This is a genomic window from Loktanella sp. F6476L (assembly GCF_023015725.1).
GTDB lineage: Bacteria > Pseudomonadota > Alphaproteobacteria > Rhodobacterales > Rhodobacteraceae > Yoonia.
In genome coordinates this window covers 339,230-394,024 of record NZ_JALKAR010000001.1, presented here as the reverse complement: position 1 = coordinate 394,024, position 54,795 = coordinate 339,230, and the positions used below count along the sequence as shown (strand labels likewise).

The following is a 54,795-nucleotide window of genomic DNA, read 5'->3' as shown; positions in this document are numbered from 1 at the left end:
GCTGATGCAGCGCTCTGAGGGCGGCATGGGGAGCATGGGCGGCGGTGGCGGCGGCGGCGGTTCTGCCGGTAGCCGTGCCCCTGCCACAGTGATGGGTAAATTCACGTGGATCATCGCGGGCGCTTTCATCGCCACATCCATCGCGCTGACAATCGTGGCTGCACAGCAATCCGCTGGTGCATCTGTTGTTGACCGTTTGGGCGATGTTCCAGTGGCTGAAGATGGTGTTGCGACGCCTGATCTGGGCGAAAGCCTGCTGCCACCATCATCTGATGATGCGCCTCTGGTTCCGTCAGGAAACTAACCACTTGGTATCCTTATAGTAACGCACTGACCCAAGCACATTCTTGGGTCAGCTGTCGTTCTACGGGTTGCGGGCGCGGGCCGAATCCGAGTATTCTTAAATCCCGTGATGATGCGATTTTTGATGATCGTGATTCCAAGAAAAATACTCACGGGGGACAGCCGGGCATGGCGCGTTATATCTTTATTACTGGTGGTGTTGTTTCGTCGTTGGGCAAGGGCCTTGCGTCTGCCGCACTTGGTGCGTTGCTACAGGCACGGGGCTTTTCGGTCCGCCTGCGCAAGCTTGATCCATACCTGAACGTTGATCCGGGCACGATGTCCCCGTTCGAGCACGGCGAAGTGTTCGTGACGGACGACGGTGCTGAAACCGACCTCGATCTGGGCCACTACGAACGTTTCACTGGCGTTCATGCACGCAACACTGATTCTGTTTCCTCTGGCCGGATTTATTCGACCGTGTTGGAAAAAGAACGCCGCGGCGATTACCTTGGCAAGACTATTCAGGTTGTTCCCCACGTCACAAACGAGATTAAAGATTTCATCAACATCGGCGATGACGAAGTTGATTTCATGCTTTGCGAAATCGGCGGTACCGTAGGCGATATCGAAGGGCTGCCATTCTTCGAAGCAATCCGCCAATTCGCCCACGACAAACCACGCGGTCAGTGCATCTTTATGCACCTGACGTTGCTGCCCTACCTGGCTGCGTCCGGTGAGCTGAAAACGAAACCGACGCAACACTCTGTCAAGGAACTGCAGTCCATCGGCCTGTCCCCTGACGTGTTGGTTTGCCGCTCTGAGCATCCGATCCCAGATCGCGAACTCGAAAAGATCGCCCTGTTCTGTAACGTGCGCAAGAACTGCGTTGTGCCTGCTTACGATCTGAATTCCATTTACGAAGCGCCATTGGCCTACCACAAGCAAGGTCTCGATCAGGCCGTCTTGGATGCCTTTGATATCTCTCCTGCACCGATGCCGAAACTGGATGTGTGGCACGACGTTTACGACCGTATCCACAATCCTGAAGGCCGCGTGAAAATCGCCATCGTTGGCAAATACACCCAACTTGAAGACGCTTACAAATCAATCGCAGAGGCGCTGACACATGGCGGCATGGCCAACCGTGTGAAGGTCAAAATCGAATGGGTCGATGCAGAGGTCTTTGATAAGGGCGACGCCGCCCCGTATCTGGAAGGCTACCATGCGATCCTTGTCCCGGGTGGATTTGGCGAACGCGGCACCGAAGGCAAAATCAAAGCGGCGCAATACGCCCGCGAAAACAACGTGCCTTACCTTGGCATCTGTCTGGGCATGCAAATGGCTGTGGTCGAGGCCGCACGCAACGTAGCCGGCATGAAAGATGCGGGGTCCGAAGAATTTGACCACGAGGCTGGTAAGAAACGCTTTGAGCCTGTCGTTTACCACCTCAAGGAATGGATTCAGGGCAACCACGCTGTGACCCGCAAAGCCGACGACGACAAAGGCGGCACCATGCGTTTGGGCGCTTACGACGCGACGCTGGTTGAAGGATCGAAAGTCGCCGAAGTCTACGGCACCACAGCGATCGAAGAACGCCACCGTCACCGTTATGAGGTGGACACAAAGTACCGTGAGAAACTGGAAGCCGTCGGTTTGACGTTCTCGGGCATGTCCCCTGATGGGAAATTGCCGGAAATCGTCGAATGGAAGGACCACCCGTGGTTCATCGGCGTCCAGTTCCATCCGGAACTGAAGTCGAAACCCTTCGCACCGCACCCATTGTTCGAAGGCTTCGTAAAGGCCGCAGTCGAAAATTCGCGGCTGGTTTAGAGACTATGATCAGGGGGCTGCGGCCCCCTTTTCTACATGTGTTGAAAATGGTGGACCCAGCACGTCACGACGAACTTTTCCATCCCGTCCGGAATATGCACCTTTGACCAATCCGAGCCTATGAAATCAGTCAAGCTTTGTGCGTCAGACCAATGTGAGATCATCGCATATTCGTCCGGTGTGTCCGCCGTTGGACCACCTACGATGACGCCGGTACAGCCTGCCACATCCGCGACTGAACCACGGGCCACGGTCTGGAACAGTGGTTCAAATGCGTCGCGCAAATCTGGTTTGATCTGGACCCGATAAATCCGTGTGATCATCTCACAATCCCCTCCATTCGAATTGTCCTTGGCGTCACGTGCCCAGTCCCATAGGACAGGCCCAACCCAAGGAGACGCCGATGCTGTCCTATCAACACGCCTATCACGCAGGTAACATGGCCGATGTCCACAAACACGCGATCCTCGCGTGGATACTGGAATACATGACCCGCAAGGACAAGCCGCTGACCTACATGGAAACCCATGCGGGACGCGGCCTGTACGACGTGACGGATGAAATGGCCGCGAAGACTGGCGAGGCCGCCCAAGGAATTGCGATTGCCCGCAAATGGTTCGCTGCAAATCACCCTTATGCCGTGGCACTGGACAAAGTTCACGCAGATCACGGCCCGAACGCCTACCCCGGATCACCAATGGTGGCGGCCCATGTGTTGCGCCCGTCAGACCCGTTGTTCCTGACCGAACTGCACCCGCAGGAATTTGGTCATCTACGCGAGAATATGAAACCGCATGCCGCGATCTGCCAGCAACGCGACGGTTGGGAAATGGCGTTGTCGCAGTGCCCGCCTGATCCACGGCGGGGGATGTTGCTGATTGATCCGTCGTTCGAGGTCAAAACCGACTACGAAACGATCCCTGACACGATCCGCAAGATCAATCGCAAATGGTCGGTCGGGGTTATCGCGCTTTGGTACCCGATCCTGACAGACGCGCCGCATCTTCCGATGACGCGTGCGCTCAAACGCAACCATCCAGATGCGTTGTGTCACGAAGTCCATTTCCCGCCTGCACGCGCGGGTCACCGGATGGTCGGTTCGGGCATGTTCGTGATCAATCCGTCTTACGGATTGGAGGAAGAAGGAAAGTGGCTTTCAAACCAATTCCGAAAGCTCTTGTGACGTAAAAAGGGTGGATTGCTGATGCAACCCACCCTTTTCTTTAGCGCTATTCGGTCGGTTATTCGTCAGCGGTCAACATGCCCGACTTAAACAAAACCCCAGCCAAGGTTGCACCGATGATAGGTGCGACGATGAACAACCAAACCTGACCGATTGCAGTAGCACCCGCAAACAATGCAGGCCCGATTGACCGTGCTGGGTTAACTGAAACGCCAGTTACATTGATGCCGACAAGGTGGATCACGACCAACGCAATACCAATTGCCAGACCTGCCATATTCGCAGTTGGGCCAAAGCCTGTGGCGCCAAGGATCACGACCATAAACAGGAACGTCGCCACGACTTCGAACACGAATGCCGATACCATCGAATATTCGCCCAAGTATCCAGCGCCCCAACCGTTCTGCCCTAAACCATTCTCGGCCACGCTATAGTCTGCTTTGCCTGACGCGATCAAAAGCAGGATCAACGCGGCGACGACAGCACCGGCCACCTGTGCGATGATGTACTTAATTGCTTCCGGCATTGTCATGCGCCCTGCGGCGACCATCCCAAGCGATACTGCGGGGTTGATGTGGCAACCGGACACGGACCCGATCCCGTAGGCCATACCGATCAGGGCAAAGCCAAACGCGAAACTAATGCCTGTGAATCCAATTTCTGATCCTGCGATAACGGCAGAGCCGCACCCCAGAAGCACGAGTGTAAATGTGCCGATAAATTCGGCGATTTGCTTATTCATTGTCGTCCCCTTCCATTAAGGTAGGGGCACGCTAACGGGCAAAAACACCCATATTTAGGGGAAAAAAGCCCGATAATTGTCTAAACCTCCGATTAGGCCCAGTTGCGGACTGCGATCCGTCCCTTTCATTCGGCACAGGTGCGCCCTATATCATTTGGCATGTTTGCAGATTTCCTCAAAGGCCTGTTGGCCCCCGACCCCGCCCCGCTTCCTGACACGGATGCCCGCCTTGCGCTTGGCGCGTTGCTTGTCCGGCTGGCCCGTGCGGATGGCGACTACCAAGACGTAGAAGTCGCACGTATCGATCGCGTCTTGTCGAAACGTTACAATCTGTCGGACGCTGACACGACAACGTTGCGGCGTGATTGCGAAACACTGGAATCCGAAGCCCCGGATACCGTCCGTTTTACCCGCGCGATCAAGGATTCAGTGGCCTACGAAGATCGCCGCGCCGTGATTTCTGCGATGTGGGAAATTGTGTTGGCTGATGGGGAACGCGACGACGAGGAAAACAGTCTGATGCGGATGGTTGCCCCAATGCTTGGCGTGACGGACCAAGACAGCAACGCTGCACGGCTTGCTGTCGAAGCCAATTCCTAAATCGCATCGCGCATCGTAAAGTCACGCATTGCCGAATCCTTAAAAATGCGGCCTAGTAACCTGCAAAGCAACGAAAGCGCGCGACCTGTGACATCCGAAAACGTTATTGAAATCCGTGATCTGCACAAATCCTATGGCAATCTCGATGTCATCAAGGGTGTCAGCATCGCAGCCCCTGCGGGTCATGTGGTGTCACTGATCGGGTCGTCCGGATCAGGCAAATCCACATTGTTGCGTTGCGCAAACCTGCTTGAGGACAGCCAATCAGGCGACGTTCTGTTTTGCGACGAACCTGTCACGTGGAAAGGTACCGGTCACAACCGCCGCCCATCTGATCAAAAGCAGATCATCCGTATTCGCACCAACCTGTCGATGGTGTTTCAGCAGTTCAATCTGTGGGCCCATATGACGATCCTGCAAAACGTGATGGAAGCACCTGTGACGGTCCTAGGTCGCGATAAGGCCGAAGTCGAAGCCAAAGCCCGCGAATACCTTGCCAAGGTTGGGATCGGCGACAAATGCGATGTGTATCCCGCGCAATTGTCTGGTGGCCAGCAGCAACGTGCCGCGATTGCGCGTGCCTTGTGTATGGAACCAAAGGCCTTGTTGTTCGATGAACCAACATCGGCGCTTGATCCTGAACTTGAACAAGAAGTTGTCAAAGTGATCAAAGACTTGGCAGCGGAAGGTCGGACCATGCTGATCGTGACCCACGACATGCGCATGGCCGCTGACGTCAGTGACCACGTCGTATTTTTGCATCAAGGTCTGATCGAAGAGCAAGGACCGCCCGAGACACTTTTCAAGAATCCGCAAACGGACCGGTTGCGGGGATTTCTATCCGCGACCCAACACTAACTACTCATCAACTTTGGGAGATTTCTGATGAAAAACCTGATCCTGACGACTGCAATTGCGTCGCTCGTATCAACAATGGCGATGGCAGATGGCCACGCTGTGACACGTCTTGGCACCGAAGGCGCCTACCCTCCATGGAACTTCATCAATGACGCCGGCGAAGTAGACGGTTTCGAGCGTGAAGTGGGCGACGAGCTGTGCGCGCGTGCTGAACTGACATGCGAATGGGTCACAAACGAGTGGGACAGCATCATCCCGAACCTCGTGTCCGGCAACTACGACGTGATCATCGCGGGCATGTCCATCACGGACGAGCGCGACGAAGTTATCGACTTCTCTGAAAACTATTCTCAGCCTGATCCGTCTTCATTCGTTGCAGCATCTGCTGACATCGACCTGAACTCTGCTGTGATTGCAGCGCAGACAGGCACGATCCAAGCGGCACACATTGCTGAAATGGGCGCGACCCTGCTGGAATTCGCGACACCTGACGAAACTGTTGCTGCTGTGAAAAACGGCGAAGCGGACGCCGTTCTGGCCGACGCATCGTTCCTCGCACCAGTGGCCGAAGCCGAAGCAGACCTGTCTGTTGTTGGTGAAGTCCTGTTGGGCGGTGGTGTTGCTGCAGGTGTGCGCGAAAGCGACACAGAATTGCGCGACAAGCTGACAGCAGCGATCCAGTCCATGAAAGCGGACGGGTCATTGAACGCGCTGATCGAAAAGTGGGAAATCGGCGTTACTTTCGAGTAAGCCTTTCCAGCGCGCTCCAGCTTCATCGTTGGGGCGCGCTTTCCATTTTATCTACCCAAACAATTCAATTCCCCGCTGTCGACTAGGCTGAACCCATCTTTACGTATTGTGCTGATCCCGCCTCGCTCGAGGGGCTGACATGGTTGTCTTGCTACCTGACCACGGGCAAGCACATGAATATGTATTGGGCATTCGGCACAGTCCTGCTGTTGCTGGCCATCACGGCCCCTATTTCGCTCGCCTTCGGATTTGGCGGTGCGTCCGCTGCCCGCAGCCAGATCGCGCCACTGCGCTGGATCGGCAAAGGCTACATGTCCGTTGTGCGTGGCATCCCCGACATCGTCTTCTTCCTGTTCTTTGTAATCGCGCTTGATCAGGGGCTGGAATACCTGCGCCACAAGATCAAATGCCCCGATTGGGATGAACCGATCCGCCAAGGCAGCGACTTTATCGTTTGTCAGGCCGCGAAACTGCCGCTTGGAAATGCCCCACAATGGGTCCACGAAACCTACGGTTTTGCCCTTGCCGTTTTGACCTTTGCCATTGTTTTTGGCGCTTTCGCTGCGAACGTCCTGTTTGGCGCGATGCGCGCTGTCCCGCGTGGTCAGATTGAAACCGCAGAGGCCTACGGCATGACCAACCGTCAGTCATTCTGGCGTATTATCGTCCCACAAATGTGGGTCTACGCCCTGCCCGGCCTGTCGAACCTGTGGATGGTCCTAATCAAGGCGACGCCATTGCTGTTCCTGTTAGGCGTTGAAGACATCGTTTACTGGGCCCGCGAATTGGGCGGTTCCAAAACGCCGAACTTCACCGACTACCCGCACCCCGATTGGCGCATGTGGTATTTCGGTGCGCTGCTCGTGTTTTACCTGTGCTTCACCAAAGTATCCGAAGTCGTGCTGGACCGTATTATGGCCCGTCTGACCCGTGGCCAAGCCACAGCGGCAGGTGAAGCCCAACGGAAGGCCGCCGCATGAGTTGTTTTGAAACCATCGCAGCCTACGCTTTCCGGTCTATCGGGTATGGCGAACGTCTGTTGCCGCGCACCGATTTTACGCTGTGCCAGCAATTTACACTGATCGGTTCAGGCATGATCTGGAACATCTATTTCGGATTATTGGCACTGCTCGTGGGGTTTTGCATTGCGACACTTGTGGCGATGGGCAAAGCAAGTCCACGCGCCATGCTGCGTAAACCAGCCGAATGGTTCATCTTCGTGTTTCGCGGATCGCCGCTGTTTATCCAGTTTTTCTTTGCATATTTCTTGTTCCTGTCGCTAAAGGGCGTCTATCCGATTTTTAGCCCGCTGACGTCTGCGACCTTCGGCGCGTTGGTCGTGCTGATCTTGAACACCGCAGCCTACACCGGCGAGATTTTCTACGGTGCGCTGCAATCCATTCCCAAAGGCGACACAGAAGCTGCCGATGCTTACGGCATGACAGGCTGGCCGCGCTTCAAACGGATCATCTGGCCGACGATGCTGCGACTGGCTTGGCCGGCCTACACGAACGAAGCGATCTTCCTGTTTCACGCAACGACCCTTGTGTTCTTCGCAGGTTTTCCAGCATTCCAACAACGCGGCGACGCGCTGTATTACGCGAACTACTTTGCCGACAAGACGTTTAACCCGTTCATCCCATACCCAATTCTTGCGGGCTATTTCATCTTGGTAACGCTCTGCGTGATCGGCCTATTCGGATTGATCAATGCGCGTCTGAACAGGCATCTTCCGTCCGAACGCCGGACCAAACTGAAGATAAAACCGCAGATCATTCGATAGTGCCGCAATCCGGCCATAGATGCGTCACGTTAATGCTCTGTTAACCCGGCAAATCACGCGCATGTTGAGACTGTTTCGCTTTCTTCGCGGCATCAATATTTTGTGCGCTCTATGCGTCGTTGTGGCTCTGGCCCCAGCGTCCAGTCGTGCTGCAACCTTTACTGGCGAATTCTTCAAGCTGGATTCGCCATCGAACAACATCACCCAAGCTATAAACGCGATCGCCTCAGCCAGCCCGACGGCTACGTTTCAAACAAGCGCCATCGACTTTCCAAATGGCAACACAAACACCAATAGCAGCAACACAACGCTCGCGACATTCCTTGGTGCGGATGCCGCATCCATTGTTGGCAACGGTTTGGCCACGATCCAAACGTCCGTGTTTCGCTTTACAGGTTTCCTTGACCTGCTTCCAGGCAATCAGTCCTTTGCGGTCGGGTCTGATGACGGGTTCCGCCTGACCATTGACGACACGCAGGTAACTCAGCGCGCGCGGGCGCGCAGCTTCGCGACAACCTCCCGAAACCGGAACCCCGCAGAAGGGCGCGTGGCGTTTGAGCTGATCTATTTCGAGAATTACGGCAATGCAGGCGTTGAATTCTTCATTGATGGCGCACTCGCGAACCCCGCCCCGATCCCTGTTCCAGCAGGATTGCCATTGATCGTGACTGCGATGGCTGGGCTTGGTTTGTTGAAATGGCGGAGACGGCGCAGTTTCCCACTAGCTCAATCCCCTGACGTCCAGTAAAACAAAGGTCGGAATGCCCCTTTTGGGCTAAGGACCTAACTCCATGTCATGGCTACACGATCACCCCGAAGTCCGTAACGTCCGCTGCGGCGCAGCCGACCTGAACGGTCAAGCTAGGGGCAAACGCGTCCCCCGCCGCTTTGCTGAAAAGCTGGAAACCGAAGGCACACGTTTCCCGTTGTCCGTCCTGAACCTCGATATTTGGGGCGAAGACATCGACGATAGTCCAATGGTCTTTGAAACGGGTGACCCCGACGGACTGCTGCTGCCGACGGAACGCGGCTATGTGCCAATGCCGTGGCTGTCTGCCCCGTCGGCATTGATCCCTGTTTGGATGCACGCCGAAGACGGGACACCTTACGCAGGTGATCCACGTCATGCGCTGGCGCGGGTGGTTGATCGGTACAAGGCGCTTGGCCTGACCCCCGTTGCCGCGACCGAGATGGAATTTTATCTTGTCGACGACAGTGGCCGCGAAATCAGACAACCCATGTCTCCACGATCAGGCAAACGCCGACCTGGTGCCGAAATTCTCAGCCTGCGTGCACTTGATGCCTTCGATGACTTCTTCAACGATCTCTATGATGCCTGTGAAGCAATGGATATTCCGGCAGAGGCCGCAATTTCGGAAGCAGGCACTGGTCAGTTCGAAGTGAACCTTGAACATGTGCCTGACGCCCTAAAGGCTGCGGACGATGCTTGGCTGTTCAAAATGCTGGTGCGCGGTCTCGCGCGCAATCACGGGATGGCGGCCAGTTTTATGGCAAAGCCATACGACGATTACGCAGGCAATGGACTGCATACGCATTTCTCGGTCATTGACGCTGACGGCAACAACCTGATGGCCAATGATACATTCGAAGGCACTGACATGCTGCACAACGCGATTGCGGGTTGCCTGAAAGGTATCCCTGACCTCGCACTTATCTTTGCACCACACGGCAATTCCTATGAACGCTTGGTGCCGAACAGCCATGCCCCGACAGGTATCTGTTGGGCTTACGACAACCGCACCGCGTCTATCCGTGTGCCCGGCGGCAGCTATAAAGCGCGGCGTGTCGAGCACCGTGTCGCCGGTGGTGACGTGAACCCCTATCTGTTCCTCGCTGCCGTCCTCGGTTCTGCTCTGATCGGGATCGAAGATAACCTGAAACCCGGTACGCCCATCACGGGGAACGCCTATGACCAAGACCTGCCTCAAGTGCCCAGCACTTGGGCCGACGCAATCGAGGCCTTTGATAAAAGCCCGATCGCGCGACGCATTTTCGACCCGCTTCTTGTCGACAACTTTGTGCTGACCAAGCGGCAGGAAATGATGAACTTTGACCAGCTCACACCCGAAGAACAACTGGACCTGTATCTCGACACGGTCTGACCCTTCTTTTGGTTACAAATATCCTGCGGGGGTCTGGGGGTGCAAAACCCCCATGCTTGGCGCGCCAAGCACATCGCCACACTTGCCCCAAGACCCCACGCTGGCTAGGGTTTGCATAAGTATCCATAACAGGCACAGCATGAAAATCGGCATTCTTCAAACCGGACATTCCCCAAAGGAACTTTTGGGGGAAACGGGCAATTACGCGGACCTTTTTGTCAATCTTCTGGCGGGGCAAGACTTCGAATTCGCGACTTATAGCGTCGTTGATATGGAGTTCCCCGCAAACGCCGATGTCGCTGATGGGTGGCTGATCACCGGATCAAAACATGGCGCATATGGAGATCATCCGTTCATCGCCCCTCTCGAAACCCTGATCCGCGATATCTACGCTGCCGACCTGCCGCTTGTTGGCATTTGCTTTGGCCATCAAATCATTGCGCAGGCGCTCGGTGGGAAAGTCGAGAAATTCAAGGATGGCTGGGCCGTTGGTCGTCAGACTTACGACTGGCAAGGCGAAGAAATCCATCTGAACGCATGGCATCAAGACCAGGTGGTCGCCCTGCCCGACGATGCAACCGTTTGTGCGCGTAACGACTTTTGCGAAAACGCGGCGCTGATCTACGGAAAGAAAGCGTTCACCGTTCAGGCCCATCCCGAATTTGACGGCAACTTCATCGATGGTCTCGCGACCCACCGCGGCCCCGGCGTCGTACCTGACGCGCAGCTTGATGCCGCCCGCGCGACAATTGACGCCCCGGTCCACAACGCCCGCTTGGCCCGCCAGATCGGGTCGTTCTTCAAAGAAAGGTCCATCGCATGAGCTGGATTGACGCGCTACCGAACGCTGCCAAGGCTTATCTCGAAGCAAACCGCTTGGATGAAGTCGAATGTGTCATCGGCGATCTGCCTGGCATTGCGCGTGGTAAGGCCGTGCCTGCTGCAAAGTGGGAAAAACAACAGTTCTTCCACCTGCCGGAATCGATCTTTTTCCAGACTATCACGGGCGATTGGGGCGAAGCCGCTGGACCTGCCGGTTTCACGGAACCGGACATGATCCTGCGCCCAGATATGTCGACCGCAACCGCAGCCCCATGGACCGAAGACGGGACGCTGCAGGTTATTCACGACGCATACCGCACGAATGGCGATCCCATCGGGTTTTCTCCGCGCAATGTTTTGAAACACGTCGTCGCGAAATATGCTGAACAAGGCTGGACCCCCGTCGTAGCGCCTGAAATGGAATTCTTTCTGGTTGCCCGCAACACTGATCCCGCCAAGAAGATTGAACCGATGGTTGGGCGTACCGGTCGCCCTGTCGCGGGACGGCAGGCCTATTCGATGTCCGCTGTCGACGATTTTGGTCCTGTCATTGACGACATTTACGAATTCGCCGAAATTCAAGGGTTCGAAATTGATGGCATTACTCAGGAAGGTGGCGCAGGCCAGCTCGAAATTAACTTGCTGCACGGCGATCCCGTTAAACTGGCCGATGAGGTGTTCTATTTCAAACGCCTGATCAAGGAAGCCGCCCTGAAACACGATTGTTTTGCGACCTTCATGGCCAAACCGATCGAGGGCGAACCGGGCAGTGCGATGCACATTCACCATTCGGTTCTTGATAGCCAAGGGCGCAATATCTTTACCGGTGCCGACGATTCCGAAACACCTGCGTTTATGAATTTCATCGGTGGTCTGCAGAAAAACCTGCCCAATGTAGTCGCGATCATGGCCCCCTATGTGAACAGCTATCGGCGCTATGTCCGTGATCACGCCGCCCCGATTAACCTTGAATGGGGCCGCGACAATCGCACCACGGGGATTCGTGTGCCGCTGTCTAACCCAGCGGCGCGACGGGTCGAAAACAGGCTCGCCGGAATGGATTGCAACCCTTATCTGTGCATCGCGGCGTCATTGGCTTGCGGGTATCTGGGTATGATGAACGGGACAAAGCCGGACGAAATTTACCGCGGCGATGCTTACGACGGTGAAGACGATATTCCGCAGGGCCTATACGCAGCGCTTGATCTGTTCGACGACGCGACAGACATCCACGACATCATGGGACCCGATTTTGCGCGGGTTTACTCCATCGTCAAACGGGCCGAATACAATGAATTTCTTCAGGTGATCAGCCCGTGGGAACGCGAACATTTGCTATTGAACGTGTAAAATGAGCGTCCTGTACCGCAATGACACCCAGGGGCAATTCCCGAACTCGTGGTACGCGGCCACGGTTGATGCGCCCCCTATGCGGCCAGACCTACGCGGCGCAAACACGGCGGACGTTTGCATCATTGGCGCGGGATACACAGGATTATCGGCGGCAAAGCTACTTGCCGAAAAAGGTTTATCTGTTGTCGTCTTGGAAGCCCATCGCGCGGGCTTTGGCGCGTCGGGCCGCAACGGCGGCCAGGTCGCGTCAGGCTACAATGCACCGCAACGCTTACTGGCGAAAAAGCTAGGGGCAGATACCGCGCGCGACCTATGGGCTTTGACCCAAGAAGCGAAAGCAGACGTCGCGACGAACTGCGAAACCATCGCACCCGATGCGCAATGGAAGCCGGGCGTCGCCCATGGATGTTATTCTGCCAAAGAACGCGACGGCCATCATGCTGACGCGGCCTATTTGCAAGTCAACTATGACTACGACCAGATCAAGACGTGCACGCAATCGGAGTTTGCCGACGTTGTCGGTTCCCCTTTGTACCAAGGCGGCACGATTGATTGGGGTGCCGCCCATATTCATCCCTTGCGCTATGCACTGGCGCTTGCCAAAGCTGCCGAAGATGCGGGAGCGGTGATCTTTGAAAACAGTGCCGTGCACCACATTGCCAAAGGTCCCAAAGTCACGTTGCGCACTGGCAAAGGCCATGTCACCGCCGACCACCTGATTATCGCAACCAACGGTTATATCAGCGGTCTTGAACGCAAAGTCGCGGCCACGATTATGCCCGTGAACAGCTTTATTTGTGCGACCGTACCATTGTCCGACACACAAGCGACTATTCTGAAGCAGGATATCGCCGTTGAGGACAGCAAGAATGATGTGAACTACTACCGTCTGTCTGATGACAAACGCTTGCTTTTTGGTGGGCGTGCGGCAGCAAAAACCACATTCCCGCAAGACATTGGCGCAATGCTGCGCCCACGTTTTACCGCGTTGTTCCCTACCTTGGACCGGATCGGCATTGATTATGCTTGGGGCGGGACATTGGGCGTCACGATTTCGGGGCTGCCCGCAATCCAACGGATCGATAGCAACATCGTCTCTGCGGGCGGGTATACGGGCCACGGGGTCGCGCTGTCTGGCCTTTGCGGCAAGATCTTAGGCGAAGCCGTCGCAGGCCACGCATCACGTTTCGATACGCTCGCGACGTTGCCGACGCCCGCCTTCCCTGGCGGGACTGCACTGGGGCGTCCATTGTTGCAAATGGCGCTCGCATGGAACGGATTGCGGGAAAAACTAGGGCTTTGAGCGCGGTCATAGAATTGTCATAAGTTTCATGTTAGCTTTTTCCGAAAGAGCATTTCGGAAAAGGTGAAACATGTCACAATTGCCCAACCTGACACAAGCTGAACCAATCCCCGCGGCCGCCAAGGCAGAAGTCACGCGTATCTTGGAAACCGGCGACCTGTTTCGCTACACCAACGATCAATCGCCGGTCGCACTGTTGGAAGCCGAATTTGCCGCGAAGCTTGGCAGTACCTATGCATTGGCCGTGTCGTCATGCTCTGCTGCGCTGTTCCTGTCGCTCAAGGCGCTGGGGCTGCCCCGCGACGCCCGCGTTCTGATCCCGGCGTTTACCTTTGCGGCAGTACCGTCATCCGTGGTGCATGCCGATTGCGTGCCCGTGCTGTGCGAATGTGGCGACAATTACCGCATCGATCTGGATGATTTCGCGGCAAAGCTGCCATCGGTCGAGGCCGTCATCATCAGCCACATGCGCGGGCATACGTCGGACATGGATGCGATCATGACGCTGTGCGACGCGGCAGGTATTCCAGTCATTGAAGATGCCGCGCATAGCCTTGGCACGACGTGGGGCGACCGGAATATCGGGACCATCGGTAAAATCGGCTGCTTCAGTTTCCAGTCCTATAAAATGCTGAACGCAGGCGAAGGTGGGATCATGATCACCGATGACGCCGAACTTGTCGCCAAAGCGATTATCATGTCCGGCGCCTATGAACATAACTGGCGGAAACATCCGGTCCTGCATGCGCCGTTCGCGACATGGCAGAACAAACTGCCGCTTTATAACTTACGCCTGAACACGCTGTCTGCGGCTTTGATCCGGCCACAGCTGGACGCATTGGACCAGCGCGTCACAGATGGGCGGCGCAATCATGATCATGTGGCGAACCAATTGGATGCACATCCCAACCTTAGTGTCCCTGCAGAGCTTTCCCCTGAAAACCGCGCACCGGATTCGATCCAGTTCAATCTTGTCGATTTGACAGATGCGCAAATCGCGGATTTCCAGAGCGCTACCCTACAAGCCGGCCTGAACGTCCAAATCTTTGGGCGTTCCACGGATAACGCGCGTGCGTTTTGGAACTGGCATTTTCTTGGGGATACACCTGAACTGCCAAAAACCCGTGCCATGCTGACGAATGCATGCGACGTACGGCTGCCTGCACGACTGACGCTGGCGGAATGTGATGCAGTGGCGCAGGTGCTGCTATCAGCAGCGACCCAAGCCACACAGCAAAAGGCTGCGTAGCACGACGCAGTCTAGCAAAAATCGAGACTGGACGCGCGGTTATGCGCGTCCGTAAGCCTCGGCAATGGCGATCTGAACCGCATCTTTTGGACTACGGTCGGCCCATGTCACCAGTTGGATGGCAGGATAATAGCGTTCGCAACTCGCGACAGCGGCCCCGATCATTGTATCGATCTGTTCCGCTGATGGTGCCTGATCGCCCGCGAGCACAAGACCGTAGCGATAGACCATCATCTGTTCATCACCCCACCACGAAAACGATCCCGCCCAGCACATGTCGTTGATCGTGTTCAGCGCTTCGTAAAGCGCTGGAATACGGTTCGCTGGCGGTTCCATTTCGTACGTGCAGATCAGCCGCAGCGTTTCATCCGCCGCACACCAAGCCACAGTAATCGCATATGTCCGCCACTGCGCTTCAACCGCCATTGCGATCTGGTCGTCGTGGATGCGGTCAAATTGCCAGTCGTGGTGTTCGGCGACATATTCAACCAAATCAATCGGATGCAGGTCATCCGTCTCAAGATAATGCTCTGAAAGTGCCATATGTCGCGCCTCGCCTGTCTGGCAGCGGGACGTGGCAGCGACCCAACCGCTATGTGACTGCTCTAGGATCAGTATTTTTGTTTTCTGTCCCTACGACATATGGTGCTTTACGAGACCTTACCTGTAAAGTAATTTCTTGGGGATAAGTGGGACGTCGCCCAAGATACCTGTGGAGAACTCGCGATTATTCAAAAGGTTAACGCGGTTCGGCCCCGATTTCGGCCAGCAGGCCGTTCCGAAAGGTCAAAAGCGCCGCGTGCCGGTCTTGCGCCATCGCAGCACCCGTCGCGGTTTGAAACCCCTCTGCAAGCGTCCGCAGCTTGGTTTCGAAATGATCAATGGCGAAGGTCTTGTCGTCCAGTTCCCGTTTTTGCGCCCTAGGATCAGCCGGATCGTACAGGCCGGACCCCATGCGCCCCGCCACGTAGAAACAGCGTGCCACGCCAATCAAGCCGATCGCGTCTAAACGGTCCGCATCTTGCAGTATCTTTGCTTCAATCGTTGTTGGCGTGACATTTGCTGAAAAGCTGTGCGCGACGATCGCGTGGGATACGCGGTCAATGTCCGCTTCATCCCATTCCAGCCCCTCTAATACGCCTCGGGCCTTGTCCGCCGCCATCCGCGACCCTTGCGACCGATCCGCTGCATCCTTTTCAAGCGACACGCAGTCATGCAGCAGCGTTGCCGCACATAACACACGACCATCCCCACCTTCAGCCGCGTGAATGGTGCGCGCGTTGGCCCAGACCCGCGCGATATGGGCGATGTCATGTGACCCATCGTCTGCGTTGTCACAGGCATGCGGCAAAAGCTGCGCGGCCAATGCGGCGAAAGGTGCAAAGATATCAGGTGTGGTCATCGGGGCCTCTTACGGTTTGGCCGCCTGCATACCGACAACCCGCTTGCCTTCACCACCCCCGCGGCCCACATTTATCACAACCTAAAATGACGGAGCCTTTGATGAACCTCGATCTGCTGAAATCCCTGTGCGAAACCCCCGGTGTGCCCGGCAATGAACATCGCGTGCGTGACCTGATCACATCCGAGATCGACGGGTTGTTTGACGAGGTCACGACCGATCCAATGGGGTCCCTTTTGTGCAAACGCAACGGGACCGGCGACAATCCGACGAAGATCATGTTGCTCTGCCATATGGACGAAATCGGCTTTCTGGTCAGCCATATCAGCAAAGACGGTTATCTGTACCTGAACCCTGTCGGCGGCTTTGACCCACGCAACCTGTTCTCGCGCCGTGTCCGCGTTTGCACCGATGATGGCGATTACCTTGGCGTTATGAATCCGGGTGGCAAGCCTGTGCATATTGCCTCGCCCGAGGATCGCAAAAAAGTACCGGAGGTCGGCGATTTCTTTGTTGATCTCGGGATGGGCAAGAAAGCGCACGACGTCATCAAAGTCGGCGATTTTGTTGTGATGGAAGAACCGTTCATCGAAATCGGCGATAAGATCGTGTCAAAGGCACTGGATAACCGCATCGCCTGCTGGCTGGGGATCGAAGCGATGCGCGCACTTGGTGACAAAGGGCGCGGTGCGGAAATTCACGTGGCCTTTACCTGTCAAGAAGAGGTTGGCCTGCGCGGCGGCAAAACTGCGGCCTTTGCCGTGAAGCCTGATATCGGGATTGGTGTCGACACCACGCTGGCGTGCGACACGCCCGGTATTCCCGAAAAGGATGCGACAACAACGCAAGGCAAAGGATTCGGCCTGCATGTGCGGGACAGTTCATTCATCGCGGACCGGGATTTGGTCAAACAAATCGAAGCGCTCGCGATTGCAAACGACATCCCTTACCAGCGCACGATGCTGGCGGCGGGCGGCCAAGACGGTGCTGCCGCACAACAGGCAGCGGCAGGTGCACGGGCTGTCGGAATTGTCGTGGGTACGCGTTATATCCACACAGTGACCGAGATGATCGAAAAGGATGATCTACAGGCAGCGCTGGATATTTTGGTGGCGTATCTGGCCGAATTCTAAGTCTTCAGCTGTAGGGGAGCACCGTTTTCTTAGAAAATGGGGCTCCCCGCACGCGGTTTATTTCGCTTCGAGTGCCGCGATCCGTGCCGCGAGTGCTTCGTTTTCTTCGCGCGCCTTTTGCGCCATCGCCCGCACTGCGTCGAATTCTTCGCGGGTCACAAAGTCACGATCAGCCAGCCAGCGCTCCATCATCGAACTCATCGCGTTGCCCGCTTCGTCTTTCGCGCCTTGTGCCACGCCCATGGCGTTGGTCATCAGTTGCGACAGGTCGTCTAACATTTTGTTCTTGGTTTGCATGATGCAGCTCCGCTTTTGCTTGGTTTATATATGGGCACCCGCGTGTCCACGTGCAACCCGCCATCCCTGTTGACTTTGCCGCAGCCCAAAGCCACGTAAAGGCATGAGCAATCCGATCCCCTTCCCCGCCATTTCGCCCGAGATTTTCTCGATCAATGTATTTGGATTTGAACTGGCCCTTCGTTGGTATGCGATGGGGTATATCGTCGGAATCGCTATTGGCTGGCAGGTAATTGCCGCAGCCCTGCGTCGCCCACATCTGTGGCGCGGTGGCGTGGCCCCGATGGAACATAAACAGCTGGAAGACCTGCTGACCTACGTCGTGATCGGCGTGATCGGCGGAGGTCGGTTGGGCTACGTTTTATTCTATAACCCTGCCCGTTTCATCGCGAATCCGCTTGAGATTCCGATGATCTGGACTGGCGGTATGTCATTCCACGGTGGCTTTATTGGCGTCGTCATTGGCGTTTGGCTGTTCAGCTATCGCAACAAGATACCCTTTTCCGCCCTTGCAGACATCGTCTGCGTCGCCGCCACCCCTGCTATTCTGCTGGTCCGCATTGCGAATTTCATCAACGCTGAACTTTGGGGCCGCCCCACGGACCTGCCTTGGGCCGTCGCATTTCCGGGCCAAGCGGCACAAAGCTGCGCCACGGCAACGGAACTGTGCGGCCGCCACCCGTCGCAGCTCTATGAGGCCGGTCTCGAAGGATTGATCCTAGGCGCGATCCTCATGACGCTGGTGTTCGGCTTTGGCGCGCTGAAACGCCCGTGGATGATCACCGGCCTGTTTTTCGCAGGCTACGGCATTTCACGTTTCATCATCGAATTTGTCCGCCAACCGGATGCCCAGTTCGTCACAGAAGGTAACCCGCTTGGCCTCGCGTTTCACATTGATGGATGGGGCGTGACCATGGGTCAGACACTTTCCCTACCGATGATCCTGATCGGCCTGACGATCTTTGTCATGGCGCGGCGGCGGTCATGACGGCGCTTGCCGATCTTCTGATTGCGCGGATTGGCCAGACTGGCCCCATCACGCTGGCGGACTATATGGCCGAATGCCTGTTGCATCCGAAACACGGGTATTACGCCACACGCGACCCGTTCGGAGCCAAAGGTGATTTCATTACGGCCCCCGAAATCAGCCAGATGTTCGGCGAAATGCTGGGGCTTTGCCTCGCGCAGGCATGGATCGATCAGGGCCAACCCACGCACTTTACGCTCGCCGAAATTGGTCCGGGTCGTGGGACGCTAATGGCCGACATGCTGCGTGCGACGAAATCAGTGCCCGGTTTCCATGATGCCGCATCTGTGCATCTGATCGAAGCATCACCCCTCTTGCGTGCCAAACAGGCCGAATTGGTCCCGCAAGCGACGTGGCACGATACGATCAGCACATTACCAGATGCGCCGCTGTTCATGGTCGCGAATGAATTCTTCGACGCGCTCCCCATCCGCCAGTTTACACGCGACGACGCGGGTTGGCGCGAACATATGGTTGGGGTGCAGGACGACAAATTGACGCTAGGCCTGTCGGCCGCCGCCCCGATGGACGCGCTGGACCACAGGCTTGACGACACCAAGGCAGGCGATCTGGTCGAACTTTGCCCTGCCCTGCCCGGTATTGCGACGCAGATCGGACAGCGCATCGCAGACCACGGCGGTGCCGCGCTGATCATCGATTACGGCGATTGGCGCAGCTTGGGCGATACGTTACAAGCCATCACAGACCATGCGCCCGTTGACCCATTCAAAGCACCCGGCGACGCTGACTTGACCGCGCATGTGGATTTCGAAGCAATTGCGCAGGCGGCAAGCCCAGCTCAATTCACTCGCCTGACCACGCAGGGTGTTTTTCTCGAACGGCTCGGTATTACCAATCGCGCCCAATCGCTTGCACAGCATTTAACCGGTGACGGGTTGGACCAGCATATTGCAGCGCACCGCCGCTTGACCCACCCGTCAGAAATGGGTGAGATATTCAAAGTTATCGGGCTGCATCCAAAAGGCACCCCACCACCTGCGGGACTGACACATGACGCTTGAGATCATCACTGACGATCTGTTGGAAGGCATTCCGCACGGGTTCTTTACCCGCAAAGGCGGCGCGTCTTCAGGTGTTTATGCGGGTTTGAACTGCGGTTTTGGCAGCTCTGATCAACACGAGATCGTTGCGATCAATCGCGCGCGCGTGGCAGATGCAATGTCAGTGCCACACGCACATTTGATGGGCGTTCATCAAGTCCATTCAGCAGATGTGGTCACGGTCACAGAGCCCACATCGGATAAACCCAAAGCCGACGCGCTTGTGACGAACGTACCGGGGCTCGCCCTGTCGATCCTGACCGCTGACTGCCAACCCGTTCTTTTTGCTGATCCGGTCGCGAAGGTCGTCGGTGCCGCCCATGCAGGCTGGACAGGTGCGTTGAATGGTGTGCTCGAGTCTACATTAGATGCGATGGAAGCGCTGGGCGCTGACCGCGCGAACACCAAAGCGGTCATTGGCCCGTCAATCAGCCAAGCGGCTTACGAAGTTGGACCAGAGTTTTTTGAGACCTTTCTGGCAGAAGACCCACTTTACGCCCGATTCTTTGCGCAAGGCACAGGCGACAAAATGCAATTCGACCTGCCGGGCTTTGGCCTGATGCGCCTGCGTGGCTTTGGAATCGGTGATGCGACTTGGACGCGGCACTGTACTTATGCGGACGAAGACCGATTCTACAGCTATCGGCGGACCTGCCACCGCAAAGAAGCCGACTATGGTCGACTGATTGCCGCGATTTCCTGCCCGACTTAGGCAGGAATTAGGCAATATCGCGCCAATGTATTGCCGCAATTTGCGAAACAATGGATCAATCTCCAGCCTGATTGTTTCCGCGCATCAAAATTACCGATAAAAAACAAAACCTTCCGAGCGTTTGGGCAATGTTAACCAACTTGCCCCATTCTAGTGGTACGAAACACGAAACTTTTTTGAGGACGGTCAAATTCTTGCCCGCATCCTAGGACAAACTGTTCTCAGAGCAGCAACAATACAACGTTGCACGAACCAACAGATCGACACCGGAGAAAAAACAATGGCTAAAGCACGCTGGATGGATGAAACGAAAACTGCAGCAAACGACTGCGAAACAAATATGCCTTGGGCCCGCGGATTGCGCCGCCAAGCGATGATCGCCCGCCGCCTTGAGACTGAAACACGTCAGAACAAAATTACCCTGCCGCCAATGCCGGCATTCATGTCCATGGACATTTCGGCCTAACGACACCTACGGAAAGCCTGCAACAAAAGCTCGCGCCAGACATGGCAATCATGGGACTTTTGTGATGCTCAAACGTCAGGCGTTCCAAACGGTGCCGTAACGGCCTGCATTCCCTCTCCCTCCCCCCGACTTCCCAAGGGTCGGTCTGTCAACCGCGTAGTCCCAAGCTGCGCGGTTGATTCGTGTTTGGACACCCGCAGGACGTGTTTGATCCGGCGAACGCCCGAACAAATATGGCAAAGTCGTGCTCGTTTCGGCGACAATCCCGATCCGTGAAATGGGATTAACTCCGATAGCGCAGCCAAATCCAAAATATTTTGACAGTGCACGCCAAAATTTGCCACATTCACTACAACGAATTTAGCAACTCTCCTCAGATGTTGTCGGTGGGGCCGACAGATGTGTGAAGAACCGAAAGGTGTTCGCATGCGCAAGACCCACCAAGCCGTCGCTGGCCTCGCGACGGAAAGTTATACCTCTCCGGCCCATAGCGGTCGGATCGCTAGTCAAGATGGGCGACTGTCCCGTGTGAAGCCTCTCATGCGGAAATATGAAGTCGCCCATCTGACACCATCCTACGACATCGAAGAATTTACGCGCATCGCACCTGCGTCGGCTGTGTTTGAAGATTGTTTCGCAGCCATCGGGCGCGGCGCGATCTTGCAGACCCAGAGCGGTCCAGTCGCTGTTGAAGATCTGTTGCCGGGCGACAAAATCAAAACATCGACCAATGGATTTCAGACGTTGCGCTGGCGCGGCAGTATGACAATTGTGCCCGGTGCTCGCAATAAACGACCCGAAATGGGTACGATGACACGCTTGACGGCTGATGCGTTAGGATACGGTCGTCCCGGAATGGATTTGGTTTTGGGGCCATCAGCACGCATGCTGCATAAGGCGCCAGGCGTCAAAACCTTGACCGGAAGCGACGCCGCATTCGCACCGGTGCGCGACTTTATTGACGGGTCGAGCATCATCGAATTACGCCCAATTGCGCCCGTCCATTGCTACCAATTGGGTTTCGACAATCACGAACAGATCAACGTCAACGGCGTCGAACTTGAAACGTTACACCCCGGTCTGGCCCATACAGTTCAAATGCGATCGGACATGCAGCTTTTGTTTATGTCGTTGTTTCCGCACAAAGAAAGCCTTTCGGATTTCGACGTCCTGCTCCATCCGCGACTAAACCTGCGCGATCTTGATATGTTCGCTGTGGCGTAAACGATGACCCGTCTGGATTTATCATCGCCGACGGCCAAGCTTGCAATCCGCGTTGGAAAGCGACGCCAGCCGCGGCGCGCCCAGACAGCGCAGGCCCGCCGCATGGTCATAGCGCCAGTGCACGTTGCACATAATTCGAGACCCCGCCCGCGTCTGGCCCCGACTGCGCCATAATCTCACCACGTTTTCAAGATTGATTGTTGTTCAATTCGAAACAAATTCCTTGCCCTCGGAAACAATGTGAGCGCCATGAACGTACAAATTTTACCGACCGCCGAACAGAAAGACCAACAAGATTACCTCGCCGCACGTGAAAGCACGCAGCAAGAACTGCTTGTGTACGCAGCGAAGACATCTGGCAGGTCAGTCATCCAAATCATGCGTGATTACAAAGCGATGGCCGCGTCACACAGCCGCCTGAACCTTGTTGAATATGTCCGCCATGGTCTGTTTGATGCAGATCGCCACGACGCGGAAGCCCGTGCATTGTTCATCTCGAATGACCGTCATTGGGACATGACACACACCTGTAATAATCAGGGATGGTCCACAGTCGCCGAAGACAAGATGCTAGCTGAAACCATGCTCAAAGCCGGCGGCGTTCCCGTTCCGGAAACAGTTGCCGTCATCGACAAATCCGCCCGCGTCTACCCTGGTGTGCGAAAGATCACGACAGCCGAAGAGCTAAAGGAACTCGTGACATTTGAACTTGGCGATGGCCTGTTTGGCAAGATTGTCGACGGTATGGTCAGCTTTGGCGCTTTTCGCATTGATCACGCTGACGCAACTCACCTGACATGCGCGGGTCAAGACCCCGTCACTTATGCAACGTTCATGGAAAACGTTGTGGCCGACAACGCCTATGTCGTGCAGCGCAAACTGTCCAACCATCCGGATATCGCGAAGTATTGTTCATCTATCGCCACCGTGCGCATGGTGAATCTGTTGAAAGATGACGGCGTCTATGTACCGATGGCTGTGATCAAGCTCCCGCAGGGCAACAACATTGCCGATGCGTTCTGGCGGCCCGGCAACTTGGCGTCAGAAGTCGATGTTGCGACAGGCCGCATTAAGACAATCGCGCAACGCGCGGACCCAGTTGTGGCGTTTATGGACGACCATCCGGAACAATCCGGTTTGATGGGAATGACCCTGCCGCATTGGGATCAGGTGATCGAGATTAATGCAAAAGCCGCAAGTCTGTTTGGCCCGATCCGTTACCAATCCACGGATATCGCGATTACGCCGACCGGCCCTGTTGTGGTTGAACTCAACTACGGCGGCGGATTTGACCTCCCGCAATACGCCAGTGGTCGCGGCATGCTGACACCTGAAGTGCGCAGCTTCTTCGAAGGGTTCGGATACGATTTCGATGCGACCCAGAAAAAAGTTGGGCTGATGGGTCGCCTATTGAATAGATAAAACAACAGCGGCGGGCACGTCCCGCCGTCATTACGCCTCTTGTGCGAGCCGCTCTTCAAGGACGTCAAACGGTACACCGGGGTGATCTTTTGCACCCCGAATAACCAGCGACGTTTTCACAGACGCCACGTTTGGCGCGCTTGTCAGTTCTTCCGTCAGGAAACGTTGGAATGACCGCAAATCAGGTGCCACGCATTTCAGAATGAAGTCTACTTCGCCGTTCAGCATGTGGCATTCGCGAACCAACGGCCAGTCCTGACATTTGTCTTCAAACGCGGATAGATCGACTTCGGCCTGACTGACCAAACCGACCATCGCAAAAACCTGAACCTCGAAGCCCAATTCGCGTGGATCAACGTCCGCGTGATACCCGCGAATAAACCCCGATTCCTCAAGCGTCCTGACACGACGCAGACAAGGTGGCGCCGAAATGCCAACGCGTTTCGCAAGCTCGACGTTGGTCATACGCCCGTCCGCCTGCAGTTCAGCCAGAATCATCCGATCGATATCGTCTAGTTTTTGACCCGGCATGCATATTTCCCTTGCTGTATTGTTGATTCCTACGTCAGACCAAGCGACTGCGCAACAATGTTTCACATAGTTAAAAGAAAATGTCGCCAACATTCTGCGTGTCGAAATGAAGTGCCGTCAAACACATCACCGTATCACGGGCTTTTAACACAGGCCCTGCACGACTATATCGGGTCAAAGATTCCTTGAAAGGCTGCCCCATGTCCGACACGCGTCACACCAAAGTTTTGATCATCGGCTCCGGCCCATCCGGCTACACCGCTGGCGTTTATGCGTCCCGCGCAATGTTGGAACCCATCTTAGTGCAAGGCATCGAACCGGGCGGTCAGTTGACCACGACAACCGAAGTCGAAAACTGGCCGGGCGACACGCAGGTTCAGGGGCCCGACCTGATGGTCCGCATGGAAGCCCACGCGCGCGAAATGGGCTGCGAGATCGTCGGCGACATCATCACATCGCTCGACCTTTCCAAGCGCCCGTTCACTGCGACTGCGGACAGCGGCACAATGTTCACGGCTGATGCGGTGATCCTCTGCACAGGTGCCCGCGCGAAATGGCTGGGCTTGCCGTCAGAAGAGAAATTCAAAGGCTTCGGTGTGTCTGCATGTGCGACCTGCGACGGCTTCTTCTATCGTGGTCAGGAGATCGTCGTTGTCGGCGGCGGGAATACGGCTGTTGAAGAAGCGCTGTTCCTAACCAATTTCGCGTCCAAGGTCACGCTGGTGCACCGCCGCGATGAATTGCGCGCCGAGAAAATCCTGATTGATCGCTTGATGAAGAACCCAAAGATCGAACCGCTGTGGTTCCACGAGGTCGACGAAGTCACCGGCACTGAAAGCCCGCTGGGCGTCGAAGCTGTACGCGTACGCCACACCAAAACCGGCGAGATTACGGAAATTCCGGCGAAAGGGATTTTCATCGCAATCGGCCACGCCCCTGCGTCCGAATTGGTCAAAGACCAGTTGGAACTGCATTCCGGCGGCTACGTAAAAGTCGAAGCAGGCAGCACACGCACCGCCATTCCGGGTGTGTTCGCAGCAGGTGATCTAACCGACCACATCTACCGTCAGGCTGTTACGTCTGCGGGTATGGGCTGCATGGCGGCATTGGATGCGGAAAAGTTCATTGCGGAAATGGATGACGCGTAAGCGTGCAAACCTTATCCAACCGACGAAGCCTTATTTGTATGCTTCTGTTCTGCGGGGCTCCGGTCGCCTCGCAGAAATTGGACCAGCTTTCCTGTGCAACACCGCAAAACTATGTGCGTGTGGAAATTAGCTTTGCCAACAATCTGCTCACAATGAACGAGCAGCCACCGCTTACGTTTACTCAAACAACAGCAGACAAGCTTACCAATCAGCTGCCAGACAACGTGATCTTCGCAGGTGCAATGCAATTAAAACCGCCCGCACACCTGCCACCTACTCAGGCTGGCTTTATCCTGTTCGAGGGGGAAGGCGGGCATATCACACTGTCTGAGTATTTTATAACCCAGATCGACAGCACCAGCCTTGCCTTTGCTCCCGTTGAAGAAATAATGTCTTTGCGCCGGATGACCTGCACCACATCTTAACTATCTCAGCGGATAAATGACGCTCGAAAAAGTTTGTTCTAGCCTGAACAAACCTTTCGTGACATACGTTCACGCGTGAACAAACCCTGAGTCGTGAGTATGCCGTTGCCAACCCTGAAACGCAGTGATGAAGACGAAGACCACCTCTTCCGTCTTCTTCGTCAGCTAGATGTCGCACCTGATGCGTCACAGCGGGCGCTTGCTGCTGCATTGGATATATCATTGGGCCGACTCAACGCACAACTACGTGCTGCGACTGATGCGGGTCTGATAAAACTCACCGACACTGACAGCACCGACAAACGTAAACGCGTCGCCTATGCGATCACGACCCGCGGCGCGTCTGAAAAGAACCGCCTCACGGATCGGTTCTTGAAACGCAAATTCGCCGAATACGACAAAATTCATGCCGAACTTACTGGCACCACTTCTGGATTTAATCCTCTGAAAAATAGGACAAATTTTATGGCCGATACGCTCGCTCCAATCCCAGAGCTCTATGTTTCTTACGACTCAGCCCAAAAGCTGAAAATGGAAGCAGCAGATCTCGCATCCCACGACCTGACACCGCGCCAGATCTGCGATCTTGAATTGCTGATGAACGGTGGCTTCAACCCACTGAAGGGCTTTTTGTCCGAAGAAGATTACGACGGTGTTGTTGAAAACATGCGTCTGGCAGACGGCCAGCTGTGGCCAATGCCGATCACATTGGACGTGTCCGAAAAGGAAGCCGAGACCATCGAAGTTGGTCAAGACATTGCCCTGCGCGACCAAGAAGGCGTGATCCTCGCGACTATGACGGTCACTGACAAATGGACACCAAACAAAGCACGCGAAGCTGAAAAAGTGTTCGGTGCCGACGACAGTGCGCACCCTGCCGTGAACTACCTGCATAACCAAGCGGGCAACATCTACCTCGGCGGTCCTGTGACAGGCATCCAACAGCCAGTTCACTACGATTTCCGTGCGCGTCGTGACACACCGAATGAATTGCGCGCCTATTTCCGCAAAATGGGCTGGCGCAAAGTTGTTGCGTTCCAAACACGTAACCCGCTGCACCGCGCCCACCAAGAACTGACGTTCCGCGCTGCAAAAGAAGCCCAAGCCAACCTGTTGATCCACCCAATCGTTGGCCTGACAAAGCCGGGCGACATTGATCACTTCACACGTGTGCGCTGCTACGAAGCGGTTCTGGATCAATACCCAGCCTCTACTACAGCGATGTCCCTACTGAACCTCGCTATGCGTATGGCTGGTCCACGCGAAGCTGTTTGGCACGGCCTGATCCGCAAAAACCACGGCTGCACCCACTTCATCGTTGGTCGTGACCACGCGGGCCCAGGCAACAACAGCCAAGGCGAAGATTTCTACGGTCCATACGATGCGCAGGACTTGTTCCGAGAGCATCAGGAAGAAATGGGCATCGAAATGGTGGACTTTAAGCACATGGTTTATGTGCAGGATCGCGCCCAATACGAGCCAGCTGACGAGATCGAAGATAAAGAAAACGTCACGGTTCTGAACATCTCAGGCACCGAATTGCGCCGTCGTCTGGCCGAAGGTCTGGAAATTCCTGAATGGTTCTCTTTCCCATCTGTTGTGGAAGAGTTGCGCAAATCGCGTCCGCCACGGGCACAGCAAGGCTTCACCGTGTTCTTCACGGGCTTCTCCGGCTCCGGTAAATCCACAATCGCCAATGCGTTGATGGTGAAATTGATGGAAATGGGCGGTCGTCCGGTGACGCTTCTTGATGGTGATATCGTTCGGAAGAACCTGTCATCTGAACTGGGCTTCTCAAAAGAGCACCGCGATCTGAACATTCGCCGGATCGGCTATGTTGCATCCGAGATCACCAAAAACGGTGGTATCGCGATCTGTGCGCCAATCGCGCCCTATGCAACGACACGTCGTGCAGTCCGTGAAGATATCGAACAATTCGGCGCATTCATCGAAGTCCACGTCGCGACATCCATCGAGGAATGCGAACGCCGTGACCGCAAGGGTCTGTACAAGCTGGCCCGCGAAGGCAAGATCAAGGAATTCACAGGGATTTCAGATCCATATGATGTTCCAGAGAATGCTGAATTGGTCATCGAAACTGAAAGCGTCGAAGTTGATAACTGCGCGCATCAGGTGATCCTGAAGCTGGAATCAATGGGTCTGATCAAAGGGTAATTCCGGCGATCGACCAAAAGAAAGCCCCGGCGTGATCATCACGTCGGGGCTTTTACGTTCAAAAACCGAAAAGATTTAATGAAGGGTCATCGGGACCAAATCATTCGCTTTTGCCAGATGTACGGCCAGTTGCCGGTTGGCCGCGACGGCAAGCTGCGCACCATTTGCATCATGCAATGCAAACACGCTGTCGCTTTCTAACGCATCAAGGTTAATGTCAGCCGGCACTTCGCTCGCCATGACTTCTTTGATGTACACGATATTGCTGTCGTTCTTGGCAGCCTCGTATTTGTCATTCATGTCTTCACCCCTTCCGAATTGAAATCGTCTGGACGATTTGCTCTGGTTCTGATCGGGTCAGATCCACGTGCAGCAACCCGTTCTCCATCACTGCTTCTCCTACATCAACACCGTCAGCGAGAACAAAGTTCCGCTGAAACTGGCGGGCGGCGATGCCACGATGCAAGAACACACGGCTTTCGTTGTCCTCAGATTGACGTCCTCGGATGACAAGCGCGTTGTCTTCGACCGTAATCGCCAGATCATCATCGGAAAAACCGGCGACAGCCAATGTGATCCGGTAGGAATAATCCGACGTTTGTTCAATATTATAGGGTGGGTAGCCTTCGTTCCCGCTTTTCGCGGTACGTTCGACCAGTTGTTCAAGTTGCTCAAAGCCGAGCAGGAACGGATGCGTTCCTAAAGTGAGTTTTGTCATACGACACGTCCTTACGTCCAAAGCGACCGTCTGTTTCAGATCCCGCATTCGGCAATCTGTTGCCTAAAATATGGTGTCACCGTTCGCGTCTTGCAACCCCGCAGATCGTAAAGGAAAAGCTAGGCGTTTGCGTCGTCACGCTTTATAAAAAACCGTGAGATATGTGCTGGCACTGCCAGTTCGACAAAGGAAAACGCATGAACAGCTCCGCTACGATGGAACAGACAGAAGTTCTGCGCGTTAAGCTCGCGGTTCTGAAACAAGAACACCGCGATCTTGATGATGCCATTCACGCGCTGCACGAACGCGGCGTGCCCGACATGCTGACGCTACAGCGGCTGAAACGGCAGAAACTGGCGCTCAAGGACGAAATTGCGTCCCTAGAGGACCGAATAACCCCTGATATCATCGCATAAGCGCATTGCGCACAGGCCGCGCCTAGCTATATTGCCGCTTCCATCGGCACCTTCCGCAGCGAGACCCACATGACAGCAATTTCCGTCGGTATTATTATGGGCAGCCAATCTGATTGGCCCACAATGAAAGAAGCGGCGGATATTCTCGACGCGCTCAACATCCCTTACGAGAAAAAGATCGTGTCTGCGCACCGCACGCCTGATCGCTTGTGGGACTATGGCAAAACGGCCGTGGATCGTGGCCTTCAGGTCATTATCGCAGGCGCTGGAGGCGCTGCGCATCTACCAGGTATGATGGCGTCCAAAACGCGCGTCCCAGTAATCGGTGTTCCTGTGCAGACCAAAGCGTTGTCGGGCGTCGATAGCCTTTATTCTATTCTACAGATGCCGCGCGGGTTTCCTGTTGCGACCATGGCGATTGGTGCTGCGGGCGCATGTAACGCGGGCCTGATGGCCGCTGGTATCCTTGCCCTACAGGACCCCGCTTTGGCGACCCGTTTAGAGAAATGGCGCGACGACCTGAGCGCATCAATCCCGGATGAACCTACCGATGTCTAATCACCTTCCCGTTGGCGCAACGATAGGCATCCTTGGCGGCGGACAATTGGGTCGCATGCTCAGCGTTGCGGCTTCGCGGCTCGGTCTCAAAACACACATCTTTGAACCCGGTGCAAACCCGCCCGCCGCGGATGTGGCGCACGCAGTGACGACCGCTAGCTACGATGATGTTGCAGCGTTGACGACCTTTGCGCAATCGGTCGATGTGATCACCTATGAATTTGAAAACATTCCGACATCTGCTTTAGATGTGCTGGAAAACATCAAGCCAATCCACCCGAACCGCAAAGCATTGGCCACAAGCCAAGACCGCTTGACCGAAAAGACATTCCTGCAAGACCTTGGCCTGCAAACTGCGCCTTTTGCGAACGTCGAAAACGCGGTGGATTTGACGGCAGCCATCGACACCATCGGCACACCTGCGATCCTGAAAACGCGAACGATGGGTTATGACGGCAAAGGTCAGGCACGCATCAAGTCGGCTGCAGACGCGGATCAAGCGTTGGCAGATATGGCAGGTGCAACTGCTGTCCTCGAAGGGTTTATCGATTTCAGCGCAGAGATTTCCATCATCGCGGCGCGCAACCCCGATGGGGCGGTGTCCTGCTACGATCCGGGCGAAAATGTCCACGTGAATGGCATCCTGAGCACAACAACTGTGCCCGCCAATCTGACGCCAAGCCTACGCACCGACGCTGTTCTTTTGGCGGCCGGTATCTTGAATGCGCTAGATTATGTAGGGGTGATGGGCGTCGAACTGTTCGTGACGCCCAACGGGCTGATCGTGAACGAGATTGCCCCGCGTGTGCACAATTCGGGCCATTGGACCCAAAACGGGTGCACGATTGATCAGTTCGAACAGCACATCCGCGCAGTCGCAGGCTGGCCTTTAGGCGACGGGTCGCGGCACAGCGACGTTGTCATGGAAAACCTGATTGGCGACGACATGGATAAGGTGCCGGAGGCCGCGAAAACAAATGCGGCGATCCACCTTTACGGTAAAGCTGATGTAAAGCCGGGTCGGAAGATGGGCCATATCAACCGTGTGACAGGCGCAGCCAAATAGGCGTGCCCGTTTTGGCGATCAACACCGCTATTCCAGACCAAAAACGACTTCGCCAAAGCTAAGGTCGCGGTCGAAATGACCTGTGCTCAAGAACGCTTGCACCTGCGCGATCACCAGCGGATTGTTCATCATGAAGGTATGGGTAACGGGCAGCACGATATGATCATCCATACCGTCTAAACGCGTGCTATCCACTGAAACTTTCCCGTCGTCCGCGCCTTCAATCAAAGCAGAATAGACAGGGTTCAGCGACTGATCGCCGGCAATAATTCCGATCTCGTAGGGAACTTCGTCCAACTGGTTCGGCACCGATGACGGTTCCGTCCCCAACTGCAACCCTGCGGGTCCGTGGATCCATTCAAACGGTGGATAATCCCCGAACACGTCAACCAGTTCGGATCCCTGATTGGGCGGTGCCAACATCACGACCCGCCCCATGTCAGCTGGACGGTTTTCCGTCAGCCATGCCCGCGCCAGAATGCCCCCCATCGAATGGGTCACGAAATTCACGCGCCGATCACCACAAGCCGCGACATTGTCCCCGACTTGGCGTTCGACCAGTTCTTCGATTGGGTCTTCTGTGGATGGGTAACCGGTGTTGATGACCTCATATCCTGCCGCCTTAAGCACCGCCTCCATCGGTGCCAGTGACACCTCTGATCGCGCCAAACCATGCAACAAAACAACGCATTCCTGCGCCGTCCTTGGGGCTGCGTGCACTAGGCCTTGGGTAATCGGGGCGCAGCCGATCAGGATCATCGCCGGTATCAAAGCTAATCTCATCATAATCATGTAGCATTCCCGATCCGCAATTGAAGTCCCGAATACAATCGCCCTTGCGTCACAAGCGAAGCATTGCCAAGTTGCGAGGATGTCAAAGCCCCCTCGCCTCGCTGTACGTGCCGTGCTTGTGCACGATAATCGTCTTCTTTTGGTGAACGCATGGGGCGGTGGGGACGATTTGTGGTGCGCACCCGGCGGCGGTGTTGAACCGCATGCGAGCCTACCGGACAATTTGCACCGCGAAATTATGGAAGAAACCGGCCTTGAGGTTGCAATTGGAGAGGTCTGCCTCGTCAATGAATTCAATGACGTTGCACGGGATTACCATCAGGTTGATGTTTATTTCCGGTGCACCCTGCGCGCTGGCGTTCTGTCTGACGACTGGCAAGACCCCGAAGGCATCGTTACAAGCAGACGATGGGTGACCCGCGCCGAGATGGCCAAGATGCAGGTCAAACCAGACAGTCTTGCCGCTGTCGCGTGGGAAGACGCAGATGCACGGACCTATGACCCGTTGGAACCCATCGTCCGTTAGCGGGACGGTTTCAACGAAATGGCAATGCCGCCAAGCACCAGCGCACCCGCGATCAGCAATCGCGTTGTAAGTGGTTCAGCCAACAAGACCGTCCCCGCAGCCACGGCAATCACAGGGACGGACAATTGCGCAACCGCCGCAGTCACTGTCGCCAATTGCGGCAAGCATCGATACCACAACGCGTATCCCAACCCCGATGTCACAGCTCCTGCAATGATAGCGACCGATGTGCCGGGCACCGTTATTGTTCCTAAATCAGCCACCAGCAATGCCCCCGAAACCAACGGGAAGCACAGCAAAAAATTACCTGCACTCGCAGCCAATGCATCCGCCTCGCCGCGCCCAAGCAATGTGTACGCCGCCCACGCCACACCAGCCAAGACCATCGCAGCTGCCCCAGCCATCGGCACGGCAGCACCGCCACCGGGCCACAGCAGAACTACCAGCCCAACCATCGCAACACTCGCGCCAATCCATCTGATGGGTGCGATCCGCTGGCCTTCAAAAACCGCCCAGCCAAACATGACCACCTGCAACACGCCAAAAAGGATCAAGGCGCCAAGTCCCGCACCAAGCGTCAGGTAAGACCACGAAAAACCAATCATGTATAAGGCCAACGCGATAGCGCCAGCACCGCGTTTCGCAGTCCAAAGGTTAAGCCCCCCCGCCCTGCGGATCATCACCAACACTGTCAGCATTACGGCCCCCGCAAGCGTACGAATGACCGCAAAAGCCATCGGGTCCATGCCGTAGCTGGCCACGCCTAGGCGGTTCAGAATGGAGTTGGCCGCGAACGCGGTCATGGTCAGGGCTGTCAGCAAGAATATTTTCATAACGCCTGTCTGTCGAAATCGTGACACGAGAACAAGCGCGGCAGGGCTATCGCGACCACACAATCGCGCTACTATCAACACACGCAGAACGCGAAACGCACCATAGGGGAGCAACAGAATGAACCGCATGACCGCAAAAGACTTTGATCAGGGACTGCTTGATCTGTATGATTTCTACGCACACGGCAAGATCACGAAACGTGAATTCCTAGATAAAGCAGGACGTTATGCCGTTGGCGGGGTCACCGCCATGGCACTTTTGAACATGCTTAGCCCGAATTACGCGATGGCCGAACAGGTGTCATTTAATGACCCGGACATTGTTGCAGACTACATCACGTATCCGTCACCGAACGGCACCGGCGATGTACGTGGCTATCTTGTCCGCCCCGCAAACGTCGAAGGACCGCTGCCTGCCGTGCTGGTTATCCACGAAAATCGTGGCCTAAATCCGTACATTGAAGACGTGGCACGCCGAGTTGCAAAGGCCGGTTTTATGGCGCTCGCACCAGATGGACTGACGTCGGTTGGCGGATATCCGGGCAACGATGCGGACGGTCGTGACCTGCAACGTACTGTTGACGGGACCGAACTGATGAATGACTTCTTCGCGGGCTTCGAACACCTGATGGGCCGCGACGATAGCACCGGTAAAGTGGGGGCCGTCGGGTTCTGCTACGGTGGTGGCGTTGTCAGCGCCCTGTCCGTCGCTTACCCCGAATTGGCTGCTGGGGTGCCGTTCTATGGCCGCCAACCTGCCGCCGCCGACGTGCCTAAAATCCAAGCCCCCCTGCTCGTGCAAATGGGTGAACTGGACGAACGGATTAACGCGGGCTGGCCCGATTTTGAGGCCGCGCTGAAAGCCAACGAAAAGACCTACGAGGCCTATATCTACGAAGGGGCCAACCACGGTTTCCACAACGACAGCACACCGCGCTACGACGAAGCAAAAGCTGAATTGGCGTGGAGCCGGACGATTGACTGGTTCAATACGCACCTGACCTAAGTCGCGAAAAGGGCGCCCCATTCGGGACGCCCTTCATTGTTTCTAGCGGTTTGGGTTCTCATAGCCTTTTCGTAGAGAAGACACTGCCACCCGCATCACCTTCGACAAAGTCGAAAGTGATTACATCATGCCGCCCATGCCGCCCATGTCAGGCATTGCTGGTGCAGCGCCTTCTTTGGCTGGCTTGTCTGCAACCATGGCTTCTGTTGTGATCAACAGACCAGCAACGGATGCGGCGTCTTGCAACGCTGTGCGGACAACTTTGGCCGGATCGATCACGCCGAACTTGAACATGTCGCCATATTCTTCGGACTGTGCGTTGAAGCCGAAAGACTTGTCGTCGCTCTCGCGGATTTTGCCGGCAACAACTGCACCGTCAACACCGGAGTTTTCAGCGATCTGACGCAGAGGCGCTTCGATTGCACGACGGATGATAGAGATACCAACAGTCTGATCAGAGTTTGCACCCTCAAGGCCTTCGAGCGCTTTCGCACCCTGAACCAGAGCAACACCACCACCAACAACAACGCCTTCTTGAACAGCAGCGCGTGTCGCGTTCAGTGCATCGTCAACGCGGTCTTTACGCTCTTTGACTTCCACTTCGGACATGCCGCCGACGCGGATAACAGCAACACCGCCAGCCAATTTGGCAACGCGTTCTTGCAGTTTTTCACGGTCGTAGTCGGATGTTGTTTCTTCGATCTGCTGACGGATTTGTGTAACCCGTGCTTCGATCTCAGCTTTTTCACCAGCACCGTCAACGATAGTTGTTTCGTCTTTCGTGATGTTCACACGCTTGGCAGAACCCAACATGTCGATTGTGACGTTCTCAAGCTTCATGCCGAGGTCTTCGGAAATCACCTGACCACCTGTCAGGATAGCGATATCCTGCAGCATGGACTTACGACGATCACCAAAACCAGGTGCCTTAACAGCAGCAACCTTCAGGCCGCCACGCAGACGGTTCACAACCAGAGTTGCAAGCGCTTCGCCTTCAACATCTTCTGCGATGATCAAAAGTGGCTTGCCGGACTGGATCACTGATTCAAGCAGTGGAACCATTGGCTGCAAAGAAGACAGTTTCTTTTCGTGCAGGAGGATGATCGCATCTTCCAGCTCAACTGTCATTTTTTCTTGGTTGGTTGTGAAGTAAGGGGACAGGTAACCGCGGTCGAACTGCATGCCTTCTACAACGTCAGTCTCTGTTTCAAGACCTTTGTTTTCTTCAACGGTGATAACACCTTCGTTGCCAACACGCTGCATCGCGTCTGCGATCTGACGACCGATTTCAGCTTCGCCGTTTGCAGAGATTGTACCAACCTGCGCAACTTCGTCTGAATCGGACACAGGACGTGCAGCTGATTTGATCGCTTCAACAACTTTGGCAGTTGCCATGTCGATGCCGCGCTTCAGGTCCATTGGGTTCATGCCAGCAGCAACGGATTTCATGCCTTCGCGAACGATCGCTTGGGCCAGAACTGTTGCTGTTGTTGTACCGTCACCGGCTTCGTCGTTGGTCCGGGAAGCAACTTCCTTAACCATCTGTGCGCCCATATTTTCGAACTTGTCTTCAAGCTCGATCTCTTTGGCAACAGATACACCATCTTTCGTGATGCGCGGTGCGCCGAAAGATTTGTCGAGAACAACGTTACGACCCTTTGGGCCCAGCGTTACTTTTACAGCGTCAGCGAGGATGTTGACACCGTTCAGCATACGACCACGTGCGTCGGTACCGAATTTTACGTCTTTAGCAGCCATTGATTAGCTCCTTAAATTCTAGTTTTCGTTTCAAGCGTAGATGCCCGAAGGCACCAATCCAAATCAGGTAATGATACCGAGGATGTCGCTTTCTTTCATGATCAACAGGTCTTCGCCGTCGACTTTCACTTCTGTGCCGGACCATTTGCCGAACAGAACTTTGTCGCCTGCTTTGACGTCCATTGGGATCAGCTCACCGCTGTCTTTACGTGCGCCAGTACCCGCAGATACGATTTCACCTTCGGAAGGTTTTTCTTTTGCGGCGTCTGGAATGATCAGTCCGCCTGCTGTCTTTTCATCGCTTTCGATACGACGAACCAACACGCGGTCATGCAGTGGTGTAAATGCCATCTCCGAACTCTCCTTGTTCGCGTTAAAACTGGTGTTATCACTCACAAGTCGCGAGTGCTAACGATGCATAGGTAGGCAGGTCGCAAACACGAGTCAACACGCCCGTTTGAGTTTTTTGACATCATTCTAAATAGGCTGTGGACACAGGGTGTAGTCGGGTTACCCTGCCGCAAAACCAGATCCCGAAAAGGACGCTTATGTTTCGCGCAGCTCTAACCGCCCTTACCACACTCACCGCCCTGCCCGCATTCGGGTTATGCGCTGGCGAAAGCTATCTCAATCAACTTCCGCAACCTGTGCAGGACGAGATTGCACAAGCGGTTGAAGCCACCCCCAACAATACCGGGCTGATCTGGACCGCGACCAAAGGGGATGACACGCTAACCCTTGTCGGCACGATGCATGTCTATGACGCGCGGCTGGAACTGCTGCGCGTGCGTGCGCGCCCCGCCATCCAGATCGCAGACCTGTTAATGGTCGAAGCCACCGCCGATGAGGAAGCGGCGATGCAGGACGCATTTATCGCCAACCCTGACCTTTATCTGATCAACGACGGCCCGACGCTTCCTGAACTTCTGGCGCCGGACGTCTGGGAAAAGGTTCAGCAAGCCGCCCAAGATCGCGGGCTGCCGTCGTTTTTCGTCGCAAAGTTCCAGCCGTGGTATTTGTCGCTGACGCTTGGCATTCCCGCCTGCGCCATGGCCGAAATCGCGCAAGGCGTGCGCGGCTTGGACCATATGCTGATTGCAGACGCTGAAGCCTATGATGTGCCTGTGCAAGCCCTTGAGGGCTGGGAAACGCTGATCGACATCCTGACCGACGGCACCCAACAAGAACAGATTGATCTGCTGAAACTCGGGTTGATTGACGCCGCAGATCAACAAGCGTTGTTTGTCGCGATGCTTGACGCCTATTTCTCGGAACAAATCGCGCGAGTCTGGGAAGTAAGCCAGATCGCGGCGCGCGAATTGACAGGTATGTCCCCCGAAGACGCAGCCGCGCAAATGGCCGAAACCCAAGACCTATTGCTGGACCGCCGCAACCAAAACTGGATGCCCGTGATCGAGGCCGCGACAGAAACGCACGACAATATCGTGATCGCCGTTGGGGCCGCACATTTACCCGGCGAATTGGGACTTGTCGCGTTGCTGAATGCTGCTGGTTGGGAAACACAGCCGTTGCGCTAATGCGCATTACGCGCTTCAACTGAATTGGCAAAAGACGTTAGGGAACCGCCATTGTGGGGCGCAATGTTGACGCATTGTTGCCTTGGTTCACAGCTTTATGCGGCGAAACCGTTTAATAGTGTGAGAAATAGTTATGAGCGCCCTAACTCCTAAATCCCGTAAGAAACTACCGTCCGTATTGAGCGCCGCCGCAAGCTTATTTGTGCTCGCAACAAGCCCTCTGACCGCGCAACAAAATGCCCCTATCCAGCTTGAAGCAAACGACGGCAGCATGTCGATCTCTGGTCAGCTCCTCAGCTACGAAGACGGTATGTATATTGTTGAAACCGAAGAACTCGGCACCCTGCGCATTCAGGCCAAGAGCGTGACATGTACCGGCCTTGTCTGCCCTGAAGTCGCGGAAGCTGCACAGGATTTTGGTCCGAACTTCGGCATATACGGTTCACGGACTGTTGGCACGACATTAATCCCGAACTTGTTGCGTGGCTACGCGGCATCCGTGGGCGCAACTTATGAACTTGAAACGACTGCGGAAGCGGCTGAACGGATCATCCGCCTGACAAACGCAGACGGCACCTTGCGCGCAGAAATCGATCTGCAATCGCGCGGGTCCGGCAGTGCATTTCCTGCGATTGCCGACGGCAGTGCAGCCATTGGCGTTGCCGACCGTCGCATGAAAGACAGCGACGTCGAAAAGATTTCTGCCGCTGGTATTCCTGATCTGCGCGATACGGCTGACGAAACGGTTCTTGGCGTGGACGGCATCGTCATGATTGCCCACCCCGATAACCCGGTTCGCAACCTGACGTCCGAAGAAATCGCGAAAATCTGGTCCGGTGAAATTACAAACTGGCTGGAACTTGGCGGCGGTGATCATCCCATCACAGTCAATTCCTTCAGCGAAAGCTCGGGCGACCGCGCCGTTATGATGGATGCGCTCGTGCGCCCGAACAACCGTGACGAAAAAGAAGACGTGATCCGTTGGAGCGCCTACCAAGATATGGTTGATGCGGTTATGGCAGATCGCGGCGGCATCGGTTTTGTTGGCCGTTGGTTGGCACGGACAAACGACGTGAACCTGCTGTCCATTCGCGAAGAATGTGGCCTGCTGTCCCCGCCAACAGACTTCCGCATGAAGATCGAAGGCTACGCTTTGTCCCGCCGTCTGTACGCCTACACAAAGCCGGGTCAAACCCACCCGGAAGCACAGGCGTTTCTTGATTGGACACTGACCAGCGAGGCACAAGCGTACATCAAGGAAAGCCACTTCATCGACCGCGAACTGGAACGCATGCGTCTGGAAGACATGGGCATGATGCTGGTCCACACGGCTGCCGTTGAACCTGACTTCGATGGCGCACAGTACTCTGACATGATGCAGCAATTGCGCGGCGCTGACCGGTTGAGCACATCTTTCCGCTTCTCTTCCGCATCAAGCATCCTCGATGTCGAATCCGTGCGGAACGTTGAAGAGCTGGCAGAGAAAATGGAAAATGGCGAATTTGCAGGCCTTGAAGTCTTGCTGGTTGGTTTCGCCGACTCAGTCGGCAACCGCGTCCAGAACACGGCGCTCGCACAAAACCGTGCCGAAGCAGTACGTGACGTGTTGGCAGGATCGCTTTCTGCTGAAAACGCAGCACTTGTGAAGCCAATCAGCTACGGTGAACTGCTGCCGTTGTCTTGCAACGATGGCGAAGTAGGCCGTGAACGCAACCGCCGCGTTGAAGTATGGTTGCGCTTGCCAAACAGCCGCAACACACTGCGCTAATCTGAAAAGACCGTGAATACGAAAAGGGCACCCAACCGCAGTGCCCTTTTTGCATTGGCGTGGACCTAAGCCTCTAAATCCCCATAGTCGGCAAGCCCTTTGCGCCCCACGTCGGTCAGCCCGTACACCCCGCGACTGACCTTTTCGAACCAGCCGTAGTGATCGTTGCGCATGATCGTCGTGGCTTGCGGGACTTCGGCCCATTCCTTCACTTTTGCACCAGCACTTGGCCCATGCACAGCCAAGAACCGCGCGCACCGTAGGGCATCCTGACGGTATCCAGTGACAATTCCATGGCGGGTCGAACCGCCCTCATTGGGATCACCCTTCAGCCGTTCAAAAGCCCGCAACAGCTGGGTTTTCTTCTTTTTCGATTTGCGCGGTACATAAGGCGCCGGATCAACGTGAACCTCCACGTGGCCGTCTCGCGGTCGCACGGTCATCACGCCAAGCCCGACGCGGCGGGCCAGTTTGATGTTGTCCTTCAGGGACCGCTGAAACGGTTTGCCGGTTTTCAAGGGCACCGCGACATAAACCAAATCCGTCACCGACAAACGGTCAATCCCCTGATGAAACAGACTTAGCGAAAACCCCAGCTTTAGCTCAACAATGACAGGGTCTTCTTTGCCGCGCGTCGCCACCACATCAGCCGCACCCACTTCACCCTTCACGTCGTACCCCTGACGGATCAGATAGGCCTTCACCGGGGCATACAAATCCGCCTCGCGGATAGATTGAGATTTGCCGGACGCCTTCGCCATATGCGATTGAACCTTTGAAACGCTGACGTTAACTTTCCCACAACACCAAGGGGAAAGTCTACATGTTCAAGAATTTATCGGTTGCCACAAGCCTCGTTGCTCTGACCGCCTGCGGGGGAAGCAGCTCCGGACCCGTCATCGTCCCACTTTCACCAAGCGGCTTTGCCTCTGATACAGTGAGAACAGGTACCGTCTCGACGCTTAACCTTGTCGATCAACGAAGGATCACAAGCGCCGGCGGCGAAGAACTCACGCTTGAGGTGCAAGACATCATCCTCGACGATCTCGATGATCGAGACGGCGAAGCGATTGTGACCATCAATGGACAGGAAATCACGCTTGTCCGCCAGACGCCCGGTCGGTTTGTCTATGAAGACGGTGATGATTTCGCCGTGTTGCAATTCCAGATTTCAGACTTCCCAAATGCGGAAGTCGCAACATTGTTCAGCGTGCTCGACGACAACTTGAACACATCTAACATCGTCATTGGGGTCGACACTGACCCCGCCGTGGTCGGTGCGCGGATAGGCGGGGCGGAATACGAAGGCGGCATCAGCCTGACCACACGAACCGGTTTCATTGATGGCTTCGGCGCAGGTCGGATCGCGCTCGATGTTGATTTTGACGCGATGACGTTGGGCGGTGATCTATTTGTATTCGATGACGGCGGCGACAACCCCGAGGTGCGTGTTCCATCAGTTGCTTTCGACATTGACCCAACAGATATCGCTGGAAACGGTTTTGAAACCACGCTGACCTATGACGATGATGCGAGCCTCGGCGAAATTGATGGGACGATTGTCAGTGCGGGCATCACGGGACTTTTCTATGGTCCCAATGGCGGGGCAGTCGGAGGGCAGATTTTCGGAGAAATTGACAATGGTGAAGGTGAATTCCCGACCCTTGTCGAAGGTGCCTATGTCGCTACCGAATAATTTAGCCACGTCTCGAAACGCATAGCGGTATGCCATTTTGCCCACGTGACAAGATCGGCATGCCTGTTATAAGGCCGCAAAATCACCCTGAATATAGGTCTATGACATATGACAACGCTCGTTTTCGGCCACAAAGCCCCTGACACCGATTCCCTTGGCTCCGCGATCATTTGGGACTGGTTCCTGAACCACACAGGCACAGACGCCAAGGCTGTGTTGCTCGGCACGCCAAACACCGAAGCCGCATTCGTGGCCAAGCGTTGGGGCTTTGATCAGCCGGAAATCATCGCGGACGTCGCAGATGGTCAGGACTGCGTGATCGTCGACACCAACAACCCTGCCGAATTGCCAACCAACATCAATGGCGCGAACGTCACAGCGATCATCGACCACCACAAACTGGTGGGCGGTCTGGAAACGGCTGGCCCAATCGACATCACGATCCGCCCTTTGGCCTGTACAGCTACGATCATGCACGACCTGATGGCAGGCCACGAAGCCCACATGCCGGACAACGTCAAAGGCGTGATGCTGTCTTGCATCCTGTCTGACACACTGGAATTCCGGTCACCTACCACTACACCAGTGGACAAAGCGCTCGCTGAAAAACTAGCCGCGGATCTGGGCGTCGATTTGGGCGCGTATGCCTCTGAAATGTTCGAAGCCAAATCAGATGTTTCTGCTTTCTCTGACGCGGAACTTCTGCGGATGGACAGCAAAGAATACGCCGTGGGCGACACCAAATTCCGCGTGTCTGTTCTGGAAACCACTGCGCCGAAGATCGTCTTGGACCGCAAGGACAGCATCATGGCATCCATGACGGACGTCGCAAAAGAAGACGGCGTTGATCAAGTGCTGTTGTTCGTGGTCGACATCCTGAACGAAGAAGCCACAATGATGATCCCGAACGATCTGTCCAAAACAGTCGCAGAAGCATCCTTCGGCGCAACTGTTTCAGGCGACACAGTTGTCCTTCCAGGCGTGATGAGCCGCAAAAAGCAGATCATCCCGAACCTAAAGACGGCATAAGCCACGTCTGATAGAATTCCGAGAACAGGGCGCTTTTCAGCGCCCTTTCTTTTTGCCTAACTTTCAGGTGTACGCCCTGCCCGCGTCCGGTGTACCCCTTGTACAAAGGGCGACTGCCCTCTCATTCGTTTCACAAAGGTGTCCCATGACCCAAATCATCACCGCTTTTTCCGAGATTTCAGACCGCTACGACGCCGCGTTCGTCGACCTTTGGGGCTGCATGCACAACGGGATCGAAGCCCACCCTGCCGCCGTCAAAGCAATGCAAGATTTTCGGGCCAAAGGCGGCATCGTCATTTTGGTCACAAATTCGCCGCGTCCATGGGATTCCGTGGCGCATCAGATCCTCGACTTCGGCATTCCTGATGATGCCTGGGATGCCATAGCGACATCGGGCGACAGTGCCCGTTCTGCGATGTTCCGGGGCATCGTTGGATCAAAGGTCTGGTTCATGGGCGAAACACCCCGCGACGATGATTTCTTTAAACCGATGTCGATCCTAGAAAACCCGATCGAGATTACAAAAGTCCCGTTGGAGGACGCAGAAGGCATCGTTTGCTGCGGCCCGTTCGATACGTTGGCGGACGTCGACGTCAACCGGCCAGAGTTTCTGTATGCCAAACAAAAGGGTCTGAAATTGTTGTGTGCAAACCCAGATATCATCGTTGATCGCGGCGATGTGCGCGAATGGTGCGCGGGCGCGCTAGCGGCGCTTTATACAGAAATGGGCGGTGAAAGCCTGTATTTCGGCAAACCCCATCCGCCGATCTACGATCTGGCTAAACGCAGGCTCGCAGCGCTCGGCAAATCTATCGCGGACAGCGATATCATATGCATCGGCGACGGGATTCGCACCGATGTGCTTGGCGGCGTGCAAGAAGACCTTGATACGTTGTTTATCACGGGCGGATTGACGGCTGAAGAAACAAAAACCGATCACCAGCCGGACCCACAGGCGCTAAACGACTATTTGGAAACGGAAAAAATGTCTGCGACCTACAGCATTGGACACTTGCGATAGGAACTTAGGGGTTGATTTTTCTGCGGTCGCAAAGTAATAAAATTTCAACAAGGCCATTCAGGTCGGACTTTTATTACCTTAAGGACGCAAGATGTTGGACAATGCACCGCGCGGAACAATCTGTATCGAAGACATTGAAATCGGCATGGTTCGGTCGCTGCGCAAGCAAGTGACCGACCGTGACATCGAATTGTTTGCCGAAGTTTCGACCGACCGCAATCCTGTCCACCTTGACGACGACTATGCACACGACACCATCTTTGGCGGTCGGATTGCGCATGGGATGCTGACAGCAGGACTGATTTCAGCCGTCATCGGCGAACAGCTTCCGGGTCACGGGACCGTCTACCTTGGACAAAGCCTGAAATTCCTGGCGCCCGTCCGCCCGGACGACATGGTTCTGGCCGAAGTTGAAGTCATGGAAATCGACCATTCGAAGCGGCGCGTAAAAATGGAAACGCGTTGCATCGTAAACGGAAAAAAAGTGCTGGTAGGCGAAGCAACTGTGCTCGCACCGTCGCGTAAATTCGACTGACCTTGCGCCCCGTTTCACGGCAGGTTACGCAAGCTCATGCGTATTATCCGTGACACCCTTTTCATAGACCCAAGCGACCGCGGTGCTGCGGCAGCGATCGGCAATTTCGACGGCGTACATCTTGGCCATCAATCGGTCATTGATCTGACGCGCGAAGCGGCCAACGCTGCGAACGCGCCACTTGGGATCATGACGTTTGAACCGCACCCGCGTAGCTATTTTTCGAATGATCCCAATCCCTTCCGTCTGATGAATGCGGAAGCCAAAGCAAATCGCCTTGCACGTTTGGGCGTCGATAAACTGTATGAAGTGCCGTTCAACGCCGCCCTCGCCGCCCTGACGGCGCGCGAATTCACGCAACAGATAATCGTTGATCGACTGGGACTGAAACACGTCGTTGTCGGGTCTGATTTCTGCTTTGGAAAAGGCCGCGCAGGCACAACACAAGACTTAGCAGCGTTCGGCGCAGAAATGGGGTTTGGCGTGACTATTGCACCGATGAAAACCATCTCGACGGCAGAGGTATCGTCTACCGCGATCCGCACCGCATTGACCGAAGGTCGCCCGCGTGACGCCGCCGCGATGTTGGGCCATTGGCACCGCATCGAAGGTGAAGTGATCCGCGGCGAACAGCGCGGCCGTGAACTTGGCTATCCGACAGCCAACATGTCGATCAGCGGCCTACACCAGCCCAAATTCGGGGTTTATGCCGTGAAAGCCGACGTCTTGGACGGGCCGCACAAAGGCAGCTACAGTGGTGCCGCATCGATTGGTGTGCGCCCGATGTTTGGCGAGAATGTCCCGAACTGCGAAACCTTCATCTTTGATTTCAAAGGGGATTTATACGGGTCCACCGTGTCCATCGCCCTCGTAGACTACCTGCGGCCAGAACTGAAATTCGACGGGCTCAACGCGCTGATCACCCAAATGGACGCCGATTGCGACCAAGCCCGAAAGATACTAATCGATGTCTGATATCCCACGCGACGGCCTAGCGGATCGGTTTTGGGAAACCAAAAAGCTCGATCAGATGAACAAAGCCGAATGGGAAGCAGTTTGCGACGGCTGCGGCAAATGCTGCCTGAACAAACTGGAAGACGAAGACAGCGGCGAAGTCGCACTGACCCGTGTGGCGTGCCGCCTGCTCGACAACGAAACATGCCTTTGCACGCAATATCCGATCCGTCACCAGTTTGTGCCGGAATGCATCGTTCTGACACCTAAGACGTTGAAGGATAACATGTATTGGTTGCCGCGAACTTGCGGCTATCGGTTGTTGTATGAAGGGCGCGGTCTGTACGATTGGCACCCTTTGATTGCGGGCAATAGCACTGCAATCCACGAAGCGGGCGTGACCATGCAAGGCCGCACCGTCCCCGAATTCGAAGTCGATGAAGACGACTGGGAAGACCACATTATCGAGGAACCGACCTGATGTTTTTCGCGTCTGACAACGCTGGCCCCGTACATCCACGCGTGATGGACGCATTGAATGCAGCCAACACCGGTTACCGATCCGGCTATGGCGCGGACGCCGAAATGGCCGCTGTGACCCAACAAATCCGCGATTTGTTCGAAGCGCCCGACGCTGCCGTCTATTTGGTCGCGACCGGTACTGCCGCCAATGCGATCCTTTTGGGAACAATGGCAAATCCGTGGGACACGATCTTTTGCAGCCCCATGGCTCACATCCACGAAGACGAATGCAACGCGCCTGAATTTTACAGCGGCGCCAAGCTGACGCTGGTGCCTGCCACCCACGCCAAAATGACGCCGGACGCTCTGCGGACATCCATGGCAGGCGAAGGCAATCGCGGTGTTCACGGCCCACAGCACGGTCCGGTGTCCATCACCCAAGTCACGGAAATGGGCACGGTTCATACGCTGGATGAACTGAAAGCGCTCACCGCCGTGGCCCGTGAATTCGGCAGCTTGGTCCAAATGGACGGCGCGCGCTTTGCCAACGCAATTGCGACGCTCGACTGCACGCCCGCCGAAATGACATGGAAATCCGGCATCGATGCGGTCAGTTTTGGGGGCACCAAAAACGGTCTGCTCGGCGTCGAGGCCTGCGTCATCTTTGACCCCAAACTTGCATGGGAATTTGAGCTTCGGCGCAAACGCGGCGGCCATCTGTTTTCAAAACACAGATATCTATCTGCGCAGATGCTCGCATATTTGTCCGATGATCTGTGGCTGGACATGGCCAAAATGGCAAACGCACGCTGTGCGCAGTTGACCGACGGATTATCCCAACACGACGCGGTTAACTTCGTCGAAACGCCGCAGGCCAATATGATTTTCGCTCGCTATCCGCGCCACCTGCACCAGCGGCTTTTGAACGCTGGCGCGAATTACTACGTCACTGGCGGTGATCCGGCTGAAGGCGGCCCTGATGAAATTCTCACCGCGCGCTTGGTGACAGATTGGTCCGCAACTTCGGAAGATGTCGAAAGATTTGTCGCGGTTCTGAACAGCTAAAAATCTAAAGTGGCGGAGCATTGCTCCGCCACCGTTATCAGATCAAATCTTACCCGCAAGATGGGCATCCAGATCAGCCAAGCGATCTTCGCCCCAGAACTTTTCTTCGCCGACTACAAAGAATGGTGCGCCAAACACACCTGCGTTGATCCCCTGTTCGAGGTTCGCAGCAAAGGTTTCCGCACTCGACAACATGTCTTTGTCAGCAAGATCAGCGTCGAACCCTGCCTCAACCAAACACGCACGGATCACGTCATCCTGTGAAATGTCTTTTTCATCGGCCCAGCAGGCCTTGGTGATGCACGCCACCAGCTTGGCCACATCGCCACCCGCTGCTTGCGCCGCAATAATCGCATATGACGCAGGCGCGCCATTTGTCGGCCAGAACGCAGGTTTGATGTTGATCGGCATCTCGGCCAAGGCGGCACGACGTCGCAATTCCTGCAAACGATATTCCTGCCGGTTTGGATGACGGTCCTTCGGTGGCACGCCGCCAGTCCGGCCGAACAATTGCATGATATCCAGCGGTTTGTACGTCAGGGTTGCACCATGGGCCTTTGCGATTTCCTCTGGACGGGTGCCGCACAGGTAGGTGAAGGGGGAAAGCGTTGCAAAGTAGTAATCGATATGGGCCATTTGGTCCTCCTGACGCGCATGATGTTTGCGTGACCGTAGCGGCGTGTTAAGCGGTGTCAACGCCACGAATCTGTTACAATGAACAGACCTTCTGCCAAAGGACCGCGCCAGATGACGACCACCGAACCCAAACTGATTTCAGGAAATGCCAACACCCCATTGGCCGAAAGGGTCGCACGACGCATGTCGATGCACCGTGGCCGGAAAGTAGGCCTTGTTGATGCCCGCGTTGAACGTTTCAACGACGGTGAAATTTTCGTCGAAGTGTTTGAAAACGTCCGCGGCGAAGACATGTTCATCATTCAGCCGACTTCAAATCCGGCAAACGATAACCTAATGGAATTGTTGATTATTGCCGATGCGCTGCGCCGTTCCTCTGCGGCCCGCATCACGGCTGTGATCCCCTACTTTGGCTACGCCCGTCAGGATCGCCGGTCGAAAGCGCGTACACCGATTACTGCGAAACTGGTTGCGAATATGATCGTCGAAGCGGGCGTTGAACGCATTCTGACCCTTGATCTTCATGCAACGCAAATTCAGGGCTTTTTTGATATCCCTGTCGACAACCTTTACGCCTCGCCGATCTTTGCGTTGGATGTGAAGCATAACTTCAAGCAGCAGATGGATGACATCATGGTGGTGTCCCCTGATGTTGGTGGTGTGGCCCGTGCCCGCGATTTGGCGCAGCGTATCGGTGCACCTTTGTCCATCGTTGACAAACGCCGCGGCAAACCCGGCGAAGTGGCAGAAATGACCGTCATCGGCGACGTCAAAGACCGGACCTGCCTGATCGTCGACGATATCGTGGATACAGCAGGCACGCTTTGCAAAGCGGCGGAAGTCCTGATGGAACACGGCGCAAAAGAAGTGCACGCCTACATCACACACGGTGTGCTGTCTGGCCCAGCGATCGAACGTGTTAACGCGTCTGTCATGAAGCATCTCGTGATCACCGACACAATCGAAGCGACCAAACCGGTGTTGGCGACTGACAAAATCCGGATCGTTCCGACCGCGCCTATGTTTGCCCAAGCAATCCTGAACACGTCAAACGGTACGTCTGTGTCGTCGCTGTTCGACCACGAAACGCTGGGCCCAATCTACGAAGGCATGTACACGAGCTAAATTATAGCTCCCAAGTATCATCGCTTGGCAGCGGTCCAATCGCCTGCCAAGCGACCCGAATGCGCGCAACGCGGCTGTCGCCCCACGTGCGAAAAACAATGTCAAAGCCCGCTTCTGAGATGTTTTCAGGCTGAAGATCCGCACGGATAAAGGCGTCGTTCGACATATCAATCATCGACATCTGCAGTGAAACCGTTGGCGCGTCGACATAGCGTTCCGAAAACGTGACGGAATGCCGGGCGGAACGCGGTCCTTCACCCTTCCACATCTCGCCATCATCTTCGAAGTCCGAAAACAATATGACATCGCCGTGGTCCACGCCAACGGCATGGCTTTCTAATCGCTTCATGGTTCACTCAGTCCTGCAGAAATCGTGCACATATTGCTCTCAAATCATGAAATGAAAACAAACTTTTGGGTCAAAATCGTATCGAATTATTCTACGCACATTTTGTGCAGATCAACGGCCCGTGATCAAGGCCTATCGTGGTATACAGAAGTATCGCTCCTAACCGCTGACCATCGTTAACTGTGCACCCTCAGCGGTGTTGAGCACCTTTCGAAGACACAACGCATACGTCGCAAACGCATTCTTCTACAGCCGGGGGCCGCTACAACACCGTGATTTCGTCGCCGATACGTATCGTCCCGCCCTTCACGACTTCAGCGTAAACGCCCATATCCATATGCCCAAAGTGTTTGCGCAACAGATATGGCACCTTCACGTCACGTTCCCCCGTCTGAAGGTTCACTTCAGTCGCAGCGCATCTTTTGGTGCGCTTGAGCACATGAAGATGAACCTCGCCAATCTGGACGGTCCGCCCCAGCAGATCCAATTCTTGAAATGCTGGCATGCCTGAGAAGACGATATTTCCGCGAAAACGCGCCGCATCAATTGAATGGCCGACAGTCCGCGCGAACGCATCAACGCTGTCTTGCGATATCAGAGAGACTGCGTTCATCAATTGGGCAGATGTCACTGATACGTCGGTGAAACGATGGGGGGATGCGCTGAATAATGTCGGCTTATGGGTGTCCGGCAAATCGAGATATTGCTGCAATGCGGTGCAGGCATCCGCCATCCCCGTGCCCGCATCAAGCTGAAACAATTGCGGGCCCTGCGGTCCATCAATCGTCAATTCGTTACGAGATACGTCGTAAGTCGTATCCAACAACGCCAAGCGCGGATCGTTTGCTAAAACGTGAAACTTGTCTTTGGATAACGGCATCGGATTGCTGGGATCGAAGCCGCTACCAGGCTTCGCAAACCCCATAACGCGATCAATTGGAAAACCACATTTCGGCGATAGATCTACCGTTTCCAACGCATGTCCGGAAAGCCCCTTGATCGGGTATTGGGTGAGACTGTCAATTGTCGCGTTCATGCTTGGCTTTCCCATTGCTAAGGCACCGAATTTCCAGCGGCACGATTGAAGATGGCCCCGCTGTTGGAACGATCAGTCCACCGGTAACCCGCTCGGCACGGTCTCCGGTCGCCCTAACGGGCGATCTTCGGCTGTTTTGCCGGTCAAGGCATTCAGAAATGCCACCAGATACTGCACATCATCCTCTGAAATGGACAACGAACGCAAATCTTGAACCGACGCCTGACGTTTCATTTCGGCAGCATCTTGCGCAATCGCCCCGTCTACTACAGCAATCCAAGGCACATCGGGAAGCTGGGCATCCGAAAGCGTCCAGCGCGAGCGCGACGCAACCGGATCAGCGTGATGCATGATCATCGCCTCAAGCGTCGGAAACGCTCCGTTATGACCGTAAGGACCCGTCAGGGCGACATTGCGCAAGGATGGGGTGCGAAAACGATAGGCGTCTTCCAGAAGGTCCGATTTGCCCATACGGCCAACGTCGCGCGGAATCGGATCAAACCGCCGCGTACGCCCCGGCCCAAAGGCAGGCAAACCCAGCGCATGAAACCCCTGATCCGTAAACAGATCACCACTATGGCAGCTACTACACCGCGCAGAATAAAAGAAAATTTCCCGTCCACGTTCCGCATCATCATCCAAAGGCACCCCTGCGAGCCAGTCGTCGAAGGGGCTATCAAAGCTTTGCCATTCTGACGCGATGAACGCGCCTAAGGCATTTCCAATTTCGACGATTGTTACCTGATCTGCGGTTTCGATATGGTTAAAGGCCGCGACAAATTTTTCGCCATATTCCGGAATAGTCCGCACGCGTTTTGCGATGATCGGCCAGCCGTAGTCGATGCGTTCGTGAACTGCCCCTGTGACCTCGTTTTCGCCGGGGTTTCCGGCCATTTCAAATTGCGATGTCATGGGGAACAACGCCTGTGCAGCAACGAGGTTATCAAGCCCTTCGGGCAACCATTCCTCTGCGGGACTATCGAAGCCGCTTTCGTACAGATCGGACCGCGTCAGGCGTCCATCGTGGAACATCACCTCAACGGATTTGTGCCCTAGATTCCAAAGGGCTGGCGCATTTCGCGGGATACGCTTGCGGATTGCGTCCGGCCCTTCACCAGCTGTCCTTTCCGGCCCGACACCAACCCCACCTTCACCAATCCCAAGCGACAAACCGTCGGTGCCAGCATGGTCGTGATGGTGGCATGTGCCGCAGCTGATATTGCGATTTCCAGACAGGATTTTATCATAGAACAGAAGCTGGCCAAGTTCGGCTTGCAAGGGGTCCACGGGGATGTAATCGTCTGCCGAAATACCCTGTGCAGCAGCCATGCTAGCACCGGCAAAAAGGTTAAGGAGCAAGATGTGAAACGCGTGCACAACCCGTACACAACCCGTGCACTGCTGATCGCGGTTTTCCTGTGGGCCAGCCCTGCGTCCGCCGACATGGAAGAAGCCCGCGATCTGATGGAAGCGGGGCAATTTGAAGAAGCCCGTGCGCTGTTCGAGGTCTACGCGCGATCCGGCAACGCCGACGCGGAGGAATTGATCGGCGTCATGTACGCGCTGGGGCTGGGTGTCGAACAGGACGATATCCGTGCGTTCGACTGGTATCTGCGGTCGTCGTTGAAAGGGCATCCGGGTGCGCAATCTGGGCTTGGCTGGTATTATGAAGTCGGCCGCGGCCTCCCCACCCCGGACTATGTCAGAGCGTACCTTTGGTATGCGTTGTCGGCAATAGGCGGGGACGTGGATGCACCGGATTCACTGGAAGAATTGTCGCCGAAGTTGACGGATGAGCAGCGGGCGCAGGCAGAGAAGATGGTGGATGACTATCGGGTGTGGATGTATCCGTTTCGGTGAGGGTCGAATGGCCGCTGAGCGGGACTTTTCTGCCATACACGTTTACGGTATGGGATTGCGTCGACAACAATCAGGAGCCACCATGGGTTCAGCACACCTACCCAAGCTGACAACGTCGCTTATGCATTCTTACAGCGAAGCCGCCCTTGGCAACGCGGGTGAACTGCTCGTTGAATCCACGCTCTTACGTGACCATGGTCACATGGCACGGGCTTACTTCTTGGCCGTTTCTTGTATTGAAGAAACGGGTAAGGCGCTGCTCGCCTTCGACTCCCAGAACCGCAACTTTACCGATCCGGCAGTTTGCAAGAAGCTGAAAGAGAAGATGGAAAACCACGAGCAAAAGATCAACTACGCATTGAGTAGCTGGGCCTTTAGTAGCCCTGATCCACGCGAAGCGCTTAAGGTGGCGCTTGATCTGATGTTTCACGTTAAAAACGGGCGTGAACCTTCAGTGTACAGCGATTTGAGGAACAACCCAGATCGGGTGCAAACCCCACGCGAGATCATTCGGTCTACCGCTGCGCGGGACTGTGTCAGGCTTGCAGAGGGCTGTCTTACACATGCACATCGTCACGTCAGTGATAAAACACCAGCCAAGTTCACGAACGCTCAAGATAGGCTATTAACAATGAAGTCCGCCAAGTTTCAGGAGATGCTAAGCGCGGAAGATTTCTGGTGGTACTACATCTCGCGCATGGAAGCAGGCCAGCAAGACATAGCGGAGGCGGTACTCGGGTACGAGCAGGACCACATCAAGACAGGCACGCAGTTTCGCGCTGCGAATTAGACGAGCGCTGCAGTTCATGGCGATCGTCGCAAACTACAACAAGTGCTCGAAGCAGACTTCCCCAATCGTAATGTTCACATGTTGAGACCAGCCAAATCTTCGATTTGGCAGCGCCCGTACCTCCCCCATGGGGAGGGCGCCTCTTGCAACGTTGCGCCAGTCGTTGCTTTACATTTTGTTGATGGGCTGCGGTTCATTGAGAGCCTCCCCGAGGTCCAGCCGCTCGTTTGGATCGACTGTTATGACTTAACCCCGCAGCGACCGCAGGAACAGTCCGATGCCTCCGAAGAGCAGCACGAGGATGACGAGCAGGTCGAAGGCGCTTAGGTTCGAGAATTGCAGTGTCAGGTTCGAGATCACGCCGACCACCAGCGCGATGACTGATCCGATCGCCAGCCCCCAGCCGATTTTGCTGCGTCCGTTGTAGAACACCATGGCCACCCCGAACATGAACGGGATCAGGATCATGCCTGTGGTGACGTCATAGCCCCCCATCCCGAAGGCCCGCGTGCCCATACCAAAGATGGGTCGGATCACGATGTTTGACAGCAGCAAATAGCCGCCTGCCACCATCATCACCAACCCGATGAGAAAGTTAAATTCGCCGCCGTCGCTGCCGCCTGCGCCTCGCATGGGTATCTCCCGTTTTTGTTGTGGGCATCGTAGCGGACGCGCGCGGGATCGCCAACGCAAAAGGGCCGCCCATGATGGACGGCCCTTTCGATGTGATGTGTGAACGCTTAGTTCAGGTCGCTTGCGTATTCTGCTGCGAGCTCTGTTTCGGCTGCATCCACGGCTGCGATCATCGCGTCGAGGATTTCGTTGCCGCCGTCTACGTTTTCACGGAACCATGCCTGAACTGGTGTCGCAGCTTCTGCGAAGGCTGCTTTTTCTTCAGGTGTTGGTACGTAAAGGTCACCGCCGCCTGCGACGAATGCTTCGTAGGCTTCGATGGACTTACGCTTTGGTGACGCGAAGGTCGCCTGCTGCAGTTGGGAGAACCCGTCAACAACCACGCGGCGCATGTCTTCTGGCATGCCGAGGAAGTTTTCGTTGTTCATGAACCAAAGTGCGCCCATGTAAGCGTGGCCGTCGAGTGTCACGTACTGCAGGCCCGCATCTGGGAATTTCATGCCCATGATGTCGGTGATGCCGTTTTTGGATCCTTCAACAACGCCCGTCTGGAACGATGTGAACAATTCAGGCCACGGGATCGGTGTCGGGGACGCGCCCAATGCACGGACCAGTTCCTGCGGCAGGTCAGCCACAACGGTCCGGATTTTCAGACCTTCCATGTCTGCCGGCCCCTGAACACGGCGCTGCGTGTTCGCGAAGTTGCGCCAGCCGCCTGTGTTACCGATTGTCATCAGACGCAGCGCGCCGTCAGTGGCTTCGAGACCCATGTCACGCATTGTGCGTGTGAAGTCGCCAGTCAGCACAGCCTCGGCCACGCGGTCATCGGACATCAGGTATGGCAGGTCGAGAACCTGAACGAATGGCATGATGCCAGCCGCACCACCGGATGTGGTGATGTAGACGTCGATGGACCCTTCAGCCACACCTTCGAGGCATTCAGCACCGCCGGAACACAGCTGTGTGCCGATGAACAGCTCAACGCCGATACGGCCGTTGGATGCGGATTCAACGTAGTTTTTGAAGACAACCAGACCGTCATAGTCTTCGTCGTTTTCATTCGAGTTCGCAGTCGCACGGATCGTAAATTCCTGATGACCGTCTGCCCAAGCTGCAAATGGCGCAGCAAGGAAAGCAGCTGTCGCCGCGACCTTTGATAGTGTTTTCAACATTTTCTTCTCCCTTTAGTAATTCTTAGTTTGGCGTTGGAACTGGACTGATACAAGCTGAGAAACCAACCTCTGGGCCGCAGCCGAGGAATCCAGTAAGATAAGGTACCGTCATCGAAATGGCGGGGATATAGGTGATGAGGAAGATCACGAAGATCTCGACGGCGAGGAACGGCAGGATCGCTTTTGCGATGGTTTCGACCTTTTCGCCGGACACCGTTGACGCGACGAATAGGACCAGCCCCATGGGCGGCGTCGCCAGCCCCACGGTCAGGTTCACCGACATGATGATCGCGAAATGCACAGGGTGCACGCCAAGGTCCACAAAGATTGGCCCCAAGATCGGCCCGAGGATGATGATCGCAGGACCCGCGTCCAAGAACATGCCGACGATGAACAACAGGATGTTGATCAAGAACAACAATACCAGCGGATTTTCGGACAGCGACAGAATGTAATCAGACAGAATTTGCGGCGCGTAGGACAGGCTGACCACGGTTTTGAACGCCACGGCTGCCCCCACGAGAAGCAGTACCGCTGAGGTGGACAGCGCGGATTTCGCCAGCACTTCAAGCAGGTCTTTGCCGTTCATCGATCGCAGCACAAAGAAGCTGACGATCAGGGCATAGGCCACGGCCACAGCAGAGGCTTCTGTCGGAGTGAAGACACCCACGAGGATACCGCCAAGAATGATGATCGGCGTTTGCAGCGGCGCGATGGCCTTTTTGCAGACGATGCGGAAATCATGGCTGACCCGCTTTTTGGTGGCTGTCGCAATGGCATGTGCAATTGGCAGCGCGATCAGGAAGATCAGCCAGCCGTTGACCTCTTGCGGGATGAAACGGGTGACGATGCCGGACACTGCGTACAGCAAACCTGCAATGTTGATCCGGATCAGGAAGAAGCTAACCCAGCTTTCCAGCGCCGTCATCGACTGGTTTTTCTGCACGATGCGTTCGGCTTTGGGCAGGTCGTATTTGTCGGCCAAGAGCCGGACCATGACCATCAGCCCCACACCGACCAATACGCCCGGCACGATACCCGCAAGGAACAGCGCCGCGACGCTTTCACCCATGACATAGGCGTAGATGATCATGATGCCGGATGGCGGGATGATCGGGCCGATGACGGACGATGCGGCTGTAATAGCCGCTGCAAATTTCCGGCTATAGCCGTTCTTTTCCATCGCGGGGATCAAGGTGGACCCAAGGGCCGATGTGTCTGCAACGGCAGACCCAGACAGGCCCGCGAACAGGATCGACGACAGGATGTTCACATGGGCCAGACCGCCGCGCAGGTGGCCCATGAACGCTTGGGAAAACTCGACCAGACGGACGGTGATACCACCGCGGTTCATGACCTCGCCAGCCAGCATAAAGAACGGCAGCGCCATCAATGGGAAGCTGTCCATGCCGTTATAGAAGTTACGATAAAGGCCCGCGACGACGTTGCGGGTATCGCCTTCGATCATGATGAGCGCGAATGGCGACACGAGCAGTGCGAACACCACCGGCAGGCCGATCATGATCAGGATCAGGAAAAGCGGAAGGAA

Annotated in this window: 61 protein-coding genes (2 of these 61 only partly in view); 41 read left to right on the top strand and 20 right to left on the bottom strand. The window is 55.5% G+C overall.

The annotated features are described in order from the left end of the window. On the top strand, positions 1–304 hold the 3' portion of the coding sequence (gene secG, locus MWU61_RS02000) for a preprotein translocase subunit SecG (protein ID WP_247126342.1). 59 nt of this gene lie to the left of the window's left edge; the window shows 304 of its 363 coding nt (coding positions 60–363); the start codon falls outside the window, past its left edge; it ends in the stop codon at positions 302–304. A 167-nt stretch (positions 305–471) separates the two neighbouring features. Next, positions 472–2,115, top strand: coding sequence for a CTP synthase (locus MWU61_RS01995; RefSeq protein WP_247126340.1), 1,644 nt, complete (start codon positions 472–474; stop codon positions 2,113–2,115). Between the two features lie 32 nt (positions 2,116–2,147). Here MWU61_RS01995 and MWU61_RS01990 read toward each other — a convergent pair whose 3' ends face one another. Next, complete coding sequence (locus tag MWU61_RS01990) at positions 2,148–2,438, bottom strand: antibiotic biosynthesis monooxygenase (RefSeq protein WP_247126338.1); 291 nt, start codon at positions 2,436–2,438, stop codon at positions 2,148–2,150. An 80-nt stretch (positions 2,439–2,518) separates the two neighbouring features. On the opposite strand from MWU61_RS01990, the gene rlmJ reads away from it, so the two are divergent. Continuing rightward, positions 2,519–3,298 carry a 23S rRNA (adenine(2030)-N(6))-methyltransferase RlmJ gene (gene rlmJ, locus MWU61_RS01985; protein ID WP_247126336.1) on the top strand — a complete coding sequence of 260 codons (780 nt, stop codon included), beginning with the start codon at positions 2,519–2,521 and terminating at the stop codon, positions 3,296–3,298. Between the two features lie 58 nt (positions 3,299–3,356). On the opposite strand, the gene MWU61_RS01980 is transcribed toward rlmJ, so the two are convergent. Then, positions 3,357–4,040 (bottom strand): aquaporin, encoded by a 684-nt coding sequence (locus MWU61_RS01980; protein ID WP_247126334.1) that lies wholly within the window; start codon positions 4,038–4,040, stop codon positions 3,357–3,359. Positions 4,041–4,199: 159 nt separating this feature from the next. On the opposite strand from MWU61_RS01980, the gene MWU61_RS01975 reads away from it, so the two are divergent. From MWU61_RS01975 to MWU61_RS01925, 11 genes are all read left to right on the top strand, one after another. Then, on the top strand, positions 4,200–4,640 hold the full coding sequence (locus MWU61_RS01975; protein ID WP_247126333.1) for a TerB family tellurite resistance protein: 441 nt from the start codon (positions 4,200–4,202) through the stop codon (positions 4,638–4,640). Positions 4,641–4,727: 87 nt separating this feature from the next. Next, a complete protein-coding gene (locus MWU61_RS01970; RefSeq protein ID WP_247126331.1) occupies positions 4,728–5,498 on the top strand; it encodes an ATP-binding cassette domain-containing protein in 771 nt (256 codons plus the stop codon). A gap of 27 nt (positions 5,499–5,525) precedes the next feature. Next, complete coding sequence (locus MWU61_RS01965) at positions 5,526–6,248, top strand: transporter substrate-binding domain-containing protein (protein ID WP_247126329.1); 723 nt, start codon at positions 5,526–5,528, stop codon at positions 6,246–6,248. Positions 6,249–6,343: 95 nt separating this feature from the next. Continuing rightward, positions 6,344–7,228 carry an ABC transporter permease subunit gene (locus MWU61_RS01960; RefSeq protein WP_247127198.1) on the top strand — a complete coding sequence of 295 codons (885 nt, stop codon included), beginning with the start codon at positions 6,344–6,346 and terminating at the stop codon, positions 7,226–7,228. Beyond that, a complete protein-coding gene (locus tag MWU61_RS01955) occupies positions 7,225–8,031 on the top strand; it encodes an amino acid ABC transporter permease (RefSeq protein ID WP_247126327.1) in 807 nt (268 codons plus the stop codon). The genes MWU61_RS01960 and MWU61_RS01955 overlap by 4 nt, the downstream gene beginning before the upstream one ends. A gap of 121 nt (positions 8,032–8,152) precedes the next feature. Continuing rightward, positions 8,153–8,779 (top strand): hypothetical protein, encoded by a 627-nt coding sequence (locus MWU61_RS01950; protein WP_247126325.1) that lies wholly within the window; start codon positions 8,153–8,155, stop codon positions 8,777–8,779. A 43-nt stretch (positions 8,780–8,822) separates the two neighbouring features. Further along, positions 8,823–10,154 carry a glutamine synthetase family protein gene (locus tag MWU61_RS01945; RefSeq protein ID WP_247126324.1) on the top strand — a complete coding sequence of 444 codons (1,332 nt, stop codon included), beginning with the start codon at positions 8,823–8,825 and terminating at the stop codon, positions 10,152–10,154. Between the two features lie 139 nt (positions 10,155–10,293). Next, a complete protein-coding gene (locus MWU61_RS01940) occupies positions 10,294–10,977 on the top strand; it encodes a type 1 glutamine amidotransferase (RefSeq protein WP_247126322.1) in 684 nt (227 codons plus the stop codon). Next, complete coding sequence (locus MWU61_RS01935; protein ID WP_247126321.1) at positions 10,974–12,326, top strand: glutamine synthetase family protein; 1,353 nt, start codon at positions 10,974–10,976, stop codon at positions 12,324–12,326. Before MWU61_RS01940 ends, MWU61_RS01935 begins: the two co-directional genes overlap by 4 nt. A gap of 1 nt (position 12,327) precedes the next feature. After that, positions 12,328–13,632, top strand: coding sequence for an FAD-binding oxidoreductase (locus tag MWU61_RS01930; RefSeq protein WP_247126320.1), 1,305 nt, complete (start codon positions 12,328–12,330; stop codon positions 13,630–13,632). A gap of 70 nt (positions 13,633–13,702) precedes the next feature. Next, a complete protein-coding gene (locus tag MWU61_RS01925) occupies positions 13,703–14,881 on the top strand; it encodes an aminotransferase class I/II-fold pyridoxal phosphate-dependent enzyme (protein WP_247126318.1) in 1,179 nt (392 codons plus the stop codon). A gap of 39 nt (positions 14,882–14,920) precedes the next feature. Here the strand turns inward: MWU61_RS01925 and MWU61_RS01920 are convergent, their stop codons facing one another. Together MWU61_RS01920 and MWU61_RS19710 are read right to left on the bottom strand one after the other, a co-directional pair. Then, positions 14,921–15,424, bottom strand: coding sequence for a YbjN domain-containing protein (locus MWU61_RS01920; RefSeq protein ID WP_247126316.1), 504 nt, complete (start codon positions 15,422–15,424; stop codon positions 14,921–14,923). A 196-nt stretch (positions 15,425–15,620) separates the two neighbouring features. Next, complete coding sequence (locus tag MWU61_RS19710; protein ID WP_281501879.1) at positions 15,621–16,283, bottom strand: HD domain-containing protein; 663 nt, start codon at positions 16,281–16,283, stop codon at positions 15,621–15,623. 101 nt (positions 16,284–16,384) lie between these two features. Between MWU61_RS19710 and MWU61_RS01905 the strand changes: the two genes are divergently transcribed. Continuing rightward, positions 16,385–17,416 (top strand): M20/M25/M40 family metallo-hydrolase, encoded by a 1,032-nt coding sequence (locus MWU61_RS01905; protein WP_247126314.1) that lies wholly within the window; start codon positions 16,385–16,387, stop codon positions 17,414–17,416. A 57-nt stretch (positions 17,417–17,473) separates the two neighbouring features. On the opposite strand, the gene MWU61_RS01900 is transcribed toward MWU61_RS01905, so the two are convergent. Continuing rightward, a complete protein-coding gene (locus MWU61_RS01900; RefSeq protein ID WP_247126312.1) occupies positions 17,474–17,713 on the bottom strand; it encodes an accessory factor UbiK family protein in 240 nt (79 codons plus the stop codon). A 103-nt stretch (positions 17,714–17,816) separates the two neighbouring features. Here MWU61_RS01900 and lgt point away from each other — a divergent pair, with 103 nt between their 5' ends. The 6 genes from lgt (at position 17,817) to MWU61_RS01870 (ending at position 23,625) form a co-directional block, all read left to right on the top strand. Next, positions 17,817–18,701 carry a prolipoprotein diacylglyceryl transferase gene (lgt, locus tag MWU61_RS01895; protein ID WP_247126310.1) on the top strand — a complete coding sequence of 295 codons (885 nt, stop codon included), beginning with the start codon at positions 17,817–17,819 and terminating at the stop codon, positions 18,699–18,701. Further along, positions 18,698–19,762 carry an SAM-dependent methyltransferase gene (locus tag MWU61_RS01890; RefSeq protein ID WP_247126309.1) on the top strand — a complete coding sequence of 355 codons (1,065 nt, stop codon included), beginning with the start codon at positions 18,698–18,700 and terminating at the stop codon, positions 19,760–19,762. The genes lgt and MWU61_RS01890 overlap by 4 nt, the downstream gene beginning before the upstream one ends. Next, entirely contained in the window at positions 19,752–20,513 is a 762-nt protein-coding gene (gene pgeF, locus MWU61_RS01885) for a peptidoglycan editing factor PgeF (protein WP_247126307.1), read from the top strand. Before MWU61_RS01890 ends, pgeF begins: the two co-directional genes overlap by 11 nt. Before the next feature lie 280 nt (positions 20,514–20,793). Continuing rightward, positions 20,794–20,979 carry a hypothetical protein gene (locus MWU61_RS01880; protein WP_247126305.1) on the top strand — a complete coding sequence of 62 codons (186 nt, stop codon included), beginning with the start codon at positions 20,794–20,796 and terminating at the stop codon, positions 20,977–20,979. Positions 20,980–21,405: 426 nt separating this feature from the next. After that, positions 21,406–22,203: a Hint domain-containing protein gene (locus tag MWU61_RS01875; protein WP_247126304.1), complete on the top strand. Its 798-nt coding sequence runs from the start codon at positions 21,406–21,408 to the stop codon at positions 22,201–22,203. 249 nt (positions 22,204–22,452) lie between these two features. Beyond that, a complete protein-coding gene (locus MWU61_RS01870) occupies positions 22,453–23,625 on the top strand; it encodes a sugar-transfer associated ATP-grasp domain-containing protein (RefSeq protein WP_247126303.1) in 1,173 nt (390 codons plus the stop codon). A 30-nt stretch (positions 23,626–23,655) separates the two neighbouring features. Here the strand turns inward: MWU61_RS01870 and MWU61_RS01865 are convergent, their stop codons facing one another. Further along, positions 23,656–24,156, bottom strand: coding sequence for an Lrp/AsnC family transcriptional regulator (locus tag MWU61_RS01865; RefSeq protein WP_247126301.1), 501 nt, complete (start codon positions 24,154–24,156; stop codon positions 23,656–23,658). 200 nt (positions 24,157–24,356) lie between these two features. On the opposite strand from MWU61_RS01865, the gene trxB reads away from it, so the two are divergent. The 3 genes from trxB to MWU61_RS01850 all read left to right on the top strand — a co-directional run bounded on the left by trxB (position 24,357) and on the right by MWU61_RS01850 (position 27,904). After that, positions 24,357–25,304, top strand: a complete 948-nt coding sequence (gene trxB / locus MWU61_RS01860; RefSeq protein WP_247126299.1) for a thioredoxin-disulfide reductase — start codon at positions 24,357–24,359, stop codon at positions 25,302–25,304. Between the two features lie 38 nt (positions 25,305–25,342). Next, positions 25,343–25,729 (top strand): hypothetical protein, encoded by a 387-nt coding sequence (locus MWU61_RS01855; protein WP_247126298.1) that lies wholly within the window; start codon positions 25,343–25,345, stop codon positions 25,727–25,729. A 99-nt stretch (positions 25,730–25,828) separates the two neighbouring features. After that, positions 25,829–27,904, top strand: coding sequence for a bifunctional sulfate adenylyltransferase/adenylylsulfate kinase (locus MWU61_RS01850; protein WP_247126296.1), 2,076 nt, complete (start codon positions 25,829–25,831; stop codon positions 27,902–27,904). Positions 27,905–27,979: 75 nt separating this feature from the next. Here MWU61_RS01850 and MWU61_RS01845 read toward each other — a convergent pair whose 3' ends face one another. Then, positions 27,980–28,204, bottom strand: coding sequence for a DUF1150 family protein (locus tag MWU61_RS01845; protein WP_247126294.1), 225 nt, complete (start codon positions 28,202–28,204; stop codon positions 27,980–27,982). A 4-nt stretch (positions 28,205–28,208) separates the two neighbouring features. Further along, complete coding sequence (locus tag MWU61_RS01840) at positions 28,209–28,622, bottom strand: Hsp20 family protein (protein ID WP_247126292.1); 414 nt, start codon at positions 28,620–28,622, stop codon at positions 28,209–28,211. Between the two features lie 197 nt (positions 28,623–28,819). Between MWU61_RS01840 and MWU61_RS01835 the strand changes: the two genes are divergently transcribed. From MWU61_RS01835 to MWU61_RS01825, 3 genes are all read left to right on the top strand, one after another. Continuing rightward, positions 28,820–29,038 carry a DUF465 domain-containing protein gene (locus MWU61_RS01835; RefSeq protein ID WP_247126291.1) on the top strand — a complete coding sequence of 73 codons (219 nt, stop codon included), beginning with the start codon at positions 28,820–28,822 and terminating at the stop codon, positions 29,036–29,038. Between the two features lie 69 nt (positions 29,039–29,107). Then, on the top strand, positions 29,108–29,596 hold the full coding sequence (gene purE, locus MWU61_RS01830) for a 5-(carboxyamino)imidazole ribonucleotide mutase (RefSeq protein WP_247126289.1): 489 nt from the start codon (positions 29,108–29,110) through the stop codon (positions 29,594–29,596). Continuing rightward, positions 29,589–30,662, top strand: a complete 1,074-nt coding sequence (locus MWU61_RS01825) for a 5-(carboxyamino)imidazole ribonucleotide synthase (RefSeq protein ID WP_247126287.1) — start codon at positions 29,589–29,591, stop codon at positions 30,660–30,662. Before purE ends, MWU61_RS01825 begins: the two co-directional genes overlap by 8 nt. A 27-nt stretch (positions 30,663–30,689) precedes the next feature. Here the strand turns inward: MWU61_RS01825 and MWU61_RS01820 are convergent, their stop codons facing one another. Further along, positions 30,690–31,421, bottom strand: coding sequence for an alpha/beta fold hydrolase (locus MWU61_RS01820; RefSeq protein WP_247127197.1), 732 nt, complete (start codon positions 31,419–31,421; stop codon positions 30,690–30,692). Between the two features lie 112 nt (positions 31,422–31,533). Here MWU61_RS01820 and MWU61_RS01815 point away from each other — a divergent pair, with 112 nt between their 5' ends. Beyond that, entirely contained in the window at positions 31,534–31,980 is a 447-nt protein-coding gene (locus MWU61_RS01815) for an NUDIX domain-containing protein (RefSeq protein WP_247126286.1), read from the top strand. Here MWU61_RS01815 and MWU61_RS01810 read toward each other — a convergent pair. Then, positions 31,977–32,813 (bottom strand): DMT family transporter, encoded by an 837-nt coding sequence (locus tag MWU61_RS01810; protein ID WP_247126284.1) that lies wholly within the window; start codon positions 32,811–32,813, stop codon positions 31,977–31,979. The genes MWU61_RS01815 and MWU61_RS01810 overlap by 4 nt on opposite strands. 118 nt (positions 32,814–32,931) lie before the next feature. On the opposite strand from MWU61_RS01810, the gene yghX reads away from it, so the two are divergent. After that, positions 32,932–33,819: a YghX family hydrolase gene (gene yghX, locus MWU61_RS01805; protein WP_247126282.1), complete on the top strand. Its 888-nt coding sequence runs from the start codon at positions 32,932–32,934 to the stop codon at positions 33,817–33,819. Positions 33,820–33,939: 120 nt separating this feature from the next. On the opposite strand, the gene groL is transcribed toward yghX, so the two are convergent. Next, the gene (groL, locus tag MWU61_RS01800; protein ID WP_247126280.1) at positions 33,940–35,577 is read right to left on the bottom strand and encodes a chaperonin GroEL; all 1,638 of its coding nucleotides are present in this window, start codon (positions 35,575–35,577) and stop codon (positions 33,940–33,942) included. 63 nt (positions 35,578–35,640) lie between these two features. Continuing rightward, complete coding sequence (locus tag MWU61_RS01795) at positions 35,641–35,928, bottom strand: co-chaperone GroES (RefSeq protein ID WP_247126278.1); 288 nt, start codon at positions 35,926–35,928, stop codon at positions 35,641–35,643. Positions 35,929–36,125: 197 nt separating this feature from the next. Between MWU61_RS01795 and MWU61_RS01790 the strand changes: the two genes are divergently transcribed. Next, on the top strand, positions 36,126–37,115 hold the full coding sequence (locus tag MWU61_RS01790; protein WP_247126276.1) for a TraB/GumN family protein: 990 nt from the start codon (positions 36,126–36,128) through the stop codon (positions 37,113–37,115). Positions 37,116–37,248: 133 nt separating this feature from the next. Continuing rightward, positions 37,249–38,883: a phosphate ABC transporter substrate-binding/OmpA family protein gene (locus MWU61_RS01785; RefSeq protein ID WP_247126274.1), complete on the top strand. Its 1,635-nt coding sequence runs from the start codon at positions 37,249–37,251 to the stop codon at positions 38,881–38,883. Positions 38,884–38,948: 65 nt separating this feature from the next. Here MWU61_RS01785 and MWU61_RS01780 read toward each other — a convergent pair whose 3' ends face one another. Next, positions 38,949–39,644: a DUF2161 family putative PD-(D/E)XK-type phosphodiesterase gene (locus MWU61_RS01780; protein WP_247126272.1), complete on the bottom strand. Its 696-nt coding sequence runs from the start codon at positions 39,642–39,644 to the stop codon at positions 38,949–38,951. A gap of 62 nt (positions 39,645–39,706) precedes the next feature. Here MWU61_RS01780 and MWU61_RS01775 point away from each other — a divergent pair, with 62 nt between their 5' ends. The 7 genes from MWU61_RS01775 (at position 39,707) to MWU61_RS01745 (ending at position 45,645) form a co-directional block, all read left to right on the top strand. Beyond that, positions 39,707–40,579 (top strand): transferrin-binding protein-like solute binding protein, encoded by an 873-nt coding sequence (locus MWU61_RS01775; protein WP_247126271.1) that lies wholly within the window; start codon positions 39,707–39,709, stop codon positions 40,577–40,579. Between the two features lie 108 nt (positions 40,580–40,687). Next, positions 40,688–41,608: a manganese-dependent inorganic pyrophosphatase gene (locus tag MWU61_RS01770; RefSeq protein WP_247126270.1), complete on the top strand. Its 921-nt coding sequence runs from the start codon at positions 40,688–40,690 to the stop codon at positions 41,606–41,608. A gap of 145 nt (positions 41,609–41,753) precedes the next feature. Then, entirely contained in the window at positions 41,754–42,629 is an 876-nt protein-coding gene (locus MWU61_RS01765; protein WP_247126268.1) for a TIGR01459 family HAD-type hydrolase, read from the top strand. 91 nt (positions 42,630–42,720) lie between these two features. Next, positions 42,721–43,164 carry a MaoC family dehydratase gene (locus MWU61_RS01760; RefSeq protein ID WP_247126266.1) on the top strand — a complete coding sequence of 148 codons (444 nt, stop codon included), beginning with the start codon at positions 42,721–42,723 and terminating at the stop codon, positions 43,162–43,164. Positions 43,165–43,200: 36 nt separating this feature from the next. Next, positions 43,201–44,139, top strand: a complete 939-nt coding sequence (locus tag MWU61_RS01755; protein WP_247126265.1) for a bifunctional riboflavin kinase/FAD synthetase — start codon at positions 43,201–43,203, stop codon at positions 44,137–44,139. Beyond that, positions 44,132–44,599: a YcgN family cysteine cluster protein gene (locus MWU61_RS01750; RefSeq protein ID WP_247126263.1), complete on the top strand. Its 468-nt coding sequence runs from the start codon at positions 44,132–44,134 to the stop codon at positions 44,597–44,599. Before MWU61_RS01755 ends, MWU61_RS01750 begins: the two co-directional genes overlap by 8 nt. Next, positions 44,599–45,645 carry a beta-eliminating lyase-related protein gene (locus MWU61_RS01745; RefSeq protein ID WP_247126261.1) on the top strand — a complete coding sequence of 349 codons (1,047 nt, stop codon included), beginning with the start codon at positions 44,599–44,601 and terminating at the stop codon, positions 45,643–45,645. Before MWU61_RS01750 ends, MWU61_RS01745 begins: the two co-directional genes overlap by 1 nt. Positions 45,646–45,687: 42 nt before the next feature. Here the strand turns inward: MWU61_RS01745 and MWU61_RS01740 are convergent, their stop codons facing one another. Next, the gene (locus MWU61_RS01740) at positions 45,688–46,281 is read right to left on the bottom strand and encodes a 2-hydroxychromene-2-carboxylate isomerase (protein ID WP_247126259.1); all 594 of its coding nucleotides are present in this window, start codon (positions 46,279–46,281) and stop codon (positions 45,688–45,690) included. Positions 46,282–46,392: 111 nt separating this feature from the next. Between MWU61_RS01740 and MWU61_RS01735 the strand changes: the two genes are divergently transcribed. After that, positions 46,393–47,406 carry a ribose-phosphate pyrophosphokinase gene (locus tag MWU61_RS01735; RefSeq protein ID WP_247126258.1) on the top strand — a complete coding sequence of 338 codons (1,014 nt, stop codon included), beginning with the start codon at positions 46,393–46,395 and terminating at the stop codon, positions 47,404–47,406. A 1-nt stretch (position 47,407) separates the two neighbouring features. On the opposite strand, the gene MWU61_RS01730 is transcribed toward MWU61_RS01735, so the two are convergent. From MWU61_RS01730 to MWU61_RS01720, 3 genes are all read right to left on the bottom strand, one after another. Further along, positions 47,408–47,755, bottom strand: coding sequence for an H-type lectin domain-containing protein (locus MWU61_RS01730; RefSeq protein ID WP_247126256.1), 348 nt, complete (start codon positions 47,753–47,755; stop codon positions 47,408–47,410). A 262-nt stretch (positions 47,756–48,017) separates the two neighbouring features. Next, on the bottom strand, positions 48,018–48,791 hold the full coding sequence (locus MWU61_RS01725; RefSeq protein WP_247126254.1) for an MOSC domain-containing protein: 774 nt from the start codon (positions 48,789–48,791) through the stop codon (positions 48,018–48,020). Between the two features lie 72 nt (positions 48,792–48,863). Further along, positions 48,864–50,120, bottom strand: a complete 1,257-nt coding sequence (locus MWU61_RS01720; protein WP_247126252.1) for a cytochrome c peroxidase — start codon at positions 50,118–50,120, stop codon at positions 48,864–48,866. A 114-nt stretch (positions 50,121–50,234) separates the two neighbouring features. Here MWU61_RS01720 and MWU61_RS01715 point away from each other — a divergent pair, with 114 nt between their 5' ends. Both MWU61_RS01715 and MWU61_RS01710 read left to right on the top strand, forming a co-directional pair. Next, entirely contained in the window at positions 50,235–50,651 is a 417-nt protein-coding gene (locus tag MWU61_RS01715) for a tetratricopeptide repeat protein (RefSeq protein ID WP_247127196.1), read from the top strand. Between the two features lie 82 nt (positions 50,652–50,733). Next, the gene (locus MWU61_RS01710) at positions 50,734–51,441 is read left to right on the top strand and encodes an AbiV family abortive infection protein (protein WP_247126250.1); all 708 of its coding nucleotides are present in this window, start codon (positions 50,734–50,736) and stop codon (positions 51,439–51,441) included. Positions 51,442–51,687: 246 nt separating this feature from the next. On the opposite strand, the gene MWU61_RS01705 is transcribed toward MWU61_RS01710, so the two are convergent. The 3 genes from MWU61_RS01705 to MWU61_RS01695 all read right to left on the bottom strand — a co-directional run. Then, complete coding sequence (locus MWU61_RS01705) at positions 51,688–52,074, bottom strand: hypothetical protein (RefSeq protein WP_247126249.1); 387 nt, start codon at positions 52,072–52,074, stop codon at positions 51,688–51,690. 107 nt (positions 52,075–52,181) lie between these two features. Next, complete coding sequence (gene dctP / locus MWU61_RS01700; protein ID WP_247126247.1) at positions 52,182–53,246, bottom strand: TRAP transporter substrate-binding protein DctP; 1,065 nt, start codon at positions 53,244–53,246, stop codon at positions 52,182–52,184. 22 nt (positions 53,247–53,268) lie between these two features. Continuing rightward, a protein-coding gene (locus MWU61_RS01695; protein ID WP_247126245.1) for a TRAP transporter large permease crosses the window boundary here: on the bottom strand, positions 53,269–54,795 show its 3' portion. The gene runs 12 nt beyond the window's last position; the window shows 1,527 of its 1,539 coding nt (coding positions 13–1,539); its start codon lies off the right edge, out of view; the stop codon is at positions 53,269–53,271.

What these genes read in the sequence shown, in the direction of transcription:
- MWU61_RS01795 (WP_247126278.1), bottom strand. Translation starts at nt 35,928, where the DNA reads ATGGCATTTACACCACTGCATGACCGCGTGTTGGTTCGTCGTATCGAA.
- MWU61_RS01815 (WP_247126286.1), top strand. Translation starts at nt 31,534, where the DNA reads ATGTCAAAGCCCCCTCGCCTCGCTGTACGTGCCGTGCTTGTGCACGAT.
- MWU61_RS01770 (WP_247126270.1), top strand. Translation starts at nt 40,688, where the DNA reads ATGACAACGCTCGTTTTCGGCCACAAAGCCCCTGACACCGATTCCCTT.
- MWU61_RS01825 (WP_247126287.1), top strand. Translation starts at nt 29,589, where the DNA reads ATGTCTAATCACCTTCCCGTTGGCGCAACGATAGGCATCCTTGGCGGC.
- MWU61_RS19710 (WP_281501879.1), bottom strand. Translation starts at nt 16,283, where the DNA reads ATGACCACACCTGATATCTTTGCACCTTTCGCCGCATTGGCCGCGCAG.
- MWU61_RS01955 (WP_247126327.1), top strand. Translation starts at nt 7,225, where the DNA reads ATGAGTTGTTTTGAAACCATCGCAGCCTACGCTTTCCGGTCTATCGGG.
- MWU61_RS01920 (WP_247126316.1), bottom strand. Translation starts at nt 15,424, where the DNA reads ATGGCACTTTCAGAGCATTATCTTGAGACGGATGACCTGCATCCGATT.
- MWU61_RS01765 (WP_247126268.1), top strand. Translation starts at nt 41,754, where the DNA reads ATGACCCAAATCATCACCGCTTTTTCCGAGATTTCAGACCGCTACGAC.
- MWU61_RS01875 (WP_247126304.1), top strand. Translation starts at nt 21,406, where the DNA reads ATGCGCAAGACCCACCAAGCCGTCGCTGGCCTCGCGACGGAAAGTTAT.
- lgt (WP_247126310.1), top strand. Translation starts at nt 17,817, where the DNA reads ATGAGCAATCCGATCCCCTTCCCCGCCATTTCGCCCGAGATTTTCTCG.
- MWU61_RS01980 (WP_247126334.1), bottom strand. Translation starts at nt 4,040, where the DNA reads ATGAATAAGCAAATCGCCGAATTTATCGGCACATTTACACTCGTGCTT.
- trxB (WP_247126299.1), top strand. Translation starts at nt 24,357, where the DNA reads ATGTCCGACACGCGTCACACCAAAGTTTTGATCATCGGCTCCGGCCCA.
- rlmJ (WP_247126336.1), top strand. Translation starts at nt 2,519, where the DNA reads ATGCTGTCCTATCAACACGCCTATCACGCAGGTAACATGGCCGATGTC.
- dctP (WP_247126247.1), bottom strand. Translation starts at nt 53,246, where the DNA reads ATGTTGAAAACACTATCAAAGGTCGCGGCGACAGCTGCTTTCCTTGCT.
- MWU61_RS01945 (WP_247126324.1), top strand. Translation starts at nt 8,823, where the DNA reads ATGTCATGGCTACACGATCACCCCGAAGTCCGTAACGTCCGCTGCGGC.
- MWU61_RS01855 (WP_247126298.1), top strand. Translation starts at nt 25,343, where the DNA reads ATGCTTCTGTTCTGCGGGGCTCCGGTCGCCTCGCAGAAATTGGACCAG.
- MWU61_RS01940 (WP_247126322.1), top strand. Translation starts at nt 10,294, where the DNA reads ATGAAAATCGGCATTCTTCAAACCGGACATTCCCCAAAGGAACTTTTG.
- MWU61_RS01705 (WP_247126249.1), bottom strand. Translation starts at nt 52,074, where the DNA reads ATGCGAGGCGCAGGCGGCAGCGACGGCGGCGAATTTAACTTTCTCATC.
- MWU61_RS01965 (WP_247126329.1), top strand. Translation starts at nt 5,526, where the DNA reads ATGAAAAACCTGATCCTGACGACTGCAATTGCGTCGCTCGTATCAACA.
- MWU61_RS01745 (WP_247126261.1), top strand. Translation starts at nt 44,599, where the DNA reads ATGTTTTTCGCGTCTGACAACGCTGGCCCCGTACATCCACGCGTGATG.
- MWU61_RS01925 (WP_247126318.1), top strand. Translation starts at nt 13,703, where the DNA reads ATGTCACAATTGCCCAACCTGACACAAGCTGAACCAATCCCCGCGGCC.
- yghX (WP_247126282.1), top strand. Translation starts at nt 32,932, where the DNA reads ATGAACCGCATGACCGCAAAAGACTTTGATCAGGGACTGCTTGATCTG.
- MWU61_RS01760 (WP_247126266.1), top strand. Translation starts at nt 42,721, where the DNA reads ATGTTGGACAATGCACCGCGCGGAACAATCTGTATCGAAGACATTGAA.
- MWU61_RS01790 (WP_247126276.1), top strand. Translation starts at nt 36,126, where the DNA reads ATGTTTCGCGCAGCTCTAACCGCCCTTACCACACTCACCGCCCTGCCC.
- MWU61_RS01780 (WP_247126272.1), bottom strand. Translation starts at nt 39,644, where the DNA reads ATGGCGAAGGCGTCCGGCAAATCTCAATCTATCCGCGAGGCGGATTTG.
- MWU61_RS01905 (WP_247126314.1), top strand. Translation starts at nt 16,385, where the DNA reads ATGAACCTCGATCTGCTGAAATCCCTGTGCGAAACCCCCGGTGTGCCC.
- MWU61_RS01720 (WP_247126252.1), bottom strand. Translation starts at nt 50,120, where the DNA reads ATGGCTGCTGCACAGGGTATTTCGGCAGACGATTACATCCCCGTGGAC.
- MWU61_RS01730 (WP_247126256.1), bottom strand. Translation starts at nt 47,755, where the DNA reads ATGAAGCGATTAGAAAGCCATGCCGTTGGCGTGGACCACGGCGATGTC.
- MWU61_RS01990 (WP_247126338.1), bottom strand. Translation starts at nt 2,438, where the DNA reads ATGATCACACGGATTTATCGGGTCCAGATCAAACCAGATTTGCGCGAC.
- MWU61_RS01710 (WP_247126250.1), top strand. Translation starts at nt 50,734, where the DNA reads ATGGGTTCAGCACACCTACCCAAGCTGACAACGTCGCTTATGCATTCT.
- MWU61_RS01900 (WP_247126312.1), bottom strand. Translation starts at nt 17,713, where the DNA reads ATGCAAACCAAGAACAAAATGTTAGACGACCTGTCGCAACTGATGACC.
- MWU61_RS01840 (WP_247126292.1), bottom strand. Translation starts at nt 28,622, where the DNA reads ATGACAAAACTCACTTTAGGAACGCATCCGTTCCTGCTCGGCTTTGAG.
- MWU61_RS01975 (WP_247126333.1), top strand. Translation starts at nt 4,200, where the DNA reads ATGTTTGCAGATTTCCTCAAAGGCCTGTTGGCCCCCGACCCCGCCCCG.
- MWU61_RS01865 (WP_247126301.1), bottom strand. Translation starts at nt 24,156, where the DNA reads ATGCCGGGTCAAAAACTAGACGATATCGATCGGATGATTCTGGCTGAA.
- MWU61_RS01845 (WP_247126294.1), bottom strand. Translation starts at nt 28,204, where the DNA reads ATGAATGACAAATACGAGGCTGCCAAGAACGACAGCAATATCGTGTAC.
- MWU61_RS01835 (WP_247126291.1), top strand. Translation starts at nt 28,820, where the DNA reads ATGAACAGCTCCGCTACGATGGAACAGACAGAAGTTCTGCGCGTTAAG.
- MWU61_RS01935 (WP_247126321.1), top strand. Translation starts at nt 10,974, where the DNA reads ATGAGCTGGATTGACGCGCTACCGAACGCTGCCAAGGCTTATCTCGAA.
- MWU61_RS01775 (WP_247126271.1), top strand. Translation starts at nt 39,707, where the DNA reads ATGTTCAAGAATTTATCGGTTGCCACAAGCCTCGTTGCTCTGACCGCC.
- MWU61_RS01715 (WP_247127196.1), top strand. Translation starts at nt 50,235, where the DNA reads ATGGAAGAAGCCCGCGATCTGATGGAAGCGGGGCAATTTGAAGAAGCC.
- MWU61_RS01995 (WP_247126340.1), top strand. Translation starts at nt 472, where the DNA reads ATGGCGCGTTATATCTTTATTACTGGTGGTGTTGTTTCGTCGTTGGGC.
- MWU61_RS01735 (WP_247126258.1), top strand. Translation starts at nt 46,393, where the DNA reads ATGACGACCACCGAACCCAAACTGATTTCAGGAAATGCCAACACCCCA.
- MWU61_RS01755 (WP_247126265.1), top strand. Translation starts at nt 43,201, where the DNA reads ATGCGTATTATCCGTGACACCCTTTTCATAGACCCAAGCGACCGCGGT.
- MWU61_RS01785 (WP_247126274.1), top strand. Translation starts at nt 37,249, where the DNA reads ATGAGCGCCCTAACTCCTAAATCCCGTAAGAAACTACCGTCCGTATTG.
- MWU61_RS01880 (WP_247126305.1), top strand. Translation starts at nt 20,794, where the DNA reads ATGGCTAAAGCACGCTGGATGGATGAAACGAAAACTGCAGCAAACGAC.
- MWU61_RS01810 (WP_247126284.1), bottom strand. Translation starts at nt 32,813, where the DNA reads ATGAAAATATTCTTGCTGACAGCCCTGACCATGACCGCGTTCGCGGCC.
- MWU61_RS01930 (WP_247126320.1), top strand. Translation starts at nt 12,328, where the DNA reads ATGAGCGTCCTGTACCGCAATGACACCCAGGGGCAATTCCCGAACTCG.
- MWU61_RS01870 (WP_247126303.1), top strand. Translation starts at nt 22,453, where the DNA reads ATGAACGTACAAATTTTACCGACCGCCGAACAGAAAGACCAACAAGAT.
- MWU61_RS01750 (WP_247126263.1), top strand. Translation starts at nt 44,132, where the DNA reads ATGTCTGATATCCCACGCGACGGCCTAGCGGATCGGTTTTGGGAAACC.
- MWU61_RS01740 (WP_247126259.1), bottom strand. Translation starts at nt 46,281, where the DNA reads ATGGCCCATATCGATTACTACTTTGCAACGCTTTCCCCCTTCACCTAC.
- MWU61_RS01890 (WP_247126309.1), top strand. Translation starts at nt 18,698, where the DNA reads ATGACGGCGCTTGCCGATCTTCTGATTGCGCGGATTGGCCAGACTGGC.
- pgeF (WP_247126307.1), top strand. Translation starts at nt 19,752, where the DNA reads ATGACGCTTGAGATCATCACTGACGATCTGTTGGAAGGCATTCCGCAC.
- purE (WP_247126289.1), top strand. Translation starts at nt 29,108, where the DNA reads ATGACAGCAATTTCCGTCGGTATTATTATGGGCAGCCAATCTGATTGG.
- MWU61_RS01850 (WP_247126296.1), top strand. Translation starts at nt 25,829, where the DNA reads ATGCCGTTGCCAACCCTGAAACGCAGTGATGAAGACGAAGACCACCTC.
- MWU61_RS01725 (WP_247126254.1), bottom strand. Translation starts at nt 48,791, where the DNA reads ATGAACGCGACAATTGACAGTCTCACCCAATACCCGATCAAGGGGCTT.
- MWU61_RS01820 (WP_247127197.1), bottom strand. Translation starts at nt 31,421, where the DNA reads ATGATCCTGATCGGCTGCGCCCCGATTACCCAAGGCCTAGTGCACGCA.
- groL (WP_247126280.1), bottom strand. Translation starts at nt 35,577, where the DNA reads ATGGCTGCTAAAGACGTAAAATTCGGTACCGACGCACGTGGTCGTATG.